At 31.0% G+C, this 51946-nt stretch carries 48 protein-coding genes and 1 tRNA gene; 23 read left to right on the forward strand and 26 right to left on the reverse strand.

Going from position 1 to position 51946, the window contains the following annotated elements:
• From R2808_RS08710 to R2808_RS08770, 13 genes are all read left to right on the forward strand, one after another.
• The coding region (locus tag R2808_RS08710; protein WP_371270583.1) for a polymorphic toxin-type HINT domain-containing protein at positions 1 to 885 on the forward strand (885 nt) is incomplete at its 5' end.
• Positions 886 to 903: 18 nt separating this feature from the next.
• Positions 904 to 1320, forward strand: a complete 417-nt coding sequence (locus tag R2808_RS08715) for a hypothetical protein (protein ID WP_371270584.1) — start codon at positions 904 to 906, stop codon at positions 1318 to 1320.
• Positions 1321 to 2544: 1224 nt separating this feature from the next.
• On the forward strand, positions 2545 to 3792 hold the full coding sequence (locus R2808_RS08720) for a hypothetical protein (protein WP_371270585.1): 1248 nt from the start codon (positions 2545 to 2547) through the stop codon (positions 3790 to 3792).
• 622 nt (positions 3793 to 4414) lie between these two features.
• On the forward strand, positions 4415 to 4939 hold the full coding sequence (locus R2808_RS08725) for a hypothetical protein (protein WP_371270586.1): 525 nt from the start codon (positions 4415 to 4417) through the stop codon (positions 4937 to 4939).
• A gap of 160 nt (positions 4940 to 5099) precedes the next feature.
• Positions 5100 to 5618, forward strand: a complete 519-nt coding sequence (locus R2808_RS08730; RefSeq protein WP_371270587.1) for a hypothetical protein — start codon at positions 5100 to 5102, stop codon at positions 5616 to 5618.
• A gap of 243 nt (positions 5619 to 5861) precedes the next feature.
• Entirely contained in the window at positions 5862 to 6410 is a 549-nt protein-coding gene (locus R2808_RS08735; RefSeq protein ID WP_371270588.1) for a hypothetical protein, read from the forward strand.
• A 449-nt stretch (positions 6411 to 6859) separates the two neighbouring features.
• A complete protein-coding gene (locus tag R2808_RS08740; protein ID WP_371270590.1) occupies positions 6860 to 7402 on the forward strand; it encodes a hypothetical protein in 543 nt (180 codons plus the stop codon).
• Positions 7389 to 7625, forward strand: coding sequence for a hypothetical protein (locus R2808_RS08745; RefSeq protein ID WP_371270591.1), 237 nt, complete (start codon positions 7389 to 7391; stop codon positions 7623 to 7625). Before R2808_RS08740 ends, R2808_RS08745 begins: the two co-directional genes overlap by 14 nt.
• A complete protein-coding gene (locus R2808_RS08750) occupies positions 7625 to 8110 on the forward strand; it encodes a hypothetical protein (protein ID WP_371270592.1) in 486 nt (161 codons plus the stop codon). Before R2808_RS08745 ends, R2808_RS08750 begins: the two co-directional genes overlap by 1 nt.
• A gap of 140 nt (positions 8111 to 8250) precedes the next feature.
• Positions 8251 to 8589: a plasmid mobilization relaxosome protein MobC gene (gene mobC, locus R2808_RS08755; protein WP_371270593.1), complete on the forward strand. Its 339-nt coding sequence runs from the start codon at positions 8251 to 8253 to the stop codon at positions 8587 to 8589.
• Positions 8590 to 8625: 36 nt separating this feature from the next.
• Complete coding sequence (locus R2808_RS08760; RefSeq protein WP_371270594.1) at positions 8626 to 9516, forward strand: relaxase/mobilization nuclease domain-containing protein; 891 nt, start codon at positions 8626 to 8628, stop codon at positions 9514 to 9516.
• Positions 9517 to 9528: 12 nt separating this feature from the next.
• Positions 9529 to 9711: a hypothetical protein gene (locus R2808_RS08765; protein ID WP_371270595.1), complete on the forward strand. Its 183-nt coding sequence runs from the start codon at positions 9529 to 9531 to the stop codon at positions 9709 to 9711.
• A gap of 155 nt (positions 9712 to 9866) precedes the next feature.
• Positions 9867 to 11618, forward strand: a complete 1752-nt coding sequence (locus R2808_RS08770; protein WP_371270596.1) for an ATP-dependent endonuclease — start codon at positions 9867 to 9869, stop codon at positions 11616 to 11618.
• Between the two features lie 81 nt (positions 11619 to 11699).
• Here the strand turns inward: R2808_RS08770 and R2808_RS08775 are convergent, their stop codons facing one another.
• Together R2808_RS08775 and R2808_RS08780 are read right to left on the reverse strand one after the other, a co-directional pair.
• Positions 11700 to 12911 (reverse strand): tyrosine-type recombinase/integrase, encoded by a 1212-nt coding sequence (locus R2808_RS08775; RefSeq protein ID WP_371270597.1) that lies wholly within the window; start codon positions 12909 to 12911, stop codon positions 11700 to 11702.
• A gap of 67 nt (positions 12912 to 12978) precedes the next feature.
• Positions 12979 to 13052: transfer RNA gene (locus R2808_RS08780), tRNA-Met, on the reverse strand.
• A gap of 156 nt (positions 13053 to 13208) precedes the next feature.
• On the opposite strand from R2808_RS08780, the gene R2808_RS08785 reads away from it, so the two are divergent.
• Both R2808_RS08785 and R2808_RS08790 read left to right on the forward strand, forming a co-directional pair.
• Complete coding sequence (locus R2808_RS08785) at positions 13209 to 13601, forward strand: START-like domain-containing protein (RefSeq protein WP_371270598.1); 393 nt, start codon at positions 13209 to 13211, stop codon at positions 13599 to 13601.
• 60 nt (positions 13602 to 13661) lie between these two features.
• On the forward strand, positions 13662 to 14501 hold the full coding sequence (locus R2808_RS08790; RefSeq protein ID WP_371270599.1) for an aminotransferase class IV: 840 nt from the start codon (positions 13662 to 13664) through the stop codon (positions 14499 to 14501).
• Here the strand turns inward: R2808_RS08790 and R2808_RS08795 are convergent.
• The 5 genes from R2808_RS08795 to R2808_RS08815 all read right to left on the reverse strand — a co-directional run bounded on the left by R2808_RS08795 (position 14494) and on the right by R2808_RS08815 (position 18971).
• Positions 14494 to 15051 carry a YqgE/AlgH family protein gene (locus tag R2808_RS08795; RefSeq protein ID WP_371270600.1) on the reverse strand — a complete coding sequence of 186 codons (558 nt, stop codon included), beginning with the start codon at positions 15049 to 15051 and terminating at the stop codon, positions 14494 to 14496. The two genes, R2808_RS08790 and R2808_RS08795, sit on opposite strands and share 8 nt — an antisense overlap.
• Before the next feature lie 89 nt (positions 15052 to 15140).
• Positions 15141 to 15419, reverse strand: coding sequence for an HU family DNA-binding protein (locus R2808_RS08800; protein WP_371270601.1), 279 nt, complete (start codon positions 15417 to 15419; stop codon positions 15141 to 15143).
• A 174-nt stretch (positions 15420 to 15593) separates the two neighbouring features.
• A complete protein-coding gene (gene fmt / locus R2808_RS08805; RefSeq protein ID WP_371270602.1) occupies positions 15594 to 16541 on the reverse strand; it encodes a methionyl-tRNA formyltransferase in 948 nt (315 codons plus the stop codon).
• A complete protein-coding gene (locus tag R2808_RS08810) occupies positions 16534 to 18426 on the reverse strand; it encodes an ATP-dependent DNA helicase RecQ (protein WP_371270603.1) in 1893 nt (630 codons plus the stop codon). The genes fmt and R2808_RS08810 overlap by 8 nt, the downstream gene beginning before the upstream one ends.
• A gap of 5 nt (positions 18427 to 18431) precedes the next feature.
• The gene (locus tag R2808_RS08815) at positions 18432 to 18971 is read right to left on the reverse strand and encodes an AAA family ATPase (RefSeq protein ID WP_371270604.1); all 540 of its coding nucleotides are present in this window, start codon (positions 18969 to 18971) and stop codon (positions 18432 to 18434) included.
• 120 nt (positions 18972 to 19091) lie between these two features.
• Between R2808_RS08815 and R2808_RS08820 the strand changes: the two genes are divergently transcribed.
• Genes R2808_RS08820 through murA form a run of 3 tightly spaced genes read left to right on the forward strand, consistent with a single transcriptional unit; the run spans position 19092 to position 21368 of the window.
• Positions 19092 to 19376, forward strand: a complete 285-nt coding sequence (locus R2808_RS08820) for a DUF493 family protein (RefSeq protein WP_371270605.1) — start codon at positions 19092 to 19094, stop codon at positions 19374 to 19376.
• A 3-nt stretch (positions 19377 to 19379) separates the two neighbouring features.
• Positions 19380 to 20051, forward strand: coding sequence for a DUF4290 domain-containing protein (locus tag R2808_RS08825; protein WP_371270606.1), 672 nt, complete (start codon positions 19380 to 19382; stop codon positions 20049 to 20051).
• Between the two features lie 6 nt (positions 20052 to 20057).
• Positions 20058 to 21368 (forward strand): UDP-N-acetylglucosamine 1-carboxyvinyltransferase, encoded by a 1311-nt coding sequence (murA, locus tag R2808_RS08830; protein ID WP_371270607.1) that lies wholly within the window; start codon positions 20058 to 20060, stop codon positions 21366 to 21368.
• Positions 21369 to 21466: 98 nt separating this feature from the next.
• Here the strand turns inward: murA and R2808_RS08835 are convergent, their stop codons facing one another.
• The 3 genes from R2808_RS08835 to R2808_RS08845 are packed head-to-tail and all read right to left on the reverse strand — an operon-like array spanning position 21467 to position 24843.
• Entirely contained in the window at positions 21467 to 21886 is a 420-nt protein-coding gene (locus R2808_RS08835) for a hypothetical protein (protein WP_371270608.1), read from the reverse strand.
• Positions 21887 to 21930: 44 nt separating this feature from the next.
• The gene (locus tag R2808_RS08840) at positions 21931 to 24396 is read right to left on the reverse strand and encodes a DUF5686 and carboxypeptidase regulatory-like domain-containing protein (RefSeq protein ID WP_371270609.1); all 2466 of its coding nucleotides are present in this window, start codon (positions 24394 to 24396) and stop codon (positions 21931 to 21933) included.
• Between the two features lie 18 nt (positions 24397 to 24414).
• Positions 24415 to 24843, reverse strand: a complete 429-nt coding sequence (locus R2808_RS08845; RefSeq protein WP_371270610.1) for a type II 3-dehydroquinate dehydratase — start codon at positions 24841 to 24843, stop codon at positions 24415 to 24417.
• Positions 24844 to 25101: 258 nt separating this feature from the next.
• Between R2808_RS08845 and R2808_RS08850 the strand changes: the two genes are divergently transcribed.
• Complete coding sequence (locus R2808_RS08850; protein WP_371270611.1) at positions 25102 to 25626, forward strand: hypothetical protein; 525 nt, start codon at positions 25102 to 25104, stop codon at positions 25624 to 25626.
• Positions 25627 to 26200: 574 nt separating this feature from the next.
• Here R2808_RS08850 and R2808_RS08855 read toward each other — a convergent pair.
• Positions 26201 to 28465 (reverse strand): aconitate hydratase, encoded by a 2265-nt coding sequence (locus R2808_RS08855; protein WP_371270612.1) that lies wholly within the window; start codon positions 28463 to 28465, stop codon positions 26201 to 26203.
• A 231-nt stretch (positions 28466 to 28696) separates the two neighbouring features.
• Positions 28697 to 29806, reverse strand: a complete 1110-nt coding sequence (locus tag R2808_RS08860; RefSeq protein WP_371270613.1) for an acyltransferase family protein — start codon at positions 29804 to 29806, stop codon at positions 28697 to 28699.
• Positions 29807 to 29838: 32 nt separating this feature from the next.
• On the opposite strand from R2808_RS08860, the gene R2808_RS08865 reads away from it, so the two are divergent.
• Positions 29839 to 30975, forward strand: a complete 1137-nt coding sequence (locus R2808_RS08865) for a hypothetical protein (RefSeq protein ID WP_371270614.1) — start codon at positions 29839 to 29841, stop codon at positions 30973 to 30975.
• Here the strand turns inward: R2808_RS08865 and R2808_RS08870 are convergent.
• From R2808_RS08870 to R2808_RS08890, 5 genes are read right to left on the reverse strand one after another with little or no spacing between them, the layout of a single operon-like run.
• Positions 30972 to 31391, reverse strand: coding sequence for a GNAT family N-acetyltransferase (locus tag R2808_RS08870; protein WP_371270615.1), 420 nt, complete (start codon positions 31389 to 31391; stop codon positions 30972 to 30974). The two genes, R2808_RS08865 and R2808_RS08870, sit on opposite strands and share 4 nt — an antisense overlap.
• The gene (locus tag R2808_RS08875; RefSeq protein WP_371270616.1) at positions 31391 to 32344 is read right to left on the reverse strand and encodes an AAA family ATPase; all 954 of its coding nucleotides are present in this window, start codon (positions 32342 to 32344) and stop codon (positions 31391 to 31393) included. The genes R2808_RS08870 and R2808_RS08875 overlap by 1 nt, the downstream gene beginning before the upstream one ends.
• Positions 32345 to 32404: 60 nt before the next feature.
• Positions 32405 to 33763 (reverse strand): peptidylprolyl isomerase, encoded by a 1359-nt coding sequence (locus tag R2808_RS08880; protein WP_371270617.1) that lies wholly within the window; start codon positions 33761 to 33763, stop codon positions 32405 to 32407.
• Positions 33738 to 34589, reverse strand: a complete 852-nt coding sequence (locus tag R2808_RS08885) for a hypothetical protein (protein WP_371270618.1) — start codon at positions 34587 to 34589, stop codon at positions 33738 to 33740. The genes R2808_RS08880 and R2808_RS08885 overlap by 26 nt, the downstream gene beginning before the upstream one ends.
• Positions 34589 to 36559: a peptidylprolyl isomerase gene (locus R2808_RS08890; protein ID WP_371270619.1), complete on the reverse strand. Its 1971-nt coding sequence runs from the start codon at positions 36557 to 36559 to the stop codon at positions 34589 to 34591. Before R2808_RS08890 ends, R2808_RS08885 begins: the two co-directional genes overlap by 1 nt.
• A 150-nt stretch (positions 36560 to 36709) precedes the next feature.
• On the opposite strand from R2808_RS08890, the gene R2808_RS08895 reads away from it, so the two are divergent.
• Positions 36710 to 38305, forward strand: a complete 1596-nt coding sequence (locus R2808_RS08895; RefSeq protein ID WP_371270620.1) for a peptide chain release factor 3 — start codon at positions 36710 to 36712, stop codon at positions 38303 to 38305.
• Between the two features lie 77 nt (positions 38306 to 38382).
• Positions 38383 to 38577 (forward strand): hypothetical protein, encoded by a 195-nt coding sequence (locus R2808_RS08900; protein WP_371270622.1) that lies wholly within the window; start codon positions 38383 to 38385, stop codon positions 38575 to 38577.
• A 55-nt stretch (positions 38578 to 38632) separates the two neighbouring features.
• Here R2808_RS08900 and R2808_RS08905 read toward each other — a convergent pair whose 3' ends face one another.
• Positions 38633 to 39508, reverse strand: coding sequence for a bifunctional 5,10-methylenetetrahydrofolate dehydrogenase/5,10-methenyltetrahydrofolate cyclohydrolase (locus tag R2808_RS08905; RefSeq protein ID WP_371270623.1), 876 nt, complete (start codon positions 39506 to 39508; stop codon positions 38633 to 38635).
• Between the two features lie 56 nt (positions 39509 to 39564).
• Positions 39565 to 40905, reverse strand: coding sequence for a signal recognition particle protein (gene ffh, locus R2808_RS08910; protein WP_371270624.1), 1341 nt, complete (start codon positions 40903 to 40905; stop codon positions 39565 to 39567).
• A gap of 117 nt (positions 40906 to 41022) precedes the next feature.
• Between ffh and R2808_RS08915 the strand changes: the two genes are divergently transcribed.
• A complete protein-coding gene (locus R2808_RS08915; protein WP_371270626.1) occupies positions 41023 to 41340 on the forward strand; it encodes a YbjQ family protein in 318 nt (105 codons plus the stop codon).
• A 49-nt stretch (positions 41341 to 41389) separates the two neighbouring features.
• Here R2808_RS08915 and R2808_RS08920 read toward each other — a convergent pair whose 3' ends face one another.
• The 7 genes from R2808_RS08920 to R2808_RS08950 form a co-directional block, all read right to left on the reverse strand.
• On the reverse strand, positions 41390 to 41578 hold the full coding sequence (locus tag R2808_RS08920; protein WP_371270627.1) for a DUF2892 domain-containing protein: 189 nt from the start codon (positions 41576 to 41578) through the stop codon (positions 41390 to 41392).
• 11 nt (positions 41579 to 41589) lie between these two features.
• On the reverse strand, positions 41590 to 44790 hold the full coding sequence (locus R2808_RS08925) for an efflux RND transporter permease subunit (RefSeq protein WP_371270628.1): 3201 nt from the start codon (positions 44788 to 44790) through the stop codon (positions 41590 to 41592).
• A 57-nt stretch (positions 44791 to 44847) separates the two neighbouring features.
• On the reverse strand, positions 44848 to 45933 hold the full coding sequence (locus tag R2808_RS08930; protein WP_371270629.1) for an efflux RND transporter periplasmic adaptor subunit: 1086 nt from the start codon (positions 45931 to 45933) through the stop codon (positions 44848 to 44850).
• Positions 45934 to 45988: 55 nt separating this feature from the next.
• Positions 45989 to 47296 carry a TolC family protein gene (locus tag R2808_RS08935; protein WP_371270633.1) on the reverse strand — a complete coding sequence of 436 codons (1308 nt, stop codon included), beginning with the start codon at positions 47294 to 47296 and terminating at the stop codon, positions 45989 to 45991.
• A gap of 336 nt (positions 47297 to 47632) precedes the next feature.
• Positions 47633 to 49093 carry an NAD(P)/FAD-dependent oxidoreductase gene (locus tag R2808_RS08940; protein WP_371270630.1) on the reverse strand — a complete coding sequence of 487 codons (1461 nt, stop codon included), beginning with the start codon at positions 49091 to 49093 and terminating at the stop codon, positions 47633 to 47635.
• 98 nt (positions 49094 to 49191) lie between these two features.
• Positions 49192 to 50268: a cytochrome d ubiquinol oxidase subunit II gene (cydB, locus tag R2808_RS08945; protein WP_371270631.1), complete on the reverse strand. Its 1077-nt coding sequence runs from the start codon at positions 50266 to 50268 to the stop codon at positions 49192 to 49194.
• Between the two features lie 3 nt (positions 50269 to 50271).
• Positions 50272 to 51603 carry a cytochrome ubiquinol oxidase subunit I gene (locus R2808_RS08950; protein ID WP_371270632.1) on the reverse strand — a complete coding sequence of 444 codons (1332 nt, stop codon included), beginning with the start codon at positions 51601 to 51603 and terminating at the stop codon, positions 50272 to 50274.
• Positions 51604 to 51946: the final 343 nt, after the last annotated feature.

Genomic DNA, 51946 nt, shown 5'->3' on the forward strand with positions numbered 1-51946 from the left:
AAACAAACACCAGAACAAATGTGGAAAGAATATAAATATACAGATCTATTCCCGCCGCCAACACCACCCAAAAAACCATGCTTTTTAGCAGGCACATTAGTAAAAACAGAAAGTGGTTTGGTAGCCATTGAAACCATTAAAACAGGCACAAAAGTTTTGTCTTTTAATTTTGAAACCCAAAAAACAGAATACCAAACCGTTGTACAAACCTTTTCTAATTATGCAGAAAAATATCTAGCATTACATACCGAAAAGGATGTTTTAAAAGTAACGGGTGCCCATTTATTTTATGTGCCAAAAGAAAACAAATGGATAGCAGCCAGCCAATTAAAATTAGATATGCAACTCATAGATGCCCAACAAAATCTAGTAGCTATTAAAAAATTAGTAATCATTAAAGAAGATGTACCTACATACAACCTAGAAGTTGCTCAAAACCACAACTATTATGCTGGAGAAGATGAAATATTAACCCATAACGATAGCAAAAAATTGAAGTTTACTAATACAGAACTATTTTATTTTGAGTTTTATGAATATTTGGATTATAACAATAAACCAACTTATGTAGGACAAACAACGCAAGGTTTAACCAAAAGAGCTGACCAACATTTAACAGAATACAACAAAACTCCTGCCAAAAAAGAATTCGTTGGTATTAGTAAAAAATTACCTCAAGAGTTAATTATTAATGGTAAGCCTGGTCCTTTTAAAATGACCCCATTTGAAGCAGCTATAACCGAAATGTACGAACTCAATACTAGAGGAGGCAAAAGAATAAATGGCAAAGGTTTGTTCAATAAGAAAAATCCTGTTTCAAAACGAACATTTGATAAAATCAAAAAAGATTTTCCAAACTTTAATCCTTGTCGTTATTATGTGTAACCAAAAATATCAAAAGAAATGAACTATCCCGAAATATTATTTAAAGACATTTATTGGACATTTTTAGAACCATCGTATTCTAATCCAGATGATTTTCAAAATGCTTTCAAAGAATATCATAAAAGCATTGGTTACAAAGGCAAATATCCACCCATCAAATGGAATGAAGTGTGCATTAAAGCACCCAAAGTAATTTTGCAATACGTTATTTTTCCAAAAACGGATGATGATGAAATTGCAGAACCACAAGTGGAACTTTTGGCAGATAATGGCACATCTTTTACTCCAAAAGAATTGTTATTTAAAATGCACAATTCACTAAGAAATGATTTAGAAAACGAAGACCATCATTTCTTTGAAGGACTTACCTTTTCAACCGACCAAGACCCAAACCATAAGGGTTTTCCTGTTTATTTTGTAGATTTAGGGAGTTAAAAAACATTTAAGTTGGCACGAGCGTTTGTTCGTGCTAACTTTTATTTACAAAGATCCTGAGCAAGAAGAAAATAATTTTTACAAAACTACCCGCCTTTTTATTATACACGCACACAGACAAAGCTTTTTGGGAAAACGTGTTTACCGCTGGCGAATATACCGTAGATATACTTACTACCTTTTCAGGTGTGGGAAATATTCTTAAATTTGGTAGATTATTCAAAGTATTAAAAGCAGGACACAACTGGTAATGTATCAAACGTGTGGTTTTATAAAAATAAAATCACAACATATTGATAATCAATACGAAATAAAAAATAATTTTAATAACAAAGACGACCAAACGGTCGTCTTTGTTATTTTTAACGCTTTAAATTCGTTAAAATGAAAGAAAACTTTACTTCGTGTATCAAACGTGTGGGTGGCGCTGCATTATGCAATTATTGCAACGAAAAACTGATAAAACACGGCACATCAACAGCAAAAAAAGTATGATATAAATGCAAATTGTGCAACAAAACGCAGGTTGCAAGCACCCCTACAACACCTATTATCAGGATATTAATCAAAAAATAATAAGATTTACATAAGAAGGTTTGGGCATTCGCAGTACCTCTAGAATTTTAAAAATTGTAATAAGCACCCTCATTAAAAGAATAAAAATGAACAGAAATTTTTATTTTCAATCTTGTACTAAAATAAGTATAAATACTCATTGACAAGTAAACTCATTAGTGGTATTTTTCGATTAAATTCGAAAAGATGAGTAAAAAACCAATCATAAACTGCCATACCCATATTTTTACCGGAGATAATATTCCACCATACATTGGGAAAAAATTCATGCCAGCAATCTTATACAAAATATTAACAGTACCTTTAATAATTGGTATTTGTAAATTTTGGTTTACCCACAAGTATAGTCCATATAAATTCAATTTTAGCTTTCAAAACAGCAATTTAAAAAAGAACCAAGTCAAGTTAAAATTAGTATGGCAAAGCTTTGGAATATTGAGAACAATAGTAGATGTTTTTGGTTTTCTAATAGTAATTTTCTCTTCCTACATAGTATTCAAATACTTCTTTAAACATATTGATTTTTGTGAAAAGCTACTTACTAAATTATACAATATCCCAAATTTAGAATTCCTAAAAAATGACGCAGTACAAATAGGTATAATTCTATTTACACTAGTAGCAATTCCATATGGTAGAAAAATAGCAATGATGATCATACGAAACTCAAAAAAACTATCACTACTATTTATAAATGAAGACCAACTAAAATTCATGACACGTTACGTAAGCATTGGTCGATTTGCTTATTATCAGGAACAAAACGCTATATTCAAAAGACTAATAAAACAATATCCAAAAAACACAGAATTTGTAGTGCTACCAATGGATATGGAATTTATGGATGCAGGCAAAGTAAAAGCTATCGGCAGTTACCAAACCCAAATGGAAAAGCTAAAAAAAATAAAACAAAAAAATCCAAATACCATTCATCCTTTCGTTTTTGTTGACCCACGCAGAGAAAATGTAGGCTATGCCGATTTCTTCAAATGGAGGAATGACAACGGAAAAGTAGTTTTAGAAGATTGCTTCATTAAAGACTATATTGAAAAAGCAAATTTCGCAGGCTTTAAAATTTATCCAGCCTTAGGCTACTTCCCTTTCGATGAAAAATTACTACCATTATGGAAATATGCAGCTGATAACAACCTACCTATTATGACACATTGCATAAGAGGCACTATTTTTTATAGAGGTAACAAAAGAAAAGAATGGTATTATCATCCAATCATAAAAGATGTTAAACTTCCCGATGAATACATGTTATTGTCAAAAAGCAAAAACATTGAATATTCACTCGACTTTACACATCCATTAAATTATCTATGTTTACTTGAGCCTTTTTTATTAAAAGAATGGATAAAAAAATGCAACAAACCAGAACTCTTTGATTTATTTGGCTATTCAGAAGCAACAGATACAATTACATCCGATTTAAGCAATTTAAAAATATGTTTTGGCCATTATGGTGGCGATGACGAATGGAAAAAATTTTTAGAAAGAGATAGGGACAACTACTCACATAAAATGGCAGATGATTCAACAGGTATTAAATTCATAAACACAAAAGACCCTAACCAAAGTTACGGAGGATTAATGGATATATGGAAAAATGCCGACTGGTATACTATAATTTCTAGTTTAATAATGCAATACCCAAATATATATGCAGATTTAAGTTATATAATTCACGAACAGGAAATTGTACCTCTATTAAAGCATACATTAAGCAACCCAGCATTAAAAGAAAGAATTTTGTTTGGTACCGATTTCTATGTAGTTAGAAATCACAATTCAGAAAAAGAATTATTAGCAAGAACCAAATCAAGTTTATCAACAGAAGAATTTGACTTAATGGCTAGAGAAAACCCAATAAATTATTTAAAACGCAACTAATACCTAATACCATGATGTACAAAATCAAACCCAACGATAATTTAACAAAAATTGCAAAAAAACTCAAACCGTATTTACATAAATCAGCTTATAAAAGAAGATGTTTAAAGAGAAATCATCATTACGAAACGTCTAATGATGAATAGTAAGATATTAGCAATTAAAAGAAAAGATGCAAACTAGGCTGTATATCATATTTGTTACAGGAAATAAAATAAACAAAGTAGGAATTACAATATTTTAATGAACGATAAAATTAGTTATTTCAAAATTTTATCGAGAATTAATCCATCGAAATAAGAAGAAACATTATTTTAGATTGTTCTAAACTATTCAAAAAAAATCAACTGAATTTCTTTTTTGAGTAATATTCAATATAAACAACAAATTTTAAACAATCATTTCAAATACTTTTTCTTAACTTTACCATTCGAAAATATTAACACTAGCGTAAGCTATCTTTATTGGTTACTGAAAACTAGGAATCTTCAAGACAACCGAATAATAGATAGACTTACGCCCGTGCCTAATCCAGGCGTGGGCTGAGTCTTTCTGGTTGTCGGGTATCCTAGTACCTCAGTAACGGATTGATTTTAGTTCCACGCTTTTTAAATTAGGTACTATGGAAAATATAATCAAACAAACTTATGGAGTTTTAAAACCATTAATCAACAAGGTCTTATTTCAAAATTTTGATGAACCAGACTTTAAAGAGGTAAAAAATGTAAAGCTAAATACATCATTTGTCAATCTTATTAATACAAAGAGAACGGAAGAAAATTTAAAATTATCTTCAATTTATTTATTTGAATGCCTTACTGAAGCATTTTCAAAATTTACTGAAGCAGATAGATTGTCTGTTGTAAAAATTTTACTTCACGACATTGAATTTAAATCATTTGTAATGTTTAAGTTTTTACTTGGTTATAAAAATATCAATCCGGAAGTAGATTTAACTGCTGATGATATTCAAGACATGATATTATTATATGGTAAATCTAGTAAAATGAATGCGTTTGTTGCATTATATTTTGATTTGTTCTTTGAAGATATTTTCAATTTTAAATTCTCTGAACCAAATACTATTACCGAAAAAGAATATCAAGAAATTTTAGACCAATATTTACAAGCTAAAACATTAGTTTAACTTTTACAGATTACTTTTATATAATCTTTTTGCGACCTTCGGGAGAAAAAAGCGAGATCGCTATTTTGGATGCAAAAACGAAGTTTTTGTGGCCACAATGGCACATCTCGATGAACTAACTCATTTTTGTTCATTTTCAAATTCTTAAAAATAATTTAATATGATTGACAGAACAACCCTTTTATCATTAATTAGTCGTCTTGAATTAAGACATACTATTGAAGATTATGAATTAGCATTACTTCAAAATTATTCATGGATTGAAACTGGGATTCGTGAAGAGTATCCACTAACATTCCATCAATTAAAAACTTGGAATAAACTTGAAAATTATTTAATCATTAAGGCAAATACAACTTTAGAAAGAGAAGCGGATTTATGGGGAAAAGGTTTTCGAGGTAGAACACATATTGAGATTGCAAATGCTGAAATTTGGGAACAAATTCAATTGGAAATTGAACCTCTAGAAAAGTTTTTTGATGATAATGTATTTACATTTGAAGATTTAGATATCTCATTTATTAAAAATGAAACTGAAACAAATAGATTAAAACCAACTTATATAGAAATTACAGAAGCAGTTTTATTTGAAGAAATGGCGAATTATCTTCTCCCAAATGACGATGATTTAGATGATTATGACCTGGATAATAATCCAATGATTGAATCTAAAAGTTAATCGCTATTATATTTGATATCAAAAATATTCCTGCAATCAGACAAGCTATAGTTGGTAAAATAGAAGAATACTATTCTCTAAAAGAAGTCAATTATTTTGTTAAAAGGTTTTTCGCTATCTTTTTGTCAGACCTATTTTTAACTAACTTTATAAATGATAGCGAAATCACTGAGAATGAATATTTAGATATTCTTGCCAAATGCACAAAAGATAAAACTTTAGTATAATATTAAATTCAAAGGTATGATTACGGTAGATGAAAAATTAATTGTCACCAAACAAATTAATGAAGTATTGTGTAGGTATGCGAAAAGAAATTTATTAAAAGAGTTTCTTTTCAGGTTTTCATTTCCCTACTGTTCTAAAAAAAGTTCAAAACTTAAACCAAAAAATATTAATCCATTACTGGAAACAATATATTATTACCAAGGAGATATTTATCCAGACACTTTAGAAGAAGTTGAAAAACATATAAATACATTTTTAAATGAATTAGATGAAAATGATTTATCCGCACTTCAGTTTTTAACTTTAAATGAAAATTACTTGAATCATATTGATGATTTTGAAAATAAAGATGATTCTAAATATACTAAAGAAGAGTTCGAAGTAAAACTAGGAAGATATTTTGCTCAGAAGTTGTATGAACCAGAAGAAAGTGGATTAAATGAAGAAGTGCAAGAACTATTACAAAATCAAATCTCAAGATTAGTTAACGAAATCGATTTGAGTGTTATAAATAAAGAATCAATTTCAGAAATATTACATGCAATTGAACTAATAACAGAGTAATTTCCTATTCATTTTAAATATAATGAAAGACCAAAACTGAGAAACTCCAAACTTTCGGGTTGTCATGAAGCAAGCCATGTTTTCGCTAGCGAAAACGTGCTCACTTCGTTCGCAGGCTTGGCAGGGTTGCACCCCACACCCTGCTTGAATTACAATATTTTTTAATCAATTTTGATTGATTGTGTTTGAAAATCGATTTTTTTAAAAAAAATTAAATTTTATTTCAATGAACTTTTTTTTGGATAAAATCATTAGGCTTTATTTAGATTTTTTCAATTAAATACTTGACAATTAATTCATTAATTAAAATTTCCTTTTAAAGTGACTCAAAAAGTATATAAATAATATTTATATTTTAATTTTTTTATAAATATTTTATATATAAGTAACTGAATATCAGGTTTTTGTGTTTAAAATATTTGTTTATTTTTGAATTAAAATCTATTTATATGCAAATAAAATTATTAGAAAGTAAAGACTACAATCGGGTTAGTTATAATGAAATTTCAACTCGATTAAAAGAGCAAAATTCAAGTTCTATTCGATTGAATTTGGATGAGTTAAAATCAATTATTTCACTAATTTTTTCTTCACAATTTCATTCTTTAGAAGATAGGGAAAAATGGAATGAACTTAACAATTTTATTGCTTCTGAAAAATCTGAAATACTGAATACAAGCAGAGACTTCGGAAGACAAATATTAGAAAATCTTGAAGGCTTTAAAAAGGACTGGCTGGAATCTTTTGCAGAAAAGAAGTATGATCCAAATTATGTTTTCAATAATCCTGAAATACATGAATTCATCTCCGTAGCCATGTTAGATTATATGCCAATTAGAAGTTTTGAATATGGTGAACTTTTCATGAAAAATTTTTCTAATGTAATTATAGACAAAAGAGAGTTAAACTTTTATAGTGCTAAACTTCCGAATGCTTTGAAGAAGAAGAAGATCCTATGGAAAAATAGCGCAACAAATAATGAAGGCAGATGACTATAATTTTCCGCTTTCGGAACAGTTTTTAATAGGATTGTCCTTAAAAGAAAAGTTAACAAATTCAAAAGGTAATAAAATGGAATATGGTTTGGTAACTAATGTAGCTAGAGATAAAATGCATAAGTTAGTAATTAATCAAAATGTTTACAAAAAGATAATTAATAAATCATTCACACTACGTTGGAACAACAATAGAGGTTTGGGAGGGCCAAAATTATAATGGACTTAGTAACACTTTTTGAAGTTTTAGAAAAGTATGATGTAAAATATCATTCAATAATTAATGGTGATTCTTCGTTTAACTTAAAACTTCTTCAAAAATTTCTTTCAGATCTCAAAGATGCTGCAAACAGGCTTGACGGTTTTACTATTAAATCATCTTTATCAAGACGAAGAGCTCTTGTTGTTATACTTCAAGAAAGATATTATAAATTAAAAAGCTACGATAAAGAGCTGATAGTTTTTAGCGAAATTGAAGACGAATCAAAACGAAGGTTTAAAATAAAAAACAGAGATAAATCAAAATTTAACACCCCACAGGAAACACACCCAAAAAATCCTTTTAATTATTATGGTAATGATAAGAATTCCTTAAAAGAATATCGAGAAACTATAGGACTACTAGCGAGTATGCCAGATTTCTATATTGTAGGCAATGAAGCACAAGATGACATTGTAAAACTTTATCATATAATAGAGGAATAGAATTTGCCGTACAAACAGCTGTACGGCAACTATAGTATACAAATGATAGCCCATTTAAATTTGTTCTAACGAATGATTTAGATGGGTTTTCTTTTTCATGTTATTGCTATTGAAAACCTGAAATTTTTAAAATAGAAATTATGGCACGACCAAAATCTCATATCAATCACCTAAAAGTGTTTCAAGTAAACGTGAGATTCACTTGTGAAGACTTATTATTAATAGAAAGTCAATCAAAAACCTATGGACTAACTGTTGTGGAGTATGTCCGTAAAAGAGCATTGAATAAACAGTTACCTAAGCATGCTATATCTCCAATTAATCGTGAGTTGCTAATTGAGCTTAGTCGAATTGGAAATAATGTAAATCAGTTAGCAAAAAAATCAAATCAGAATTTTTTAGATAAATATGTTTTCAAAAGGAAATTCAAAGAACTAAAGCAAATGTTGAATTCGATTAAAACCGAATTATTAGGATGATAGCCAAACAAATAAAAGGAAAAAGATTTTTATGGGGTGCTTTGCTATAATCAAAAGAAAGTAGATAAAGGAGACGGAAGTGTTTTAGAAACCAATTTAACTTCTGATAAAGTAGCCATGCAAACTAGAGAATTTAATTTAATACGGCAGTTAAGACCAAATCTATCGAAAGCAGTTTATCATACATCGCTTAGTTTACCTTATACCGATTCGCTTTCAGATAAGAAATTCACAGACCTAGCTCGAGAATATTTAGAAGGAATGGGTTTTAACGATAATCAATACATAATTTATAAACATTTAGACCAAGATCATTCTCATGTCCATATTGTGGCGAACCGCGTGATGTTTTCTGGTGATGTAGTAAGTGATTCACATGATTATAAACGAAGTGAAGCAATAGTTAGAAAATTAGAATTAAAATATAATCTAACCATTTTAAAAGAAAGTAAAGAATCAAATGTTCTTTCTAAAGGTGAAATTGAAAAATGTTTACGAACAGGTGAAGCTCCGGAAAGATTAGAACTTCAAAGAATCATAAATGAGATTATAAAACATAATCTATCCATTTTTGATTTTGAAAAGAAACTTAAAGAGAAAAAAGTCAATGTAAAACTTAATGCGAGCCAAGAGGGAAAAATATCGGGTATTTCCTTTGAATACAAAGGAAAAACCTACAAAGGAAGTCAAGTGAATAGAAACCTTTCATGGAATAAACTTAAAATTAAATTATATGAACAAAACAGAGTCGATCCAGTTATTCTCAAAAATACTGGAAGAATTAAAGAAAATCAGCAAGAAGCAAGAAGAGTTAGAAACACTTCAGAACCAAATAGCTTCAACTATAGTCAGAAACCAAAAACAGATTTGGGAGAAAATCCTGGAACAGAAAAAGTAAATAAACCTCGATTAAGACGTAGAAGATAATTAAACAAATACATGAAAGCCGAAACAGCATACAACGTAATACAAGCTCTTCCTCAACAGGAAGTCGAAAGGCTGTATAAAATGTTGGGGGTTGTTTCGGCTTCTTTAACAACCACTAAAAAAACGAAAAAAAAACCGCTCATCTCTGATGCGGAAGCTACGGAATATCTTTTGAGGAAGTTGAAAACTAAATAAAATAAGTATTTATACGTATAAAATTAAGTGTAAATACGTATTGAAATTACCTGTTTTAAGATATATATTTGAACTGTTATAAAAAGATAAGTTGATTATATTATTATCGTGATAATTACAATATTGTATAAAATATAAAATAAAGAGTAGGAATTATGAAAATTATATCTTTTGGTGTAAACAATTTTAGAGGAATAACTGGTGGATTAGAAAACAATACAATTGAATTTAATAATTCTAATACTATCTTTCTTTTAGGACAAAACAATGTTGGTAAATCAAGCTTTTTAAAAGCTTATGAGTTCTTTTATAAAAATACTTCGGCAGCAGTTGAAGATATTTACAGAATGAATCCTGAAAATGTTATTGAATTTGAACTGGTGCTTCAATTAGATGAATTTGATTTTCAAAAAGATTCTATCGCGAATAAAAAAGAAGGTTTGAAAAAATGGCTTAATCCAGATAATTTACTTAAAATAAAAAGAGTACTTAAACCCAAAATAGGTGCTAAAATTTCATTTGAAAAGACAGAAAACTACACTTGGGATTATGAGCAAAATGGTTGGGTTGCAAAAAATTATGGAGGTATTGGATTAGATACTGTTTTTCAAGCTGCATTACCTACTCCAATTTTCATAAAAGCAATGCCAACCGAAGCGGAAGGTGAAGCTATAATTAATGAGATACTTAAGCAAAAGGCTAATGCTAATTTAGAAGATAAAGATCGACTAGAGTTAAAAGAAGCACAAGCTAAAATTCAAGAATTACAAGATAAACTGTACAACCCTGAATCAATTCAATCTTACAAGGAAGAGGTAAATAAATATTTTCAGTCATTATTTCCAAATACTAAAATTGAATTAAGTGAAAAAGATAAAACAAAGTGGACTGAGAATTCAATTGGTAAAAGTTTTGCTATTCATTTTGAACAAAATAATAATGGAGAAAAAGATGAAACAATTCCAACTAGTCATGAGAGAATCGGTCATGGCGCAGTCAGATCAGCTATTTTTTCATTGTTATTAATGAAGGACGTTGCAGAAGAATTTGAAAGAGTTGATAATAGAAAGGATTATATTGTACTATTCGAAGAACCTGAATTGTTTTTACACCCTAAATTAATGAAACAACTTCGTACATTGATTTATAAAGTAAGTGAAACAGATACACCTTATCAAGTATTATGTGCATCACATTCACCTCAAATGATTGATATTACAAAAGAAAAATCTTCATTAGTAAGAATGACTAAGCATAATGAAGGTACACGTTTATTTCAGATAAACGATGAGTTTTTAAAAGATTCAAAAGAAATTAAAACTAAAGAAGAGTTAAAGCAGGAAATGAATGAGATTCTAAGATTTAATCCTTTTATATGTGAATCTTTTTATGCAGATGAAGTTGTTTTAATTGAAGGACCAACTGAAGAGATTATTTTGAGAGGTTATTTCAATGAAGTACAAATAGATAAAGATATTTTTATAGTTAATTGTGGTACAGTCAACAATATTCCTTTTTTCCAAAAAATATTTTCACGTTTCAATATAAAATATCATGTTATCTGTGATTCAGATGCAGCTGAAGTGAAGGAGTTAGATAATTACGGATTAATCCCTTTTGAAACTGGTATCCAAAAATCAATTTATCAACAATTAAAATCAGATTATGAAAAAGTTGATTATTCTGTTGGCTTATTCCATGTAAATGTTCCTACCTTCGAACCATCTCATCAGCAAGAAAGTATAAAAGATAATTTAAAATACAGTAATAATTATTTAGCATCTGATGGTAAACCATATAATGAAAACTTATATTGGAAAGATGTTTTAAAACCAAATTTAAATTCTGAAGAAATAAATACTGTACCAATTGTAAAATTTCTAAAAAATATAGTAGATCACAATTAATTAATGATAAATTTTATTATCACACTTAAGTAAACAAAAATGACATGGAGAGGAATCAATAATTATATTAAATCCATCATTTTATAAATACTTAGAATAATCCTCAGGAATATAAGCATTTATTTCCCTTAAATATTTTCTAAGCGCAGTTTTGCTTGAATGTCCAGTTATAGCCATAATATTGGATTCTGCTTCCTCTGGGGTCATTTCTTTAGTGAAAGTATTGTAGAGTTTAGTAATGAACGTATGTCTAAAGCTATAAAGTCCATAATCTTTACCTAAACCAAATTTCTTTTTTACTTCAAAAAAATAATCTGAATAATCATTTCTTCTGCTTGTTTCATTAGCTTCCCAATATTGACCAAAATCTTTTCTTCCAAATAAGAATGCATCATTAGGATAATTTGTTAGGTTAGGTAATTCATCAATAAGAACTTGAGGTATTCGTTTTAATTTAAATCCAGTTTTGGTTTTAATTTTTAATATTTTATCATTTAAATCAATATCTCCAATTGTAATACGATTTACTTCAACCGGTCTCAAAAAGTTGTACGAAATGAACTTAACATAAAGAGAAAGTAACTTATTGTTTTTATCTAAATAGTCGAATATTTTAGTTTCTTCATTACTTGAGTATGATTTGTTTTTTTCGGGTTTACTTTTTAATACAGGAATTTTTTGAACAAAATTTAAAGGAATAATTTCATTTTGTTCTAGTGTAGAGAAAATGGTACTTATATCTGCTCTTGTATTATTTCTATTTTTTGCTGATGTAGTAATTAACACTTCATTAAGATAAGTGGTCACTACTTTTTTATTCACTGATGTAATTAATCTATTTTTAAAGCCGTTTTCTTCTAACCACTTTTCGAATCTCAATATTCGACCTTCTAATCCTTTATAAGAGGTTACAGCTAAAGTACTTTTCTTAATATTAAGTGCAAATTCAAAAGCTTCTTTTATTGATTTCCCTTCTTGCTCGTTATCAAAATCAAATTTATTTTCAGGATTATAAGGGTTAAATCCATCTTTTAAAAGCACAGATAAATTACGTTGAATAGTTTTTAACCATTCAATTCGTTCTTTTTTATCTAAATTTTGTGGAGCATAAATGTTATTTGGAAATCTTTCTAAAAGACTATCTTCAACTTTTCTAAAAGAAAAATAGACATACCAACGCTTAGATAAATCACCATTAGCGTCGTAAATTTTTGGTTCTGAAAATCTTTTCTTTTTTTTCAAATCGTGTTCAAAATCGTGTTCACTTTGCAAATATCGTAATAAATTAGACATAAAAAAAGCGGGATTAAATTGCTCTAATCCCGCATAAAAACTGATTTTTTCGATTTTTTTAACCTTGTAGCGAAGACGGGAGTTGAACCCGTGACCTCAGGGTTATGAATCCTGCGCTCTAACCAACTGAGCTACCTCGCCAAATGTTGGTATCACATTCTTGAATGCGGGTGCAAATATAAAATTAATTCTTTTTAACGCAAACATATTTTTTTATTTTTTTTTACATTTTTTATACGCTGTATTTTGTATTTTAAAATTATTCTCTATATATTTCGAAAATTAAATTTTTAATCAATGGAAGATAAAGTTCGATACGAGATGGAATTTCCTATTCATGCTTCGCCATCTCTATTATATCAATATATTGCTACACCTTCTGGTCTTTCAGAGTGGTTTGCAGACAACGTAAATTCGAGAGGCGAAATGTTTACCTTTATTTGGGACGATTCGGAAGAAAAAGCAAAACTAGTATCGAAACGAACAGGAGAACGTGTAAAATTTAAATGGATTGATGAAGAAGGAAACGATTCGGATTATTTTTTTGAATTAAAAATCTTAGAAGACGAAATAACTAAAGATGTTTCTATTTTGGTTGTCGATTTTGCCGAAGAAGACGAAATTGAAGAATCAAAATTATTATGGGAAAATCAAATTTCCGATTTAAAACAAGTTTTAGGCTCAACATAGTATTTTCATTACAATTATAAAGGTTATATTTGTCCCGATTTTAAAAATCGGGATTTTTTTATGGTAAATGTTAACGGAACACTTCAAGAAACTACAACTATTGCTATAAACAATAGAGGTTTTTTAGTAGGCGACAGCTTATTTGAAACCATTAAAGTAGTACACAATAAAGTATTATTTTTAGAAGATCATTATTTTAGATTAATGGCTTCTATGCGTATTTGTAGAATGGAAATTCCAATGAATTTTACTATGGAATTTTTTGAAGCTGAAATTTTAAAAATAACCCAATCTTACGCAAATCAAACTACGTTTCGAGTGCGTTTTACTGTTTTTAGAGTGCCTGGCGGTTACTATTTACCTAATGAAAATAATATTGAATTTATAGTTACCTGTTCAGAGTTAAAAAACAATATTTATACAGCTTCTAATAGCGATGCTTATGAAATTGAACTTTACAAAGACGCTTATGTTACTAAACAACTGTTTTCATCGTTAAAAACAAACAATAAAATGATTCATATAACGGGAAGCATTTTTGCTAACGAAAATGGTTATCAAAATTGTTTGTTATTAAATAATGAAAAAATGGTAATTGAAGCACTAAATGCTAATGTGTTTATAATAATAGGAAACCAATTAATAACACCACCTGTTTCTGACGGTTGTTTAAATGGTATAATGCGAAAACAAGTGCTTCGTATGGCTAAAAAAATTGAAGATTTAGAGGTTGTTGAAAAATCCATTTCACCTTTCGATTTACAAAAAGCAGACGAATTGTTTTTAACAAATGTAATTACTGGCATTCAATCGGTAACTAAATATCGAAAAAAAGAGTTTACTACTGTTTTTGCTTTAGAACTTATAAAACGATTAAATGCACAAATAATGCTTAATTAAGAATTGGATCCGAGGGTGCGTTAGAATACAACACATAATCGCCTCCTTGCTCTTTAATTTTTTCTTGCCAAAAATTGCTTACAGGCTGTGTTAAAAGTTTTTCTTTAAATGTATTTTGTGCAACAATCCACGAATTTAATTTTATTTCGTTTTCTAATTGTTTGGGTTCCCAACCACTATAGCCTAAAAAAAAGCGAATTTGTTGTTTGCTAATTTTTTCTTCATTAATTAGCTGTTGAATTGTAGTAAAATCGCCTCCCCAATAAATTCCGTTTGAAATTTCTATACTGTTAGGTATAACATTTGGAATTGTGTGAATAAAATACAAATTATCTTGCTCTACAGGACCGCCGTTAAAAACCGTGAAAGATGCTTTAAGTTCTGGCACTAAATCTTGAATAGTGTATTGTAATGGTTTGTTTAAAATAAACCCAACCGAACCCTCGCTGTTGTGCTCTGTTATTAAAACTACCGAACGATTAAATTCTGCATCGCCTAATACAGAAGGTTCTGATATAAGCAAACTTCCCTTTTGAGGCACCATAGCCATAATTATTTTTTTACTAAAGTTAAAAAAAATACTTAGAAAACAAAAAAAATCCTAGCTAAGCTAGGATTTATTTGAAGATAAAACAATTATTATTTTTTGTTAACTGCTCCGTCTAAATCTGCACCTGCTTTAAATTTTACTACATTTTTAGCAGCAATTTTTATAGTTTTACCAGTTTGAGGATTTCTTCCTTCTCTAGCAGCTCTTTTAGAAACTGACCATGAACCGAAACCTACTAAAGAAACTCTTCCTCCTTTTTTCAAAGTTCCTTCTACACTTGATAACATTGATTCTAAAGCTAATTTTGCAGCAGCTTTGGTTATACCAGCAGAAGCCGCCATTGCATCGATTAATTCTGATTTGTTCATAATAAAAATGATTTACAATTTGGTTAAACAAAATTTATAGCACAAAGTTATACCTATTGCCGAATTATGCAAGTATTTAAGTGTTTTTTAGTTAAAAATGTTGAAAAAACCGTTGTTTTGTTAATAACGTTTCCCTTTTGCAGTAAAAAAGCAGCTATAATCTTGGCTATCTCTTTATTTTGCAAGCGCTTTTTTAGAAAAATTAATGCCATTTAAAAGCTCGTTACTTTTCATTTTTCTTTTTCCTGGAAATTGTAAGCTTTTTACTTGAATATAACCATCTGTAACGGCAATTTTTAATTCTTTTTTTGTTGCAATTACAGCGCCAATGGCATGAAAATGATTTTCTGGTATAAAATCTACATCGTAAAATTTTACAGTCCATTCATTATTATTATCTTCTATAAATGACCACGCCGCAGGATATGGGTTTAAACCTCGAATTAAATTATAAATATCGATTCCTGGTTTTGTCCAATCAATTTTACAGTTATCTTTATTGAGTTTAGGTGCTGCTTTTAATTGTGTAGTATCGTTTTGTTTTTGGGTTTTTACATTTCCATTTTGTATTTTAGTTAACGTTTCTAAAACAGCTTCGCTGCCTAAGAGCATTAATTTATTATGAAGCTCACCTACGGTTTCATTTTTTTGTATTGGCGTTTCTTTATGCAAAATCATTTCGCCTGTATCAATTTTATCATCAATAAAAAAAGTGGTTACGCCTGTTTGGGTTTCGCCGTTAATAATGGCCCAGTTTATTGGTGCTGCTCCTCTATAATTTGGCAACAACGAAGCGTGAAGATTAAAAGTGCCCAATTGTGGCATTTTCCAAACTACTTCAGGCAACATTCTAAAAGCTACAACAACTTGAAGGTTTGCATTTAAACTTTTTAATTCGGTTAAAAACTCTTCCGATTTTAGATTTGTAGGTTGCAATACTCTTAAACCTTTAGAAACAGCGTATTGTTTAACTGCACTTTCGTGTATTTTTTGGCCTCTACCCGCGGGTTTATCGGCTGTGGTAACAACACCTACTATTTCGTAATTATGCTGGTATATAGTATCGAGAATTCCTACTGCAAAATCTGGAGTTCCCATAAATACAATTCGTAATTTATTCATTTTTTAGGTAATATTGTTGGTTTTCGTTTAAGCTAATTGCGTCGTTATCTAATAGCAGTCTTATTGTAGCAATAAGTTCTTTTGATGATAGATTAATTTTAGGTTCTATTTCTTTTAAAGTTAATGATTTTCCCTTTAAAATATTTAGTACCGTTAAAACATTGTTTTGATGATTGATCTGATTTTGATTTTTACAATAAGAACAAATACCACATTTCGTAGTTTTTTCTTCGTCGAAATAGTGTAAAAGCAAATTGCTTTTACAAGTAGTTTCATCTTTAATAAATTGAAGCAAACGATTAAATTTATCAGCTTTAACTTTATTTTGAGTTTCTAAATATTTTATTACTTTATTTATTGTTAAATCGTCTTCTCTAACTTCGTTAAAAGTAATTTTACTATCGGTTGTGTGTATTTGAAGTGAAATTACGTCATCTTTATGAAACTGATGAATTGCTTGTAGTACTGCTTCTTGCGTAGTGTTTGCTTTTTTTGCTATAAGAATTGGATTTACCGATACTTCATTATCAAAAATTCCTGTATAAGTACGCAATATAGTTTCGATAACAGTTTCTTGATGCCGGTGCAAACTTTTATAACGAATGACCTCTTTACTAGAAATAATAAATTGAAGTTTTATTTTTTCGCCGTTTTCATTCGATAGTGTTATAACGCTTTGCCTATCTAAAAACTGAAGTGCATTAAAGGTTTTATAAACCGGTAAATTATAACGTAAACAAAACGTATTAAGGTTAAACGAAAACTCTTGATTAAAACCTTCTCCGTATGGAATTTGAAAAAAAGTATTACAATTTTTATAAACTTCTTTTAAAAATTTTGCATCTAGCATATTGTTTTTAAACTGCGTTTCTGCAAAATTAATTTCGAATTTATTGGTTAATAAAATACCAAATGCGGCATTTCCATTGCGACCTGCTCTACCTACTTCTTGGTAATAATTTTCTAAATTTTCGGGTAATTGGTAGTGTATAACTGTTTTTACATCGGGTTTATCAATGCCCATACCAAAAGCATTGGTTGCAACCATTACTTGTGTGGTATTGTTCATCCATTGCAAGCGGCTATCTTCTTTTTCTTTAAACGATAAACCACCATGATAGTACGATGCCGTAAAGCCTAAAGCTTGTATTTGTTTGCAAACCTCTATTGTAGCTTTTCTATTACGAACATAAATAATAGACGATTGCGGGTTTTTTATAAGTATATTTTTTACTTTCGAAAGTTTATCTTCTGTTTCAATAACATGATAGCCTATATTTTCTCTATAAAATGATTTTTTATAAACTTTAGGATTATCTAAATTTAACAAGGAAATAATATCGTGCTGAACTAAAGAATTTGCAGATGCTGTTAAGGCTAAAAAAGGTGTTTTAGGAAAATATTCTTTTAAATTTTTAATTTTTAAATAGGCTGGTCTAAAATCTTGTCCCCATTGGCTTACGCAGTGTGCTTCATCTATAGCTACAAGGTTTATGGGTAGTTGCTTTAATCGTTCTAATATCCAATCTTGGTTAAGGCGTTCTGGTGATAGGTATAAAAATTTATAATTTCCATAAAGACAATTATCAAATAAATTAGAAACTTCATTTTGCGAAAGCCCACCTAAAAGTGCTATAGTTTTAATATCTTTTTTTTGTAAACTTTCTACTTGGTCTTTTATTAAAGCTATTAAGGGCGATATAACTAAAGTTATACCTTGCATTTTTAATCCCGGTAATTGGTAACAAACCGATTTTCCTCCGCCTGTAGGCAAAAGCGCTAACGCATCGTTACCACTTAAAACAGAATTTATAATTTGTTCTTGTGGTTCTCTGAAGCTGTTGTGTTTCCAATATTTTTGTAATAGCTGTAAAGCCTCAGTCATAAAGTTTATTTTGAAAGGTGTTCTAAAATAATAGCTAACCTATTTTCTACAGTATCTTTAGGTAAATGTATTAAATTATAACCAAAACTTTCGTATGTATTAATTAAATGTTGCTGAATTATAGTAGCTTGCTCAAAAGTTTCGTATCGTTCTGTATCGGTAGTATAAATTTCTTGCCAAGGTGGTAAAACAAAAATTTTTGAATACTGGTAACACTCACATGCTTGTACAAACTTTTGTGGATATTTATCGCCTTTATAATTTAAATAAGCCAACACATCGGGTATGCCTCTATCTAAAAAAACAACCGTTTCATTCTCTTGCATAGCCTCGTTATATTGCTTAATCCTTCCGTTTAACAATTTTTCACTAAAAAGCAGTGGGTCTTCTAAAAAAAGTTGGTCAATACCTTGCTCTTGTGCTTCTTTAATAACTTCGCGAGAAATCTCGGGATAGCAAATAAAATTACTAGCTTCTAATGCTTTTAATAATGTAGATTTACCTGTACTTGGTCCGCCAGCTATTACTATTAATTCCTTTTTCATATTACATTTAAAGCGCAAAAGTAACTTTTTTTAAAAAGTATAGCAAGTTCTAAAAAATATTCGTTTTACTCTTTTTTTTGAAGTTAATAGAGTATATTTGCTTTTAGTATTAAAAAAAATATGGATAAAAAAACAGAAGAATTTTATACGCGATTAAAAGAGGAGTTAAGCAATACTTCTATTTGGCCTTCAGAATATTTGTATAAATTTATTGTTCCGTCTGAAAATGAAAAGATTAAGCAAGTTGAAGAGGCTTTTAACGACATGGGAGCCGTTATTGCTACTCATCAATCTAAAACCGGAAAATATACCAGCATTTCTATAAATGTTACCATGAAAAATCCCGATAGTGTTATTGAAAAATACAAAGAAGTAGCCACAATAGAAGGCATAATTTCATTATAAAAAATGGAAAATACAACATTAGAATACAATTCGCAACGAACCGAATTAATTATTCCAGAATACGGCAGACATTTACAAAAATTAATAGACCAAATTACCGTTATTGAAAATCGTGAAGAACGAAACAAAGCGGCACAATATGCCATAGCAGTAATGGGAACTTTAAACCCTCATTTGCGCGATGTGCCCGATTTTCAGCATAAATTATGGGATCAATTGTTTATAATGTCTAATTTTAAATTAGATGTAGATTCGCCTTTTCCTATTCCTTCAAAAGAAGTTTTAAACCAAAAACCAGAACCACTACCCTATCCGCAAAACTTTCCAAAATACCGTTTTTATGGCAACAATATATCGCGAATGATAAATGTTGCTGTAAAATGGGAAAATGGTGATTTAAAAACTGCTTTAATTTTGGTTATTGCCAATCATATGAAAAAATCGTATTTAAGTTGGAACAAAGAAACCGTTGAAGACGACGTAATTTTTGAACACCTATACGAACTTTCAAATGGTAAAATAAATTTAAAAACATCAAACGAAGAGCTTTCTACTTCGCAAAATTTAATAAAAGTGAATAAAAAAGCATCGAATAAATCGCAACACGGCAAAAACAACGGTTCAAAAAACCAGTTTAAGAAAAAAAATAATCAACGTAATTCTAAAAGAAATTAAACCTTAATGGGAACTTTTAAAATAGAAGGTGGTAAATCGTTAAAAGGAGAAATTACACCACAAGGAGCAAAAAACGAAGCACTACAAATTTTATGTGCTGTATTGTTAACACCTGAAAAGGTAACCATAAAAAATATTCCTGATATTATTGATGTTAATAAACTTATTACACTATTAGGAAATTTAGGCGTAAAAATTAGAAAAATTGGGCACGGCGCTTACACATTTCAAGCAGACGAGGTTAATGTAGGCTATTTAGAAACCGAAGCTTTTAAAAAAGAAGGTGGTTCATTACGCGGTTCTATAATGATTGTTGGCCCACTTTTGGCTCGTTTTGGAAAAGGTTATATTCCAAAACCTGGCGGTGATAAAATTGGAAGAAGACGATTAGATACTCATTTTGAGGGCTTTATAAATTTAGGCGCTAAATTTAGATATGTTAGAGAAGAACACTTTTATGGCGTAGAAACCAAATCGCGATTAAAAGGAACCTATATGCTTTTAGACGAAGCATCGGTTACAGGAACAGCTAATATAGTAATGGCTGCTGTACTTGCCGAAGGAACTACTACTATTTACAACGCTGCCTGCGAACCCTATTTACAGCAACTTTGCAAAATGTTAAACGCTATGGGTGCCAAAATTTCGGGTGTAGGGTCTAATATGTTGCATATAGAAGGTGTCGAAAGTTTAAAAGGATGCGAACATCATATATTACCCGATATGATTGAAATTGGTTCGTGGATTGGTCTTGCCGCCATGACACGTAGCGAAATTACTATAAAAAATGTGAGCTGGGAAAACCTAGGACAAATTCCTGCAGTTTTTGCTAAATTAGGAATCACCATTGAACGTAAAAACGACGATATATTTATACCTGCGCATACAGAAGGATACCAAATAAAAACCGATATTGACGGTTCTATATTAACAATTGCAGATGCGCCGTGGCCAGGTTTTACGCCCGACTTATTAAGCATTATTTTAGTAGTTGCTACACAAGCAAAAGGCGAAGTACTTATTCACCAAAAAATGTTTGAAAGTCGCTTATTCTTCGTAGATAAATTAATAGATATGGGTGCTAAAATTATACTATGCGACCCACACCGTGCTATTGTTATTGGACACAATTTTCAATCGCAATTAAAGGCTACAACCATGACATCGCCCGATATTAGAGCTGGTATTTCATTGTTAATTGCAGCTCTTTCAGCAAAAGGATCGAGCACTATTCAAAACATTGAACAAATTGATAGAGGTTATGAACGTATAGACGAACGTTTACGCGAAATAGGCGCAAACATTGTACGCGTATAATGCGTAACAATACTATATTCGTTTAGGCTTAATAAACATAAAAAAGCTCGGGTTTAAAATTTCCGAGCTTTTTATATTTTTACTATTTAAACTTCGAGTTAGGCAATCCAACCTTTCTTTTCGGCTTGTTTAGCATACCCAATTAAAAACAACCCAATAAGCGGAATCATTACTGTCATGGCAATTGAAAAACCATTATAATCTGAAAAATTATAGCGATTAAAACCATCTATATTTTGCACAATTATTGCGATAAAAGAAATAATAAAAAGTGTAGTTGCCCATTTTTTTCGTAAAAGTAACAAAATGCAACCTAAAGCGGCAGCAAAAACAGCAATTGCAAATGCAGCAGTTGCCCACGCTGGAGTAGCGTCTATTAAAGCTAATTGACTTTCGGTAAAGTTAGCTCGAAAAGAATCGGTGTTATAGGCTTGCATAATGTATTGATTAACACCCATTAAATTCCAAATAAGCGCTAATACGCTTATAATCCAAAAAGAAGTACTTGGTTTTGTCATTGTTTCTGTTTTAAAAGTTACACCATCAAAAATAAGAAAAATAATTAGAAGGAAATACCAAACAATAATCCATCGCCTAAATAACCATTTTGATAAGCGCGAACATAATCGATTCGTAGAAAACGGAATTTACCAAAACCAATATTATTGAAACCAACCGAAAATTCTTGATACGGTTTATAATTTGGTACGTTTATTTGATGAAATCCGCCAATTAAATTCCATTGTAACTTGTTTAAAAGCGGAATTTTATTCATAATAAATCCGTTAAAGTTATGCTGAAAGTGCATTTCTAAATACGCATCGTTTGTAGAATTTGAATAATACGGCAGCAAACTATAACTGTTTAAATAGTTGCCACGAAAGTTCACATGCGTTTGGTTTCCGTTAAAATGTTTATAATCTATAAAAGCAATAGCATCAGCATTAAAAAACTTTCCAGCATTTAATTGTGTTGAAAAAGTTCCTTTGTTGCCAAATGTTTTATCGTATGTAGCAGTTGCATTAATATAATCGTACTGATAATTGCTTTCGGTTGCCGCAAAAGCTTTGGTATAACCAATGCTAAGTTTAGGATAATTAGAATCGCTAATATTAAATTTTCCATCGGGACGCGAAATATATTTTTGATTAAAACTAAACGAAGCGCGCACGCTTGCTTTCATAATATAATGTGTAGCAAATGGTGTAGCATTATAATTGTACGGTTCTAACGGATTATTGGACAAAAACGCATCATCATTTTTTATAAAAACATAAGTTGTAGTATTAAATAATGGTTTTCGTTTTTCGTACTCAACATTACCCGACATAAAGATTCCGTTTACCACTTCTTGCCCATATGTTCCACTAACAAATTCTTTGTTGTATAGTTTTATATAATTATCTTTAAAAAACAGTGTACTTATAGTATTAACAAAATTACTTATTGGATTTGATTTGTTAAATTGACTAACAGCACTTCCGCCTTCTGCATTAATATAAGCTCGATTAAAACCATTAAAACGATGATAAAACTGACCTGTAACACGCAACCTGTCTTCAGAAAAACCATAGTTAAACGTTGATGAAACTCGAGTATATTTTCTATTTTCTTCATTGTATTTTGTGAAGCTAAAACCGCTATCTAAATTCCAACCTTGAACCGTATTGTAATTTATAGAAGAAAAATTGAGCAATCCTTCATAATTAAAACGCCATTTTTTATAACTGTTTTTGTAACTATAACCCGAAATTATATCAAACGGTTTAAATTTATTGTTTTTTTTATCGATAGAATCTAAATATACTTGCGAGCTTCGAAGTGTTTGAATGCTATCTTTTTTATGATAATTTTCAACCTCTTCTTCGGTTAATGGAATTTGCCTGTTTTCTTCCCAATAGCTATTTTCTTTTTTATTGGCATTTTTGTCGAAACTTATAATTTCTTTTCCAAACGTATTGTTTTCAAACGCATCTTTAAATTGATAGTTACTAAATACGTGTGTAAATTTTCCAGTAAAATTAATTCCTAAAAAACCTGCTTTAAAATCTAACGATTGTACATTTTTTATCCAAAGTTTGTTGTTTTCGTTATAACTATAGTTTTGAACAAGTTGTAACGTTTCTAAAACCGGTTGCTGCATACGGTAGCCTTTTACGGCAACATCTACACCGTAAATTGCCCACGAATTTTCGACAATATAAATAAAACCTTCAAAAACGGGTTCTTTATCGCGCTTTGGTGTAAGTTTAATTTTATTTATTAACTGATTATTATCGTCGTAAAAAGTACCTTCTACAGAAAACTTATAATAACTAAAAGCATTATTCGCCAGAGGCGAAATCATATTAATATTAAACGCTACATAATTATTATAAAAATCGAAATCGGTATCTAAAGCGGTATTAAAACTAAAACCATTATCGTTTCCTGCTACTTTAGACGCAATAATTTCTTCTCTTAACTTATTTGGCTTTTCAAATTTTATTTTAGAAACAGTTTCCGAAAGGTAAATAACACCACTTCCTGTAGAATCAATATTACCGTCTAAATCGCCAACTTCTTGTCCCAAAATTTTCTTTGGCATATCTTTTACTCTAAAAATACCTTTCGAATAAAAATCGGCTTCAAATTTATCGGTACGCATTGTATTTTTCTTTTTAGAAGCTATTGCTTTGCGTATAATTTGATTTGCCGGATTATCGGCATTGCTTATTAACAACTCGTTTAAATTATAGCTTTCTTCTTCCAAAACAACATTTAAAACATAAGGTTGCTTGGCTAAATTTACAGTATGCTTTTGGGTTTTGTACCCTAAATATTTAAATACAACTGTTATTTCATTGGTTTCGAAATAATTTAGCTCATAAACGCCAAATTCATTAGTTGTAGTACCCGAATACGTATTTTCGATATAAATATTAACAAACGGAAGCGGATTATTTTTTGCATCGGTTACTTTACCTTTAATTTGAGCTACTAAAAATATGCTAAAAAACAAAAACGCAATTGCAAAAAATTGTTTCATTTTTTTACTCCTACTAAATTAATTGTTTTGATGTAATAAAAACGATTGAACAGCCAACTCGTAACTTTGTAAGCCAAAACCAATAATAACACCTTTTGCATTTGGCGAAATGTACGATTGATGACGAAAACTTTCTCTAGAAAAAGTATTGGTAATATGTACCTCTATAACAGGAGCATGAATACTTTTAATAGCATCGCTAATACCTATAGAAGTGTGGGTATAAGCACCTGCGTTTAAAATAATACCGTCGTATGAAAAGCCAACTTCGTGTAGTTTAGTAATAAGCTCTCCTTCTATATTCGATTGAAAAAAACTAAAACTAACACTTTTATACGTATCTGTTAAATACGATAAATAACGTTCAAAAGAAATGTTACCATACAACTCGGTTTCTCTTTTTCCTAATAAGTTAAGATTAGGACCATTTAGTATTGCTAACTTCATAACTGTTTTTTTGGTAAAAATAGCAAAATGATAGCTTGAAAAGCAGATTTATTAGTATTTTATTTACATTTCAGATCACTTTTACACCTTTAAAACTGATTAAAACTTGTACATTAGATAAAAATTTAAAAAACAAAATACTGATTAACAGTCGTTTAACACGTTTCGAATATTATTCAACAGAGATTTTATATTATATGCTTGCAAATAAAAAAAAAAGAGTAAATTTGCACCATAACTTTAAAAATTAAACTAAACATGAAAAAAGTATTATTTGCTGCAATAGCAGTTTTAGGTTTTATGAGTGTTCAAGCTCAAGAGAAAACAGAAAGTGGTCAAACTTCTGAAGGAAAATGGTTAATCGAAGCTAACACTGGAAACGCAATGTTAGGTAATACAGGTTTTTATTTTTCATCTCAAGATGGTGAGTCTATGTACAATATTGGATTAGATGGTGGTTATTTCGTTATTGACGATTTAGCAATCAAAGCTGGTTTAGGCTATGGTGGAAACAGCGTTGATGACTCTAATGTATTTTCTTACCGTGTTGGTGCAAAATATTATGTTAAAAGTATGATTCCTGTAACTTTAGATTTAACTGGTGCTTCAATTAAAGATGCTGACGAAAACCCAATGTGGTTAGGTGTTGGTGCTGGTTATGCTTGGTTTTTAGGTCAAAACGTATCTATTGAGCCTGGTGTAAGATATAATCATTCATTAAATGATAATTATACAGATAAAGGTGTGTTCCAATTTAACGTTGGTTTCGCTTTACACTTCTAATATTTAGAAAAAGTAATTATAGTAAAAATCCGAGCAATGCTCGGATTTTTTTGTTTTTATAAATACCGTTATAGTATTTTACTACTTACATACCCCGTAGTGCATTTAGAAAATTTTATTGGTTTATTTCGTCAGTTCGAGTATTTCTTGGGTAAATTTGCATAAAATTTATCTAAGAAATGTATCGAGAACTTACAATTTAATACTTCTCGATAAAATTTTTCTTCGCTTTACTACGAAAAATTACTCGAAGTGACGTCGCTTAATAACTTTTAGCTTCTAAATGCACTACGAGTTTATATAATTATTTTTCTCAACTGAATAGTAAAATCAAATTTTAATACTCTATTGCTTTTCGAGTATATATAGAATCGAAATAAAGAGAATTTGTATTGAAAATTGTTTAATTGCGCAATAAATATTTTACATGATTTTATTACAAAAAACATTTTAACTTACTATTGAAACAAAAATACATTTTATTAAATAGCACGTAATTAATACAATCGAAGTTTTAAACCATAAAAAAACGCCCAAAAGGGCGTTTTTTTATTAGAATTCTAAATAAATAATCTTAAGCTTTTCCTGCTGCAATTAAGTTTAGTGCAGAACCTGCTTTAAACCATTCTATTTGCCCTTCATTGTATGTATGGTTAGCCACAATAATATCTTTAGAACCATCTATATGAACAAATTCTAATGTTAGTGGTTTACCTGGTGCAAATTCGGTTAAATCTAAGAAATTAATAGTGTCGTCTTCCTTAATTTTATCGTAATCTGCTTCATTAGCAAATGTTAATGCTAACATTCCTTGTTTTTTAAGATTGGTTTCATGAATACGAGCAAACGATTTAACCAAAACAGCTCTAACTCCTAAATGACGAGGCTCCATAGCAGCATGCTCACGAGAAGAACCTTCTCCATAGTTATGATCGCCTACTACAATTGTAGGAACTCCAGCTGCTTTATATGCTCTTTGAACCGCTGGAACAGCATCGTAAGTACCTGTTAGCTGATTTTTTACTTTATTAGTTTGCTGATTAAAAGCATTAACCGCACCTATTAACATATTATTCGAAATATTATCTAAATGTCCGCGATAACGCAACCAAGGACCCGCCATAGAAATATGATCGGTAGTACATTTGCCAAAAGCTTTTATAAGCAATTTTGCATTTGTAATATTTTTTCCGTCCCAAGGTTTAAAAGGAGCTAACAACTGTAAGCGTTCTGAACTTGGACTTACCATTACTTGTACCGAAGAACCATCTTCTGCGGGCGCTTGAAAACCTGGATCATCTACATCGAAACCTTTAGTAGGTAATTCTTCTCCTTTTGGTGGGTTTAATTTTATAGCTTCTCCGTTATCGTTTAATAACGTATCGGTTATTGGGTTAAAATCTAAACGACCCGAAATTGCTAAAGCAGCAACCATTTCTGGCGACGTTACAAAAGCGTGTGTATTAGGGTTACCATCGGCACGTTTCGAAAAATTACGGTTAAACGAGTGCACAATGGTGTTTTTCTCTTGTTTATCGGCACCTTCTCTATCCCATTGACCAATACAAGGACCACAAGCATTCGTAAACACTTTAGTTCCTAATTTTTCGAAAGTTTCAATAATACCGTCTCTTTCTATAGTAAAGCGAATTTGTTCGGAACCTGGATTAATACCAAACTCAGCCTTTGGCGAAATATGGTTTTCTACAGCTTGCTCTACTATTGAAGCAGCGCGCGACATATCTTCATAAGAAGAGTTTGTACACGACCCTATTAAGCCCCACTCTACTTTAATTGGCCAACCGTTTTTCTCGGCTTCTTCTTTCATTTTAGAAACGGGTGTTCCTCTATCTGGAGTGAACGGTCCGTTAATATGAGGTTCTAGTTCTGATAAGTTAATTTCAATTAATTCATCGAAATATTTTTCTGGATTGGCGTAAACCTCGTCATCGCCAGTTAAGTATGAAGCAACTTTATCGGCTGCATCTACAACATCTTGACGGCCTGTAGCAGCTAAATAACGACGCATAGAATCGTCGTAACCGAAAGTTGATGTTGTTGCACCAATTTCGGCTCCCATATTACAAATAGTACCTTTACCTGTACACGACATTGATTTTGCACCTTCGCCAAAATATTCAACTATAGCGCCTGTTCCACCTTTTACGGTTAAAATATCGGCAACTTTTAAAATAACATCTTTAGGTGCAGTCCATCCGTTTAATTTTCCGGTTAATTTTACACCAATTAATTTCGGAAATTTCAATTCCCACGACATTCCTGCCATTACATCTACAGCATCGGCACCACCAACACCTATAGCAACCATTCCTAAGCCTCCAGCATTTACCGTGTGCGAATCGGTACCAATCATCATTCCACCAGGAAAAGCATAGTTTTCTAGCACAATTTGATGAATAATTCCTGAACCTGGTTTCCAAAAGCCTATTCCGTATTTATTTGAAACCGATGATAAAAAATCGAACACTTCGCTTGATTGTGATTTTGCAGTTTTTAAATCGGTTGCTGCACCAACTTTTGCTTGAATTAAATGATCGCAATGCACTGTTGTGGGAACTGCCACTTTGTTTTTTCCTGCGTGCATAAATTGCAACAATGCCATTTGAGCCGTTGCATCTTGACAAGCAATTCTATCGGGAGCAAAATCTACGTAATCTTTACCTCTTTTAAAAGCTGTTGTAGGGTTACCATCCCATAAATGAGAGTATAATATTTTTTCGGAAAGTGTAAGTGGATGCCCTACAATTTCGCGTGCTTTATCTACTCGCGAAGGCATATTTGCGTACACTTTTTTAATCATTTCAATATCAAAAGCCATAGTACAAGTTTTTATTTTTGTTAAAGTGCCACAAATTTAACAAATCTAAACGATATTTAAAAATTTTTAATAAAGTCTTATTTTATAAAAGATTTTGTTTGCAAAAAATCGATTTTAATGATAATATTATAATTTTTAATGCAAAAAAAGTGCTTTTATTAATAAATTACTATTTTTAAAAGAAGTTTTTAATAATTTTACAAAAGGTGTTTCATAAAATAATTCGTAATTCTATTTATCGCGTAAATTCATTATTGGTTTTTCAAAAAAAGTATATAAAAAATACGATAATAAAATGGTAATTGAAAAATATAATACGGTTATAAATACACTTGACAATGTTACGTTAAAATAAGAAAAAGAATATTTTAATAGCACCGAAATTATGCTATAATGCAGTAGATACATACTGTATGATATTTTACTAATAAATGTTACTGGAAGTTGTAGCCACTTTATTGTTTTCGTCCAAAACACAAATACGGGTAACAACATTGTTATGGTTACAGACGTTAGCGTAAAATAAAAAACATTAAAATATACTGGGCTCGAAACAATAGTAAAACCCAACACATTTAGCACAAGAAATTGAGCCAAAAATAAATGAACAGCTATTATAAAAAAATAAATACTTAGTTTTTTAAGCCAAACCGCATAATACTTATAACACCACGCTACAATAAACCCCCAAAGTATGGCATCTATTCTATAAATTACAACCGATTTTATAGTTACATTCCAAATTTCTAAATCTTTTATAGGGTTTTGTATGTACGATATATAACGAATAGTATGAAACATAAAAATAAGCAGTAAAATTAATGCTAAGAACATTTTTTTTCTGCTTGTTTTAAAAAACTGAGCAATGCCAAGCAAAAGAACTGGAATGCTTAAATACGTCCATTCTTCTACAGATAAACTCCACGATTCTTTAAATATACCAATATCGTAATACGAGAAATTTTGTATAAAAAAGAAATACTTCAAAACATTATTGTAATCGTACTGAAACCAAAATGCAATTATAATATTTAATACTAAAACCAAATAATACGCGGGTAAAGTTCTGAACCACCTACGTTTTAAAAAATTTACAACAGCCGAAAAACTAAAAGCTTGATTTACAAAACTATCGAGAAGAATAGTTCCTATTAAAAATCCGCTTAAAACAAAAAAAAGTTCAACACCAAAATACCCAAACACTCCACTTATCATCATTAAAAACGGATAATAATCGTTTAAAACATAATACAAATGCGAAATAAGTACACAAATTATTGCGGTTGCTCTAACCAAATCGAGTCCAAAAATTCTAGTATTTGATGTAAAGATTGCTTGCATTATTGTATTTTTGTTATTCAATACCAATCTGTTTGCCAAAGATATATAAATACCTGCTTTTTTGTTTAATTGTTTCGAGTATTTTTGGAACAACAACCTACTATTTTCTTTCAAACAGGCACAAAGCAATTGTTAAAACGCACGTGTATCATACACTTGGTTTTATAGACAACAACTGGAATATTACCGAAAACAACCATCAATTTAAGCTTGTAACACCTACTTTGCTTATTGATGGCATTTACAAATCGATGGAAGGACCAAAAGTTTCAAGAGTTATACAACTTAACAATTCTGATGATGTATATGTAATTACTGGTTTTAAAATTGAAGCTGTAGATGCCACTACATTAAAAAGCGTTTCAAAAGAATTTATTTGTCATATGAATATCGATTTAAACGACAAGAGTTATTACACCGCTTTTAATTTACACAACAGAATAGGAAAACAATTTCCAAGGCTTACTTCATTATCTAGTGGATTTGAAGAATTTTCCTTTCCTAAAGGTTACGGTTTTATTATTAAAGGTAACGAACCTTTATTTGTAATGTCTGAAGCTTTAAACCAAAACATTAGTCCAATTACTAAAAAAATAAAACATTGTATTACTATTGATTATGAAAAATATAATGGTTTGCAAAAGCCTTTACAAAATAAAATTACCTACATACGACTTCCTTTTGACAAATATGACCCTTATAAATCGCCAACCGATGTAGGCAACAACCAATGTGTACCTGTTGAAACTAAAAACCACACCGAAACCGACAATAATGGCAATATGCTTTCGGGACATTGGGTAATTCCGAATGGAAAAAAAACATATCGCAGTTTTATAAACTCGCAATTACAAATTAAAGATAGTTTGTGTTTGCATACTGCCGCAATTCATGTTCATCCGTTTGCTACACAAATTAGCTTGTATGACAAAACTGAAAACAAAACTATTTTTACTAGTAAAATTGAAAATTACAAAGACAAAATTGGTTTAGTAAAAGTAGCGCCTTTTTCTTCAAAAGAAGGTGTTTGGTTATATGTTAACCACGAATACGAATTAATTTTAGACGTTAACAATACTTCTAAAATTGATCAAGATATGATGGGAAGTATGTTTTTGTTTTTTTATGATAAAGAATTAGATGAGAAATTGAAGCAATCTAACAATTAATGCAAATCGTTTATTTCTTTTAAAAAGTAACAAAACTCAAAATGTGTCATACCTATTTTAGGATAATAATTAACCGCATCTGGTGCGGCTAATAAGATAATTTTTGCCAAAGGTGCTGCTAATTTGGTATGTTGTATTAATGCTTTACCAATCCCTTTATGTTGAAATTCAAGATTAACGGCTAAGTCAGATAAATACGTGCAAAAGGAAAAATCGGTTAACGAACGACTAACGCCAATTAATTTGCCATTATACCGAGCCGTAACAATTAAATTAGCATGTTTTAGCATGTCTTTTAATCGGTCTTCTTCCGTTATTGGTCTTCTTTCTGCTAGTGTTGATTGAATTAAAATTTGCTTAAACTCATCAACACTTAAATCATTTTCTATTTGGTACTCAATAACCAACTCAGGCATTAAAATAATTTTTTAATAATATCCTCTTCCGAAATACCTTCGGCATCGGCTTTGTAATTTTTTACAATTCTATGACGTAAAATACCAAATGCAACCGCTTGAATATCTTCAATATCTGGCGAGAATTTTCCGTTTAAAGCCGCTTGGGTTTTTGCTGCTAATATTAAATTTTGCGAAGCACGAGGTCCAGCTCCCCAATCGATATAAGTTTTAACAAAACCTGGTGCCAAGCTATTATCGGGTCTAGTTTTGCTTACTAAGGTAACGGCATATTCAACAACATTATCGGCAACAGGAATTTTGCGTATAGTGTTTTGAAAATTAGTTATTTCTTCGGCAGTAAATAATGATGAAACTTCATTCTTTGTATTACTTGTAGTCGCTTTTACAACTGCTACTTCCTCTTCAAAAGAAGGATAATCAAGTTTTATCGCAAACATAAAGCGGTCTAATTGTGCTTCTGGTAACGGGTAAGTTCCTTCTTGCTCAATTGGGTTTTGCGTAGCAAGCACAAAATAAGGCAAATCTAATTTATAATGATGGCCTGCCACAGTAACAGCCCTTTCTTGCATGGCTTCTAGCAAAGCGGCTTGTGTTTTAGGTGGTGTACGATTAATTTCGTCTGCTAAAATAATATTGGAAAAAATGGGGCCTTTTATAAATTTAAAGTTTCTGTTTTCGTCTAAAATTTCACTTCCTAAAATGTCCGACGGCATTAAATCGGGTGTAAACTGTATGCGTTTAAAATTGAGCCCTAAAACTTGTGAAATGGTATTAACCATTAAGGTTTTAGCAAGTCCTGGCACACCTATTAAAAGGGCATGTCCTCCAGCAAAGATACTTAACACTACTTGGTTAATTACTTCGTCTTGACCTACAATTACTTTTGCTATTTCTTTTTTTAAAGCGTTTTGTTTTTGAACTAATTGTTCGATAACGTTTACATCAGACATAATTTTTTTGTATAAATTTTAACTAAAGTAATAAAAATGAAAGAAATTACTTTACATTATTTATTTTTTAAACCAATTGTTCGAAAATTCACAATTTTGGTATTCTTTATCGATACTAATATAAGTTTCGTTAATTTTTTCTTCCATCCATTTACCTACTTCTTTAAATTGTTTATCGGTTAGTGCTAATTCTTTAATTTTTAAGTAATCGCTAGCAAATTCGGCTTTATGCTCTGGCGTTTTACTATTTAAAGTTAGAATTTTATAGTATTGTTCGTTTCGTTCATTTTCGAAATAGGGTTGCGAAATTTCACCTACTTTTAAATCGACAATTTTGTTGTATAGCGATGGATCCATTTTTGTTAATTCAAACTTGGTTTCCATAGTACGCGGATTATACAGTACGCCTCCACTGTTTCTAGTTTCTTTTTCGTCTGATTCTGATTTTGCAGCTTCGGCAAAGGTAATTTCTTTGTTTAAAACTTTTGTTCTAATTGCTTCAATGCGTTCTTTTGCCTCTTTAAGTGCTTCGGTAGAAACTTCGGGTTTTATTAAAATATGGCGTAACTCTACGTCTTGTCCTTTAATTTTTTCTACCATTATAATATGGTAACCAAATTCGGTTTCAAAAGGTTCCGATATTTCGCCTTCTTGTAAACTAAAAGCTACATCTTTAAATTCTTTTACAAAAGGTGTTTTGCGGTTCATTTTGTAGAAACCTCCGTTTGAACTAGAACCTGGATCTTGTGAAAACAAAACGGCTTTTGAAAAGAAACTAGAACCGTCTAATATTTCTTGTCGTAGTTGTTTTAATTTGTTTATAGTAGCTAGCTTGGCTTCTTCTGAAACTTTTGGTTTTATTACAATTTGCGCCACTTCTACTTCTTGCCCAAAAACAGGAATTTCATCTTGCGGAATTTCTTTAAAAAAACTACGAACTTCTTCGGGTGTTACTTCTACATCTTTTACAATTTTTTTTTGCATTTCAGAAGTTAACTTGTTCATTTTTATAACATCGAAAAAGTGCGTTCTTAAATCTTCTTCATTTTTTTTATTATAAAATTTAATAATTTGTTCTAAACTTCCTTCTTGCTCTTTAATAGCATCTAGTTGTTGACGTAAAATATCTTCTACTTCTTCATTGCTAACTATAATACTATCTTGAATAGCTTGGTGTGCATACAAACGATCTTCTAGTAATTTACCTAGCATTTCGCAACGGGTAATATTTTTAGCATCTACACCTTGCGCTTTTAATTGTATAAATTCTAAATCTATATCGGAATCTAGCACAACATATTCTCCTACTACGGCTACTACTCCATCTATTTTTTTCTTGTTATTAGGCTGTGCAAAAGCAACATGACTAATACAAAATAATACGAGTGTTATTTTAATTATAGATTTCAAATTTTTCATCTTTAATGGCGTCATTTGTAATTTCTGTTTCTATTTTTTTTACTAATTCTAATTTTCTTTTATTTACAATAATTTGTTTTATGGTTGGTTTTAAAAATTGTAAAGGTGTTGGCGCATTTTCGGGCAAAACATCTACAATTTTAACTAACCAAACCGAAGTAGAGTCGGAAATTTGAAAACTATTAGCTCTACTAATATATTGCGATTTGTTTTCTAAATTAATTACTGGAATTTTCTCAAAAACTTGGTTAACATCTACCCAAACCGAATCGTTTAGTGCATAACTTTTAAACTGAATGCTTAGGTCATTTAATTCGTTTTTATCTTTTTTGGTAAAGGAAGTTAATTGACTTCTAATTTTTTCAATATTTGGGTTTTCTTTAACTAAATTTACATAGCGTAGTTTTACCAATTCGTTTGCATTTTTAAAATATTGTTTGTTTTGCTGATAGTAGGTGCTTATTTGCTCATTTGTAACCGTTGTATCTACTGTTCTAATAACCATTTGTTCTAAATAACCTTTAGTAAACAAATCGGTTTTATAGTCTTCTATTAATCGGTTATATTCAGAAACTTTATCGCTATTTAGGTTAACTTCGGCTGCGTCTAATAATAAAATTTTGGTTGCCCAATTTTTTATATAAGTTTGTATTATGGCTACGCTATCTTTAGCCGATGTGCCTTTAGGCACTAAGTTTTGAATGTCGTTTTTATACAAGAAAGTACTCCCTACACGTGCTACCGCTTCGGGTTCTTTTGCTGTGGTAAAATAATTACACGATGCAAAAAAAAGAACAACGACTATGTATAGTGAAAATTTAAACATTATAGCTGTAATTCTTTTTTAACCTTTTCAAAAACGGCTGTGTTTATGTTAACGTTAAATTCTTTCTTTAAATCGGAAACCCAATTTTCTTCTAAATATTGTTGATAATCGCTTACTAGTTTTCCTTTACACTCGTCTATAGTCTTAGGTTGGCTAGGCAAAACTTCGGCAACATTAGCAACAAAATAATAGTTACCTTTTTGTGCCACATCTGTAATACCTTTTTTCTTTATTTGAAGTTCTGGAATAGCTTCATAATCTTCTTCAAATTGACCCGACTTTGTAATAATTGTAATTTTATCGTTTGTGTTAAGTTTTTCTTTTATGTAATCGATTGATTTTCCTTTTTTCAAATATTTTCTAGCTTTTTCTATAGCAGCTTTATCGGTAGAAGAATAAATATCTAGTTTATATCTATTTTTCCACATATACTTATTTTTATTAGTATTGTAAAATTGTTGTAAGCCAATGCTATCATTTTTGGCTTTGTCCCAAATTTGTTTTTCCATTAAATCAAACAGTAATAAACCATCTCGATATTCTTCCATTACATAATGAAATTCTGGGAATTCTGTTTCTAAATTATCATCATAATAGGTAACCAACTCGTTGTTTACAAAATTTTCGTACAGTTCGGCTACTAAATTACCAACTGGTTTTGTTTGTAATTTTCCCTTTTGTTGTGCGGCTATGTACTGTAAAAAAGCTACTCCTGAAACTTTTTTATCAGTATTTATGGTTAATAAAGTAGTCTCGAAAGGTTTTACATTTTGTGGTTGTTTCCATTTATTGCTATAAACAGAATCGGTTACCGTTTTGGCAATGGCATTATAAAGTTCATTATTGCGCTGAACACTATATTTTTTGCGTAGTTTTTCATGTAAAAAATTGGTTATTTTTACTGAACGCACATCGTTTTTAATACGATTTTCCAACTCAATTTTACTGTCTTCAAACGATTTAATAGGATATCGATTAACTAATTTTATAATATGCCAGCCAAATTGCGACTGAAATGGCTCTGATACTTCTTCTGGTTTTCTTAACGAAAAGGCTACATCTTCAAACTCTTTAGAGGTTAACTCTCCAGAGCTAAAGCGCTGTAACAAACCTCCTTTTGATGCCGTCGATTTATCATCAGAAAGTTGTTTGGCTAATTCTTCAAAGCTTTCGCCTTGTTTAATTTTTTTAGAAATATCAATAATGTTTTGTTCTACTTTATCGGCTGTAGCTTTATCGGCTCCTTTAGGAAGCAAAAGCATAATGTGCTTTACTTGTACATCGCCTCTATTTTCGCGTTTGTCTTCAACTTTTAAAATATGATAGCCAAAACGAGTTCTAAAAATATTCGACACTTTACCTACCGGTGTAGTATAAGCAGCATTTTCAAAGGGATAAACCATTTTAAAAACAGAAAAATAACCCAAATCGCCTTTATTATTTTTTGCCGATGGATCTTCTGAGAATTGATATGCCATTTCAGAAAAGTCTGCTCCTTTATCTATTTTATTTTTAATAGTTACCAATTTATTGTAGGCTTTAAGTGTATCGGCTGGAGTAGCATTTTGCTCTACTAAAATTAAAATATGCGAGGCTTTTACTTCTTCGGTAGTTCTGTTGTAAGCTTCGTTAACCAGCTCGTCGGTTACTTTTGAATCGTTTAAGTAATTTTTTGCTAATTGCGTTCTGTACGATTTTAACTCGGCTTTGTATTTATCTTCATTGTCTAAACCTAATTGTTTTGCTTTTGCAACCTTTAATTTATAACCAACATATAAATCTAAATAGTTGTCTAAATTTTTTTGAGAATCGTCTTTCACTAAATTTAGATTCTTTTTATAAACTCTTGAAAAATCGTCTGTATAATAGGGTTTATCATTTATTGTAAACAAGGTTTCTTTTTTATTGTTTTGAGCAAACCCCACAATACCTAATAAGAAGATTAATAATGTAAAGAATATATTTTTCATTTTGATAAATTTAATTCGAACGAACAAAAATAGTAATTCATCTGTATTTAACAATAGTAATACTATGTATTAACAAAATTTTAGTTTCGAATGTTGCCAGTCGTTTTTAAGATTAAATAGAATACCCTACTTTTGCACAAATTTTTTAAAATGAGTTTTTTAAACGAAATAGCAAAACGAAGAACCTTTGGTATTATATCGCATCCCGATGCTGGTAAAACAACTTTAACCGAAAAACTACTACTTTTTGGTGGGGCTATTCAGGAAGCAGGTGCTGTAAAAAGCAATAAAATAAAAAAAGGAGCTACTTCCGATTTTATGGAAATTGAACGCCAACGTGGAATCTCGGTTGCTACTTCTGTTTTAGCGTTTATTTATAAAGGTAAAAAAATCAACATTTTAGACACACCTGGGCATAAAGATTTTGCCGAAGACACCTTTAGAACCTTAACCGCCGTAGATAGTGTAATTGTTGTAATTGACGTAGCAAAAGGTGTAGAAGAACAAACCGAAAAACTAGTTGAAGTTTGCAGAATGCGCAGCATTCCTATGATTGTTTTTATTAACAAACTAGACCGCGAAGGTAAAGACGCTTTCGATTTGCTAGATGAAATTGAACAAAAATTAAAATTAACAGTTACGCCTTTAAGTTTTCCTATAGGAATGGGTTACGATTTTAAAGGAATTTATAATATTTGGGAAAAAAACATAAACCTTTTTACAGGCGACAGCAGAAAAGACATTGAAGAAACCATTGCCTTTGATGATGTTGCAAACCCCGAACTGGATAAAATTGTAGGCGAGAAAGCAGCCAATAAACTTAGAGAAGAACTAGAATTAGTTGCAGAAGTTTATCCTAATTTTAACAGAGAAGAATATTTAAATGGAAATTTACAACCTGTATTTTTTGGTTCTGCTCTAAATAATTTTGGAGTTCGAGAATTATTAGACTGCTTTATTGAAATTGCGCCACAACCACGACCAAAAGAATCGGACACACGATTAGTAAAACCCGATGAAAAAGCATTTTCTGGTTTTGTTTTTAAAATTCACGCCAATATGGATCCTAAACATCGCGATAGATTGGCTTTCATAAAAATTGTTTCGGGAACTTTTGAACGCAATACTAATTATTTACACGTTCGTTTAAATAAAAAATTAAAATTTTCGAGTCCAAACGCTTTTTTTGCCGAGAAAAAAGAAGTTGTAGATATTTCGTATCCTGGAGATATTGTGGGATTACACGACACTGGAAACTTTAAAATTGGTGACACGCTAACTGAAGGCGAAATAATGAATTTTAAAGGTATTCCTAGTTTTTCGCCAGAGCATTTTCGTTATATTAACAACGCCGACCCACTAAAATCGAAACAATTAGAAAAAGGAATTGACCAATTAATGGACGAAGGTGTTGCGCAGCTCTTTACACTTGAAATGAATGGTAGAAAAGTAATAGGAACAGTTGGTGCCTTACAATATGAAGTTATACAATACAGGCTAGAGCACGAGTACGGAGCAAAGTGCACCTATGAAAATTTTCCTGCGCATAAAGCTTGTTGGGTAAAACCAGACGACCCTAAAAACGAAGAGTTTACTGAATTTTTACGTGTAAAGCAAAAATTTTTAGGCCACGATAAACAAAAGCAATTAGTTTTTCTTGCCGATAGCGAGTTTTCTATACAAATGACACAACAAAAATACCCTAGTGTAAAACTATATTTTACATCAGATTATAGAAAGCAATAATTTTTTAAAAAATATTGTTAATTATTAGTTTTTTTAGTAATATTGTGCTATCTTAAATTAATTTAATTACTGAAAACATGAAATCTACTCTTTTAAAAATCAAACTTTTAGTTATAACGTTGTTAGTAAGTTTTGTTGGTTTTGCACAGCCAAATCCAGATGGCGACGATGATTTTGAAACACCAATTAACACTTATGTAATTTGGTTAGCAATGGCTGGAATTGTTTTAGCGTTTGGTTTTTATAAAAAGTTTAAAACTTTAAAACAATAATAAAAAATATAATATTACAAAAAAGAGAGTTTTAAAAACTCTCTTTTTTATAGCATTATTTTTTAGTTTCTCTTGCTAACAATGTGTTTTTTAACAACATAGCAATTGTCATAGGGCCAACACCGCCTGGAACAGGCGTAATATACGACGCCTTTTTAGATACGTTTTCAAAATCTACATCGCCTGTAATTTTATATCCTTTTTCGGTTGTTTCATCGGCAACACGGGTAATTCCTACATCTATTATAACGGCATCGTCTTTAATCATTTCTGCTTTTAAGTAATTTGGCACACCTAATGCCGTAATAATAATATCGGCCTGACTGGTTATTTGATTAATGTTTTTTGTATGACTATGTGTTAACGTAACTGTTGAATTTCCTGGAAACCCTTTTCTTCCCATTAAAATACTCATAGGACGACCTACAATATGACTACGACCAATTACTACCGTGTGTTTACCTTTGGTTTCCACATTATAACGTTCTAAAAGTTCTAAAATACCAAATGGTGTTGCAGGAATAAAAGTACTCATATCTAATGCCATTTTTCCAAAATTTTCAGGATGAAAGCCGTCAACATCTTTACTTGGATCTATGGCCATAATCACTTTTTGTGTATCAATTTGTTCAGGCAAAGGAAGCTGTACAATAAAACCATCTATAGCTTCATTTTGATTGAGTTCTTCAATTTTTTTTAACAATTCGGTTTCTGAAGTCGTACTCGGCATTTTTACAAGTGTAGATTCGAAACCTACACGTTCACAAGCTTTAACCTTGCTATTTACATAGGTTAAACTTGCTCCGTCGTTACCTACAATAATAGCTGCTAAATGTGGTACTTTTTCGCCTTTTTCTTTTATTTTGGCTACTTCGGCTGTAATTTCGTTTTTAATATCTTCTGATATTTTTTTTCCGTCTAATAAAATCATATAGTGTGTTGGTTTTGTTTTAGAAATAAAAAAGACGCCAAAAGCGTCTCTATTTATTATCGCATTCCTGGCATTTTGTTGCCCATCATTCGCATTAAATTTTTACCTGCACCACCTTGCATCATTTTCATCATTTTACTCATTTGATCAAATTGCTTCATTAATTGGTTTACTTGCTCTATTTTAGTGCCAGAACCTTTTGCAATACGTTTTTTTCGTTTTACGTCTATTATAGAAGGTTTACTTCTTTCTATTGGTGTCATCGAATGTATAATAGCTTCTATGTGTTTAAAAGCATCATCTTCAATTTCAACATCTTTTAACGCTTTTCCTGCACCTGGTATCATGCCAACTAAATCTTTCATGTTACCCATTTTCTTTATTTGCTGAATTTGCGTTAAGAAATCGTCGAAACCAAATTCGTTCTTAGCAATTTTCTTTTGCAATTTACGAGCTTCTTCTTCATCGTATTGCTCTTGTGCTCGTTCAACTAACGAAACTACGTCACCCATTCCTAAAATACGATCGGCCATACGTGAAGGATGGAATACATCAATGGCTTCCATTTTTTCGCCAGTACCAATGAATTTAATGGGTTTATTAACCACCGATTTAATTGAAATAGCAGCTCCACCACGTGTATCACCATCTAACTTAGTTAATACAACGCCATCAAAATTTAATCTATCGTTAAAGGCTTTCGCTGTGTTAACCGCATCTTGACCTGTCATGGAATCCACAACAAATAAGGTTTCTTGTGGTTGAATCGCTTTGTGAACATTAGAAATTTCGTTCATCATTTGTTCATCAACCGCTAAGCGACCCGCAGTATCGACAATTACTACATTAAATCCGTTTGCTTTAGCATATTTAATTGCATTTTGAGCAATTTCAACTGCATTTTTGTTTTCTCTTTCAGAATAAACCTCTACACCTATTTGTTCTCCAACAACGTGCAACTGATCAATTGCCGCAGGACGATAAATATCACAAGCAACTAATAAAGGTTTTTTAGATTTTTTTGTCTTTAAAAAATTGGCCAATTTTCCAGAAAAGGTTGTTTTACCAGAACCTTGTAAACCAGACATCAAAATAATTGAAGGATTTCCTGATAAATTTACACCAGCGGTTTCGCCACCCATTAATTCGGTTAATTCGTCTTTAACGATTTTAACCATTAATTGTCCTGGCTGTAAGGTTGTTAATACATCTGAACCTATTGCTTTTTCTTTTACGCGAGTGGTAAAATCTTTTGCAATTTTAAAGTTAACATCGGCATCTAATAATGCACGACGAACTTCTTTTAAAGTATCGGCAACGTTTACATCGGTAATTTTGCCATGACCTTTTAGTATATGAAACGCTTTGTCTAACTTATCGGTTAAATTATCAAACATAATGATGATTTTTTATAATTTGCAAAGATAGTATATTCGGTATTAGTTTCAAAAGTTTAGTTTTTGATTACTACATAAAAAAAACTACTTTTGAAAAATATTACTAATTTTTATTGTATGATTTTAACCACCACCAACTCCATTGAAGGATTTACCATTGCCGAATATATAGATATTGTTTCTGGAACGGCTGTAAATGCACAAAAAATGACAATGACATTTAACATGCAAAAGTTTTATGACGGAATTAGCGAAAGTATTGATGAAGTTAAAACAAAAGCATTTGAGCATTTAAAAGAAAATGCTGACAAGTTAAACGCCAATGCTGTTGTTGGTATTAAAGTTGATATTGATTTTACGGCATCCAATTTTATCACGGTTTTTATATCGGGAACTGCAGTAAAAATTCTTAAAACAAGAACGAATAATGGCTAAATAAATTAAAAATACCATCAATAATTGATGGTATTTTTAATTAAGCTTGTTAGTCTTTAATTTTAAATACTTTTCGAAGTATATCTTCCATTAAACACCATTTTGTAAAAGCGGACTGTAATAAGTTAGCACCAACAAAAATGGTAAACCATAGCCAATTTTGATTGACGTACATAGCTAATAGTACACTTATAATAATAAATGTTCCAGCAATAGCTCTAATAATTCTATTAATCATTTGTATTTATTTTAGTTATTATTTTCCCATTTTTTGCGTTCGGTAATGTAATATATCAACGGTACAACTAATAAGGTTAATAATGTTGAAACTATGGCGCCAGCAACTAATGAAATGGCTAATCCTTGAAAAATTGGATCAAATAATATAATTGATGCGCCAATGACTACTGCACCCGTTGTTAATAAAATAGGTGTTGTACGAACGGCACCTGCTTCAATTATAGCTTGTTTTAAAGGAATGCCATCGTTTAATCGAATTTCGATAAAGTCAATCAATAGTACTGAATTTCGCACCATTACACCCGCTAAGGCTATCATTCCAATAAACGAAGTAGCAGTAAAGAAAGCACCCAATAACCAGTGACCTAAAACAATACCTACCAACGATAATGGAATAGCAACCATCATTACCATTGGCGTTTTAAAGTTTTGAAACCAACCTACAATTAACATATATATTACTATAATTACTACTAAGAAAGCAGCGCCTAAATCGCGGAATACTTCAAGTGTAATTTGCCATTCACCATCCCATTTTACAGTAAAATCAGTTTCCGATTCGGGTTGTCCCATATATATTTCATTTACAGCATACCCTTTAGGCAAATTCATTTTTTGTAACTTTTCATTCATTCCTAAAATTGCATACACAGGACTTTCTAATGCTCCAGCCATATCGGCTAAAACATATACCACTCTTTTTTGATCTTTACGATAAATGGCATTTTGTAACGTATCTACTTTTACTTTTACCAAATCGCTTACTGGAACCACATTGCCTTGATTGCCTTTTATTTTTAAATTTTGAATGTCCTTAATCGAGGTTTTTTCAGCATCATCTAGCGTGAGTACTATTCCAACCGGATCAACCGAACGTTCATCATATAAATTTGAAACAGGCATTTCACGAAGTAAATACGTTAAATTTCCTACTATTTGTTGTGGCGCAATTCCATTCAACATCGCTTTTTCTTTATCTACTTCCAATTTGTATTCTACTTGCGGTGCTTCCACCATCCAATCGATATCAACTACATCTGAAGTATTATCAAGAATAGTTTTTACTTGATTAGTAACTTCAATCTGTTGTTTATAATCGGGTCCGTAAACCTCAGCAACCAATGTAGATAATACAGGTGGTCCTGGTGGCACTTCAACTATTTTTACATTAGCACCATATTTTTTAGCAATTTTTTGAACTTCTGGACGAACAATTTTAGCAATATCATGGCTTTGTAAATCTCGATCTTCTTTATGTAATAAGTTTACCTGAATATCGGCCATATTACTGCCGCCACGCATATCATAATGACGTACTAAACCGTTAAAAGTAATCGGTGCCGATGCGCCAATATAATTTTGATAATCTACAACTTCTGGAACGGTTGAAAGATATTGCGCTATTTCTTTGGTAACTGCAGCTGTTCTTTCTAATGTAGTGCCTTCGGGCATATCAATGACTACTTGAAATTCGTTTTTATTATCAAATGGTAACATTTTTACTGCTACCGATTTAGTGAAGAACATGGCAACAGAACCTAATAATAATAAGATGGTAATGGCAAACATTACATTTCTTTTTACAGATGAACTATCTAATAATGGTTGCTCTAACTTTTTATAGATTTTATAAATCCAAGATGTTTCTAATCCTTGTTCTTCTTTATGTTCTTGATCCTCTTTTTCTTGTAACAAATGATATCCTAAATAGGGCGTTACCGTTAATGCAACAAATAAAGACAATAACATGGCAATTGAAGCTCCAATAGGCATCGGACTCATATAAGGCCCCATCATACCACTTACAAATGCCATAGGTAAAATAGCCGCAATAACGGTAAAAGTTGCTAAGATTGTTGGGTTGCCTACCTCATTAATTGCATATATAGCTGCTTGTTTAAATGGAAGACGCTTCATCTTAAAATGTCGGTGCATGTTTTCAGCAATAATGATACTATCATCTACTACTATACCTACCACAAATACTAATGCAAACAGCGTGATTCGGTTTAAGGTATATCCTAGCATATAATAACTAAACAATGTTAAAGCAAACGTTAATGGAACAGAGAAGAATACAACCAATCCACCACGCCAACCCATAGCTAACATAACCAAAATAGTAACCGCCAAAATTGCCACACCTAAGTGTAACAACAACTCGCCTACTTTGTGCGATGCGGTTTCTCCATAGTTACGTGTAATTTCAACATGAACATCTGATGGAATTAAGTTTTTCTTCAATTCTTCAACATGCGTTAAGATTTTCTCAGAAATCTTCATCGCATCAGCACCTTTTACTTTGGCAACTGAAATAGTTACCGCTGGATATTCAGAGTTGTGAGATTTGAAATTCTCATTAGCTTTTCCATATCCAAAAGAAACATAGTTCTTCGGCGTTTGTGGTCCGTCTTGAATAGTTGCCACTTGTTTTAAGTAAACCGGCATGTTTTTATTCACACCCACAACTAAATTTTCAACATCTTCTGTATTTGCTAAAAACTTACCCGTAGTAACTAAATATTCTTGATCGTTTTGCACAAAAGCTCCTGATTGCGAACTACCATTATTGGCTTTTATCATTTGCATAATGCTTAGTGCGTCTACCCCATTTTCAGCCATTTTAGCAATATCTAAAACAACTTTAAGCTCACGTGTTCTACCGCCTATTTCTTTGGTAATGGCAACATCTTTTACTTTTTCAATTTCGTTAGTCACTTCTTCGGCTAACTGACGCAATTGAAAATCATCGTAATTTTCACTCCATAATGTTAAACCAAGCATTGGAACATCGTCAATAGAACGTGTTTTAACAACTGGTTGCATCACGCCTTCTGGAAACATATCTTGGTGTTTCATTAGCTCATCGTATAATTTCACATACGAATCTTCGCTATTTTCACCTACATAGAACTGAACCACCATCATCGAATAGCCGTTAAATGCCATACTATGAATATGCTCTACTCCTTTTATGTTACCAATAATTTTCTCAAGTGGTTTAACTACTCTATTTTCTACTTCACTTGGATTTGCTCCTGGATACATGACCATAACATCGGCCATAGGAACATTGATTTGTGGTTCTTCTTCTCTTGGAATTAAGAACGAACTATATGTACCAATAATCATCAAGGCTACCATTAATAAAATGGTTAGTTTTGAGTTGATGAAAAAATTGGCTATTTTACCTGATATACCTTCTTGCATAATCTTAATGTGTTAATGTGTCGATGTGTCAATTAAATTGGCTAATTGACATATTGATTAATTGGCTAATTGAATTTTAGCGCCGTTGAATAATTTTCCTTCTGCTGAAACAATGTATTGTTCTTTATTGTTTAATCCTGATAAGACTTCTACTTGGTTACCAAAAGTTTTACCTAAGCGCAACCAACGTAAAATAGCCGTATTATTTGAACCAACTGTATAAATCCCTGTTAATTGCCCTTGTTTTACTAAAGCACTTTCTGGGACTAAAACCATGTCTGAAGCAGCAGTATTTACATTTTTTTCAATAGGAAATTGCACATTCACAAACATTCCCGAAAGGATTTTAGCCTCTGATTTATCTAAATCTATTTTCACTAAATATTGACCGCCTGTGTTTTTAGCCGATAAACTTACTTCGCTAACGATCCCGTTTATTTCTTTGGAAATAGATTTTACCAAAACTTTTACTTTCATTCCTTTTACGATTGACGCAATATCTGTTTCGGAAACCATTGCCGTAACTTGCATTTTTTTTGCACCTTCAATACTTACTAATGGCATTCCTGGGTTTGCCATATCACCTTCTTTTACAAACGTATTGGTTATTACACCACTAAAAGGAGCAGTAATATTAGAATAAGCAAACTGAGCACTAATTTCGTTTCGCATTTGCTTTGCTGCTTCTAAACCCGCTTTAGCCATTTCAAAACGTGCAGTCATATCGTCTAATTCTTTTTGAGAAGCACTTTGCTGTGCAAATAAATTCACAAAACGATCATAATCCTTTTTAGCATTATTGTAACCTGCTTGCGCTTGAATAATGGAAGCATCTACTTGTGCTTTTTTTGCTTGTAAATCGGTATTATTAATTGAAACTAAAAGCTGTCCTTGATTTACACTTTGCCCAACTTTTACGTTTACCTTGGTAACATAACCCATCATTCGGGTGCTAAGATTTGCACTATTTTCGGCTTCTATTTTTCCACTTGCCGATACATACGGACTTGCATCAGTTGATGAAATTCCCGCTACTTGCACTGGTATTGCAGGTAATGTATTTGTAGTTTCTTTTTTATCACTTCCACAAGAAATTAATACTATAGAAGTTAGTGTTAGTATTGCGATTGCTTTTTTATTCATGATAGTCTATTTTTTTATACCTACAGGTTGTGAAAACCTTGCAGGATTTTTTGTTTTAGTTAGTTAAAAATTGTAGGTATTGTTTGGTAAAATTATATTCGAAAACGGCTTGTAAAAACTCCAATTCTTTTTTTGATTGTTGTGTTTCTGCTAGTAATAAGTCGGTTGTTTTTTCTAAACCTTGTTCAAATCTATTCTTACGTATTCTGTAGGATTCTTGAGCTTGTTCAAATGCTAATTTTGATAAATTCACTTTGTTTTCAGCATCAGATAATTGGCGATTGGTTTTGTTGAGCTCTAATTGGCTTTGTTTTTTATACTGTTCCGTTTCCGTTTCAGCTTTTTGAAATTCGGCTTTCGCTTTTTGGTTTTTACCAATACTTTTATTACCATCGAAAACATTCCATGATAATTGTGCACCCACTAAATAACCATTAGCATTAAATCCGAATAATTTGTCATCATATATTTGATAATTCCCGAAAGCATTAATACGCGGTAAAAAGCTCATTTTAGATGATTGCAACATATTACTATATGCTTCGGTTGCCTTATCCATAGCTTGAAAATCTTTTCTATTTTCGGAAATGGCAGTTGGTATTTCTTCAAACTGAATTTTATTATCTAATACTTCAGATGGTTTAAATAATTTACCTTTCATATCTTCATTTAATAGGAATGCTAAATAATCTGACGCATTTTGAACGTTACTTTTAGCGTACTGCAATTGATTGGCTACTTCATTCACACGAACTTGCACATCTAACAAATCGGTTTTTTGAAGCATGCCGTTTTTGAAATAATTTTCAATCAACTTTAAGTTTTCTTGTGCCGTACGATTTGCTTTATCAAGAACTTCAACCGCTTTATATGCCAATTGCAATTGCATATATGCTTTAGAAACTTCGAGTTGTAAATATTCTTTAGTTCTTTCTGTTTGTAAATCCATTGCTTCCAATTTTGCTTTGGCGGCCTTACGTTCATACAAACCATCTAAATTGATTAGTGGCTGTTGAATTTCAAATAACGTCGCAAAATTGTTTGTTCGTTTTGGATCGTTTAACAAAGCCGGATTAAAATCGGCCATGGTTAAAATTTCTTGATTCAATTTAGAACCAAAAGCCATTAAAGGATTTGTTGTTGTTATTGCCGTGTGCGAAGCCGTAATGTTAGGTAAAAACAAAGCTTTGGATTGGTTATAATCGGCTTGTGCTGAATTTGCATTTTGTTCAGCAATTTTTATTTGCAAATTGTTTTCTAAACTTTTTGACAGAATTTCTGATTTAGAAATACGAATGGTATCTTGAGCATAAATCGAAATTCCGGTTAAAAGCGATAAAAGTAAAACAGTTAATTTATTCATCATTTGTATTTTTTTACAAATTTATAACCGAAATGCAACCTTTATTGTAACAACTGTTACACTACTTTGCTGTATTTGTTACACAAAAAAACACCTTATAAAAAGGTGTTCTTGACTAACCAATCAAATTATGTAAAACAGAATCGATTCAATTTATAAACGCGTACCACCATGTCCACCAGCAACAATTTTTAAAATTCTAATATTTAAATAAATGAACTTAAAAAATTGAATAAATGGATTTTGCATCTTTCTCTTTTGACTATTAGATATTCTTTGTGTCATAATATAAAAATTAAGTTTTAGCAATAAAGTGTAATACTATATCTTTTTTTGTTACTCAGGAATTAACCACCAAAAAGGTTTCATTTTTGCTTTCCATATGAATGCATAGTGTAGTGCTAATTTTACCCAATGACCAGCTAAACCGATATCTCCAAAAGTTTTTTGAATATCCCTGCCATGTGTATCTGGATATTTTTTAAAATCTGGAACAATAGGATATGTTGTTATACTAACTCCACTACCTTGTGTCATTCCATATCCTGCAGAAGCTATACAAGCTGCTCCCATATTACCTAAAGAGCCTTTGTGATGCAACGATTCTTTTCCTGCTTTTATGCTATCGATAATATTATCTGCTACTAATTTTGCTGTAATTCCAGAAGGCATTCCCGTTCTTGGAGGCGATGGGAAAATCTCAGTTCCATTCTTACTTTTTCTTGGTTTTGAAATAGCATGTGGTGGTGCAAAAGCAATTCCTGGTGCAAAAATATTTTTATATGAAGGATTTTGATACGTTTCTGGCCAATCTTGAACCGTCCATTCATTATAAGGCTTTGGCGAATAATCCGCATCCACAATCATAAAACCTTTAAATAGTTTATCGGTAATATTTTGACCTTGTTTATCAAAAGCTTGAAAACCATGACCTGAAAATGCAGGAATTAACATTCCAAAATCGAAACTCTCAGTTTTATATTCGCCTTCTAGATTTTCATAATGTACCAATCCATCTTCCACTTTAGTTACACCAGCACCTAAAATCCACTTAATTGCACGATCTTCAAAAATCATTTCGACCATATCTTTAGATTTCATATTGAAACCGTTGTAATCCATCAACATACCGTCCATTCCAAAATCACCTAATTCATATTCGTTTGAAATCCATGTAATTTCAGCTTTATCGCGAATACCAAATTTTTGTAATTCTTTTTCAACATTTAAAATATACTCAAAAGCTGCACCCTGACAAGTTGCTTTTGCATGACCTGTTCCAATAAGAATTTTTGCCTTTTTATCTGATTTTTTTAGTGAATCAATTAACTTATGTAAAGCTTCAGAAGCATGGTCAGCATGGTCGTATGTACAAACCGAATACACTTTATTTGTTGCAGGCTGTAAACCTTCCGTTAAATCGAATGCTAATTTTGGTCCGGTTGCATTAATTAAGTAATCATAAGTTACTTTTTCTTGTTTTCCAAGAGTTTCTCCATAAACACCTTCAACTAAGATATAAGGCTTTTGTTCAGACACATCTCCTTCTGGATGAAAGGATACCGCTTTTGCTTGTTTGTAACCAATTCCTTTTCTTTTATATAATGGTTCAAGTGGAAAAATTACATCTTTTGGTTTCATTCTACCAATACCTACCCATATATTTGATGGAACCCATTGGTAATTTCTATTGGGTGAAACCACCAAAACTTCATGCTCCTTTGAAAGTTTTCTTCTTAAATGAGCTGCTGCTGTATGACCCGCAATTCCAGCTCCTAATATTACTATTTTAGACATTTTTTCATCATTTATATTAAACAAATATAGAATACACTAAAGTTATTCGCAGCAACTTTTGTTACATAAAAGCTATTTTAATAGTTGCTACTTTATTATTAATGTTCTCCATAACCAACGTCATCCATTTTACCTTTAAATACGCGGTATTGCACAATCATATAAATTAATACAAGAACTAAAGCTATAAAAAACCAAAACATTCCTACCGATAATCCGTATTCGTGTGCTGCCACATTTTCAATAGTTAACGAAGGATTTATGGTATTGGTTGATGGCAATAACTTAGGAAAAATGGAAGCTACAGTTGAAGATAAACCTCCTAACAAAAATAAAGATGAAAATAAAAATCCATACCATTCTTTTTTAAAAGTCCTTACTTTAAATAATCCAAAAATTCCTGTAAAAGTAATTATTGGTAAAACCCAAAGAAATGGATATTTTATGAAGTTATGAAAAGGTTTTGGTTCGATAATGTGCCAAATTAATAATGAAGCTATAACTAAAGCGAGTAGCCCAAAATTCAATTTGAAAACTATACTTTTTAATTTTGTATTTAAGTCAGAATTTGTCTTAAAAATTATCCAATTAGCTCCATGAATTGTTAACGCAATTACAGCAATAATTCCAAGTAATAAAGTAAACCAATCGATAATTCCTTGATGTGTAGAAGTTGGACTGAAGTCTGGATTCCACAAGGGTAAAAAGAAATAATGTGCTTCATGAGAAGAAACTCCATTTTCTACCATTCCAAGATTTACACCACGAACTACATTTCCTAATGCTACACCAAAAAATAATGCTAACAATAAACTTGCTATGCCGAAGGCTTTATCCCAAATAGCTTCCCACATAGAATGATGAATTTGACCTCTTAACTCTAATCCAATAGCTCTAAAAATCAGCAACCAAAGTACCATAATTAAAGGCAAATAAAATCCACTAAAAGAAGATGCGTATAATGTTGGAAATGCAAAAAACAAAACACCTCCAGCCGCAATTAGCCAAACTTCATTTGCATCCCAAAATGGACCAATTGCATTTGCAATCGCCTTTTTATCTTTTTCATTTTTAGCAAAAAACAAATGAATAATTCCCGCACCAAAATCGTAGCCGTCTAAAACAACATAAACCGCTAACATTAAAACTAAAACTATATACCAAAAATATTCCATGACTTAGTGTGTTTGTGGTTGTGGGCCTTTTCTAATTATTTTACCAACTAGCATTAAAAATAACATTCCTAGTAAAAGATATAGACCAATAAATCCTAATAATGTAAATAAAGTATTTCCAGAAGAAACTGTTGGTGAAGCACCTTCAGATGTTCTAAGCAAATTATAAACTAACCAAGGCTGACGACCTAATTCTGCAGTATACCAACCCGTGGTATTTGCAATGTATGGGAAAGGCAATGCAAACATAAATGCCCACAAAAGCCATTTTGTTTCAAATAATTTTTTTCGTAGTAATTGAATTAATGCCAAGAACATTATTCCTATGAAGATTGTACCCAAACCTACCATTATGTGATAACCATAATACAAACCAGAAATATTTGTTGGGTAAACATCTTCAGAATAATTATCTAAACCTTTAATTTCTTTCTCCCAATTTCCGTAGGTTAGAAAACTTAAAATATTTGGAACTGCTATTTTATTATCTAGTTTTTTATTTTTTACATCAGGTTGTCCAATTAAAACAATTTCAGAACCACCATTTTCAGTATGAAAAATTCCTTCCATAGCAGCAAAAGTAACTGGTTGATATTTTACCACATTTTTGGCTAATAAATCGCCCGTTGGAATTGCAACTAAAACAGAAGAAATCAAACCAAAAACGACACCTGTTTTTACAAACATTCTACCAAATGCAACATTTTTGTTGTTTAGAATATAAAAAGCTCCAATTCCTGCAACAACAAAAGAACTTGTAACTAATGAAGCCGCTTGGTTATGCAAATAAGAAGGCCAAAGCCAAGGATTTGTAAACAAAGCGCCAAAGTTATTCAATACAAACTTACCATTTGCTAAGATTTCATATCCTACAGGATTTTGCATCCATGAATGAGTAGCAATGATTAAAAATCCGCTCATCCATGAACCTAAAAACACTAAAAACCCAGTTATAAAGTGTAATTTATGTCCTAATAATTTTTCACCAAATAAAAAGAGTCCTAAAAAAGATGATTCCAAAAAGAAAGAAAACATTCCTTCCATGGCAAGTGTTTGTCCTATTATTCCTCCTGTTAATTCTGAAAATTTTGCCCAGTTAGTTCCAAATTGAAACTCCATTGGTATTCCTGTAACAACACCTATTGCAAAATTTAATGCAAAAATTCGCATCCAAAACTTTGCAGCTTCATTATATTGTTCCAGATTTGTTTTTAAATATTTCCACTTAAAATAAACTATCATTAAAGATAATCCCATAGTAAGTTGTGGAAATAAGTAGTGAAAAGTTATCGTAAATGCAAATTGCATTCGATCATAGAAAAGCATTTCTTCCATAGTAAAATTATTTATTCCAAAATTCTTTAAAATTATTATTAAGACAAGTAACATATGATACAAAAAAGTGTATCATATGTTACATAGTTTTATAATAAAAGAATAACCTTTGCAAAAACCTGCAAATAATCTGTTATTTTTACAGAAGATAAATAGTTATAGATTGGTAAAAATGCCTACTAATTTTTCAGAAAAAAATAATTTTAATTGGTTGTATTCCATACTTATTGGGTTATGCTTTTTACCCTTTTTTTCGCCTGCAATTGCTTTATTTGTTGGTTTACTTTTTTCTTTACTTGGAATTAAACACAGAAATATTCATCAATACACTGCTAAGGTTTTA

It is taken from the genome of Flavobacterium sp. (genome assembly GCF_041392005.1).
GTDB lineage: Bacteria > Bacteroidota > Bacteroidia > Flavobacteriales > Flavobacteriaceae > Flavobacterium.

What these genes read in the sequence shown, in the direction of transcription:
- cydB (WP_371270631.1), bottom strand. Translation starts at nt 50,268, where the DNA reads ATGGAATATTTTTGGTATATAGTTTTAGTTTTAATGTTAGCGGTTTAT.
- R2808_RS08915 (WP_371270626.1), top strand. Translation starts at nt 41,023, where the DNA reads ATGATTTTAACCACCACCAACTCCATTGAAGGATTTACCATTGCCGAA.
- R2808_RS08820 (WP_371270605.1), top strand. Translation starts at nt 19,092, where the DNA reads ATGGATAAAAAAACAGAAGAATTTTATACGCGATTAAAAGAGGAGTTA.
- R2808_RS08725 (WP_371270586.1), top strand. Translation starts at nt 4,415, where the DNA reads ATGGAAAATATAATCAAACAAACTTATGGAGTTTTAAAACCATTAATC.
- R2808_RS08950 (WP_371270632.1), bottom strand. Translation starts at nt 51,603, where the DNA reads ATGGAAGAAATGCTTTTCTATGATCGAATGCAATTTGCATTTACGATA.
- R2808_RS08925 (WP_371270628.1), bottom strand. Translation starts at nt 44,790, where the DNA reads ATGCAAGAAGGTATATCAGGTAAAATAGCCAATTTTTTCATCAACTCA.
- R2808_RS08810 (WP_371270603.1), bottom strand. Translation starts at nt 18,426, where the DNA reads ATGACTGAGGCTTTACAGCTATTACAAAAATATTGGAAACACAACAGC.
- R2808_RS08740 (WP_371270590.1), top strand. Translation starts at nt 6,860, where the DNA reads ATGCAAATAAAATTATTAGAAAGTAAAGACTACAATCGGGTTAGTTAT.
- ffh (WP_371270624.1), bottom strand. Translation starts at nt 40,905, where the DNA reads ATGTTTGATAATTTAACCGATAAGTTAGACAAAGCGTTTCATATACTA.
- R2808_RS08870 (WP_371270615.1), bottom strand. Translation starts at nt 31,391, where the DNA reads ATGCCTGAGTTGGTTATTGAGTACCAAATAGAAAATGATTTAAGTGTT.
- R2808_RS08940 (WP_371270630.1), bottom strand. Translation starts at nt 49,093, where the DNA reads ATGTCTAAAATAGTAATATTAGGAGCTGGAATTGCGGGTCATACAGCA.
- R2808_RS08930 (WP_371270629.1), bottom strand. Translation starts at nt 45,933, where the DNA reads ATGAATAAAAAAGCAATCGCAATACTAACACTAACTTCTATAGTATTA.
- R2808_RS08875 (WP_371270616.1), bottom strand. Translation starts at nt 32,344, where the DNA reads ATGTCTGATGTAAACGTTATCGAACAATTAGTTCAAAAACAAAACGCT.
- R2808_RS08735 (WP_371270588.1), top strand. Translation starts at nt 5,862, where the DNA reads ATGATTACGGTAGATGAAAAATTAATTGTCACCAAACAAATTAATGAA.
- R2808_RS08905 (WP_371270623.1), bottom strand. Translation starts at nt 39,508, where the DNA reads ATGATTTTATTAGACGGAAAAAAAATATCAGAAGATATTAAAAACGAA.
- R2808_RS08855 (WP_371270612.1), bottom strand. Translation starts at nt 28,465, where the DNA reads ATGGCTTTTGATATTGAAATGATTAAAAAAGTGTACGCAAATATGCCT.
- R2808_RS08790 (WP_371270599.1), top strand. Translation starts at nt 13,662, where the DNA reads ATGGTAAATGTTAACGGAACACTTCAAGAAACTACAACTATTGCTATA.
- R2808_RS08845 (WP_371270610.1), bottom strand. Translation starts at nt 24,843, where the DNA reads ATGAAGTTAGCAATACTAAATGGTCCTAATCTTAACTTATTAGGAAAA.
- mobC (WP_371270593.1), top strand. Translation starts at nt 8,251, where the DNA reads ATGGCACGACCAAAATCTCATATCAATCACCTAAAAGTGTTTCAAGTA.
- R2808_RS08835 (WP_371270608.1), bottom strand. Translation starts at nt 21,886, where the DNA reads ATGACAAAACCAAGTACTTCTTTTTGGATTATAAGCGTATTAGCGCTT.
- R2808_RS08775 (WP_371270597.1), bottom strand. Translation starts at nt 12,911, where the DNA reads ATGTCTAATTTATTACGATATTTGCAAAGTGAACACGATTTTGAACAC.
- R2808_RS08800 (WP_371270601.1), bottom strand. Translation starts at nt 15,419, where the DNA reads ATGAACAAATCAGAATTAATCGATGCAATGGCGGCTTCTGCTGGTATA.
- R2808_RS08715 (WP_371270584.1), top strand. Translation starts at nt 904, where the DNA reads ATGAACTATCCCGAAATATTATTTAAAGACATTTATTGGACATTTTTA.
- R2808_RS08900 (WP_371270622.1), top strand. Translation starts at nt 38,383, where the DNA reads ATGAAATCTACTCTTTTAAAAATCAAACTTTTAGTTATAACGTTGTTA.
- R2808_RS08885 (WP_371270618.1), bottom strand. Translation starts at nt 34,589, where the DNA reads ATGTTTAAATTTTCACTATACATAGTCGTTGTTCTTTTTTTTGCATCG.
- R2808_RS08890 (WP_371270619.1), bottom strand. Translation starts at nt 36,559, where the DNA reads ATGAAAAATATATTCTTTACATTATTAATCTTCTTATTAGGTATTGTG.
- R2808_RS08935 (WP_371270633.1), bottom strand. Translation starts at nt 47,296, where the DNA reads ATGAATAAATTAACTGTTTTACTTTTATCGCTTTTAACCGGAATTTCG.
- R2808_RS08920 (WP_371270627.1), bottom strand. Translation starts at nt 41,578, where the DNA reads ATGATTAATAGAATTATTAGAGCTATTGCTGGAACATTTATTATTATA.
- murA (WP_371270607.1), top strand. Translation starts at nt 20,058, where the DNA reads ATGGGAACTTTTAAAATAGAAGGTGGTAAATCGTTAAAAGGAGAAATT.
- R2808_RS08840 (WP_371270609.1), bottom strand. Translation starts at nt 24,396, where the DNA reads ATGAAACAATTTTTTGCAATTGCGTTTTTGTTTTTTAGCATATTTTTA.
- R2808_RS08765 (WP_371270595.1), top strand. Translation starts at nt 9,529, where the DNA reads ATGAAAGCCGAAACAGCATACAACGTAATACAAGCTCTTCCTCAACAG.
- R2808_RS08825 (WP_371270606.1), top strand. Translation starts at nt 19,380, where the DNA reads ATGGAAAATACAACATTAGAATACAATTCGCAACGAACCGAATTAATT.
- R2808_RS08745 (WP_371270591.1), top strand. Translation starts at nt 7,389, where the DNA reads ATGAAGGCAGATGACTATAATTTTCCGCTTTCGGAACAGTTTTTAATA.
- R2808_RS08785 (WP_371270598.1), top strand. Translation starts at nt 13,209, where the DNA reads ATGGAAGATAAAGTTCGATACGAGATGGAATTTCCTATTCATGCTTCG.
- R2808_RS08795 (WP_371270600.1), bottom strand. Translation starts at nt 15,051, where the DNA reads ATGGCTATGGTGCCTCAAAAGGGAAGTTTGCTTATATCAGAACCTTCT.
- R2808_RS08730 (WP_371270587.1), top strand. Translation starts at nt 5,100, where the DNA reads ATGATTGACAGAACAACCCTTTTATCATTAATTAGTCGTCTTGAATTA.
- R2808_RS08770 (WP_371270596.1), top strand. Translation starts at nt 9,867, where the DNA reads ATGAAAATTATATCTTTTGGTGTAAACAATTTTAGAGGAATAACTGGT.
- R2808_RS08895 (WP_371270620.1), top strand. Translation starts at nt 36,710, where the DNA reads ATGAGTTTTTTAAACGAAATAGCAAAACGAAGAACCTTTGGTATTATA.
- fmt (WP_371270602.1), bottom strand. Translation starts at nt 16,541, where the DNA reads ATGAATAAATTACGAATTGTATTTATGGGAACTCCAGATTTTGCAGTA.
- R2808_RS08860 (WP_371270613.1), bottom strand. Translation starts at nt 29,806, where the DNA reads ATGCAAGCAATCTTTACATCAAATACTAGAATTTTTGGACTCGATTTG.
- R2808_RS08815 (WP_371270604.1), bottom strand. Translation starts at nt 18,971, where the DNA reads ATGAAAAAGGAATTAATAGTAATAGCTGGCGGACCAAGTACAGGTAAA.
- R2808_RS08850 (WP_371270611.1), top strand. Translation starts at nt 25,102, where the DNA reads ATGAAAAAAGTATTATTTGCTGCAATAGCAGTTTTAGGTTTTATGAGT.
- R2808_RS08720 (WP_371270585.1), top strand. Translation starts at nt 2,545, where the DNA reads ATGATGATCATACGAAACTCAAAAAAACTATCACTACTATTTATAAAT.
- R2808_RS08880 (WP_371270617.1), bottom strand. Translation starts at nt 33,763, where the DNA reads ATGAAAAATTTGAAATCTATAATTAAAATAACACTCGTATTATTTTGT.
- R2808_RS08750 (WP_371270592.1), top strand. Translation starts at nt 7,625, where the DNA reads ATGGACTTAGTAACACTTTTTGAAGTTTTAGAAAAGTATGATGTAAAA.